The sequence below is a fragment of the Streptomyces sp. NPDC096013 genome, assembly GCF_044763565.1.
Taxonomy (GTDB): Bacteria; Actinomycetota; Actinomycetes; order Streptomycetales; family Streptomycetaceae; genus Streptomyces.
The window spans coordinates 1-57,671 of the sequence record NZ_JBIWGK010000018.1 but is presented as its reverse complement, the minus strand read 5'-3'; the positions used below and the strand labels follow the sequence as shown (position 1 = coordinate 57,671).

The window sequence follows — 57,671 nt, the reverse complement described above, 5'->3', positions numbered from 1 at the left end:
CCGATGATCTTCGTGGCGCGGGTGCGGCGCGGGGAGTCGATGAGTTTGGCGACCCCGAAGTCCGTCAGCAGAGCGGGGTGCGCGCCGCCGGGGCCGAGCGGGCCCTGCATGTCGAGGAGGACGTTCTCCGGCTTGACGTCACGGTGGACGACACCGGCCGCGTGGGCCGCGGCGAGTCCGTCCGCGATGTCGGCGACGATCGCGACCGCGGCCTCCGGGGAGAGCCGGCGTTCCCGGTCGAGGCGGGTGCGCAGGTCCGTGCCTCTGACCAGGTCCATGACGAGGGCGAGGTCGTTGCCGTCGACCACGAGGTCCCGTACGGACACGATGTTCGGATGCTCCAGGCCGAGCAGGGCCGTGCGCTCCTGCACGAAGCGGCCGACGAGCTCCTGGTCGGACGCGAGGTCCTCGCGCAGCAGCTTGACGGCGACGGGCCCCTCGGGACCCTCGCCCAGCCACACCGTGCCGGCGCTGCCCCGCCCCAGGATCTGGTTGGCGGTGTACCGGCTGCCGATCTTCCGTGCCAAGACTGCTCCTACCGACGCGTGTGTCGCTAAAACTACGCGTCGGATGAGCCAACCTTCACCGCCGAGGCGGAAATCACCCACTGGGTGTCGACAAATCCCCAACCCTACGCCCGACAAGGGCGATTCGAGGGTCGCCGCCGACCCGGCGAGGGCCGGTCGCCGGGACGAGGCGAAGGTCGGTCGCCGGTCAGGGCGAAGGCGGGTCGCCGGTCGTGTCGAGGGTCAGTTGCCGGTCGCGGAACTCAGGTCCTTGACCCAGTTGCTGATCTGGCCGACGACATGGCTGATCTCGTGCCAGTAGCTCCGGCCCGTGCCGATCCAGTTCTGGAGCGGGGTCAGTTCCCAGACCAGCCAGCCCGCGACGAAGAGCAGGACGACCGTGAACAGGCAGCCCTTGAGGCAGCCGAGTCCGGGGATCTTCATCGGGTTGGCGCTGCGTTGCCGGGGCTGACGCGGCTCGCGGGCCGGCTCCGGGGCCCGCTGGGGCTGCCGGCGGTTCGGCGGGGCGTACTGCTGCGGCTGGTGCTGCTGCGGCTGGCCGTAGCCCTGCTGCGGTTGCTGCCGCTGCGAGGGGCGCTGCTGCGGGCGCTGCTGGGCGGCCTGGCGGGGTTGCTGCTGAGGCTGCTGCGGGCGGGAGACCTGGCGCTGGGGGCGCCGGCGCAGGGGGTCCTCGCCGGGGTCGAGGTAGGGCTGGTACTGGGTCTGTTCGTTGCGGTCGCGGGCGGCGCGCAGCTGGTTCTGCCAGGGGTGCGGCTGCTCGGGGCCGCCGCCCGGCTGGTTCTGCTGGCCGTACTGCCCGGCCTGGTTCTGCGGCATGACCGTGGTCGGGTCGGCCGCGCCGCGGTGGGGCATCACGGTGGTCGGGTCGGCGGCGCCGACGGGACCGCTGGTGTGCGGGAGGACGCTGGTCGCCGCGTTCGGGTCGTAGGCGCCCGCTCCGTGCGAGAGGACCTGCGTCGGGTCGGCTGCGCCGGGGACGGTCGGTACGGCGGCGGGCGCGGGGTCGGGGGCCAGGAGCGTCGCGACGCTCTCGGCGGCGGCGATCTGCGCGGAGTTCGCGTGCACGCCGACGCCCTCGGCGACGACGCGCAGGGCGCGGGCGAGGTTCTCGGCGCTGGGCCGCTCGTCCGGGTTCTTGCGCAGACAGCGCTCGATGACCGTCCACAGCGGGTCGGGGACCGTCGAGGGGCGGCGGGGTTCGGCGCTGAGGTGCTGGTGGAGGACTTCGAGGGCCGAGCCGCCGGAGAACGGCGGGTGGCCGGTGACCAGCTCGTACATCAGGATTCCGGCGCCGTAGATGTCCACGGCGGAGGTCTGCGGGCGGCCCTCGGCGGACTCGGGCGCGATGTACGCGGGCGTGCCGACGAACTCCTGGGTGCGGGTCAGGCCCGGGGAGTCGGCGAGGCGGGCGATGCCGAAGTCGGTGAGCAGCGGGTACATCTGGCCGCCGCCCTGCTTCAGCAGGACGTTCGCCGGCTTCAGGTCGCGGTGGACGACGCCGTCGGCGTGGCTCGCGGCCAGCGCGTCGGCGATCTGCGCGGTGAGCAGCGCGGCGCCGACGGGGCTGAACGGGCCGTTCTCACGGAGATAGCGGTGCAGGTCGGGGCCCTCGACGAGGTCCATGACGAGCGCCAGGAGATCGCCTTCCACGACGAGATCGCGGACCCGGACGATGTTCGGGTGGGTCAGGCGCAGCAGCACCGACCGCTCGCGCAGGAACCGCATCACGATGTCGGGATCGTTCGCGAGTTCTTCCTTGAGGACCTTGATCGCGACGGTCTCGCCGGGCTGGCCCTGGACGGCCGCCTCGGCGCCCGCGGTCTCCCGCTGGCGGGCCCGCCAGACGGTGCCCGTGGCGCCGCGTCCGAGCGGCTCCTCGAGCAGGTACTTGCTGCCTACCGGCCGCACGTCTGCGCTCCCTGCTGCTTGCCTGTGTTCCGGTCCACTGTAGTGCCGCACCTCTCGCGGCTACCTACGTAAGCATCGCCGTACATGTTCGAAGGAAAGACGCTCTCCCCGGTCTCCCGGTTGCCCCAATGGTCGCCGAGGGCGGACATGACCGGTCTCACCCGATCACCGGTACGGCACTGGTCAGGCACTTTTGGGGACAGAGCTGACCAATCAAGATCACTTGCCACCGGGGCCCGGGCGCGTTGTCAGTGGCAGGTGCGAGGATGCGTGCAGTACTGGCCGATTGCTCGCGCGGGGTGGGGGAAATTCCGTGCCGGGGCAGAAGGGACCGCTGACGGCGATGCAGATCCGGCTGACCGTCGTAGACCCGCTGGGGCCGCCCGCGCAGCCGCGGGGCCGCTCCGCGAGTTGCGATGTGCTGGTCACCGCGCCCGCCGGCACGGCCCTGGCCGCGGTGGCGTCCGCGCTGGCCTCTGCGGTGTCCGCCGACGCGGCCGCGCCGCAGTCCGAGCGGAGCCGCGAGTCCGGCGCCCCGATCGTGCTGTTCGCGGGCGTGGAGCGCCTCGACACCCAGCGCTGCACCCTCGGCGAGCCGCCGCTGACGGACGGCGCGGTGCTGTCCCTGGGCGCCCCCGCCGAGCCGGAGGCCCATCCCGAGCTGGACGACGCCCCCACGCAGCTGCACGTGGTCGCGGGCCCGGACGCGGGCGGGGTGCACCTCCTGCACGGCGGCCAGATCCACATCGGCCGCTCCGCCGACGCCGATGTCCCCCTGGACGACCCGGACGTGTCCCGGCTGCACTGCGCGGTGACGGTCGACCCCGGAGGCCGCGTCTCGGTCGCCGACCTGGGCTCGACGAACGGCACGACCCTGGCGGGCACGCGCGTGGGCACCCGTCCGGTGCGCTTCGCCCCCGGCGCGCTGCTGCGCATCGGCGAGTCGGCCCTGCGGCTGACCCCGTCCGGCGGCCCGGGAGCGCGCGCGGAGACGGCCCCCGACGGCGAGGGCCACGTGCGCGTGTCGCCCGGCACGTCGACCGCCCCGCGCAGCGAACCCCTGGTGGTGCCGGGCCAGGGCAGCGCCCCGAGCATCGAGCACCGCGCCGCGCACGACGGCGGCGACACCCACGCGGGCCGCTTCGGCGTGTTCGGCGAGGCGCCGGAGGGGGGCGCTGCCGACGACGCGTTCTCCGCGCGTACGACGACCTCCCGCATCCCCGCGGAGGACGACACCGACGTCCACGGCGGCCGCAAGGGCACCCCGCTGCGGGGCACCGACGTGCCGCAGGGCGTGCGCAGGCGCGGTGGCATCGGCAAGTGGGCCCGCCGTCTGACGGGCGGCCGGGGCGAGTCGACGGCCGAGGACCCCGAGTCGTCGTACGACGAGGAGGGCGCCGACGAGAGCGTGCCGCCCCCGCCCGTCGTCCTCCAGCAGCCGGACACCTGGCCCGACCCGGCGGCCCTGCTGCTCACCGCCCTGGGCCCTGGCCCCCGCCTGTGGGAGCGCGCCCCCGGCCACCCCGAGGCGCTCACGGTCCGGCTCGGCACGGCGGACCGGGCGGCGCCGGACGGCTCGGCGCTGCTGCCCGCGGTGCCGGTGACGTCGGGGCTCCGTGAGGTCGGCGCGCTGGGCCTGGCCGGTCCGCGCGCGCGGCTCTCGGGCCTGGCCCGCGCGGTGGTGGCCCAGCTCGCCGCGCTGCACTCCCCCGACACTCTGGAGATCGTGCTGATCAGCACGGACCGCGCGCGGACGGTCGCCGAGCGCACCGCCGAGTGGTCGTGGCTCGGCTGGCTGCCGCATCTGCGCCCCGGGCACGGCCAGGACTGCCGCCTGCTGCTGGCCTACGACCGCGAGCAGGCGACGGCCCGGACGGACGAGCTTCTCCGCCGGCTGGAGGACCACGCGATGGACGCGCGCGGTGCGAGTCGGCCGAGCGTGCCCTCGGGCGCGTACGGCGCCTCCGGCCGCCGCGCTCCCGGCATCGGCGCGCAGCGCGGCTCGGCGGAGGGGCGGTCGGGGCTCTCCGGCAGCGCTTCCGCACAGGGCTCGGCGGACGGCCGGTCGGGGTCCTCCGCCGCGCGGCACACGGTGGACGACCGTGATCGGCGCGGGGCCACGACCCCCGCGTACAACACCACCGACGAAGCCCACCACCACCGCTCCGGCACCGCCGACCACCCCGCGCCCGGCCCTCTCGCGCCGCACGCCGCCGACGACCCGGCCTCCGGCGCCACCCGCCCCCGCGCGTCCGACACCCGGCCCTCGGACACTGCGACGGCGTACTCCGGGCACTCCGCCGACGACACCTCCGATGCCTTGCGCGGCGCCGCCCACCGGCCCGCCTGGGCGCGGGACGACGAGGGTGACGCGGACGGGTTCGCCGGGCCGTACACCGTGCTCGTGGTGGACGGTGACCCCGGTGGGGCGGATGTGCGCGAGGCGGTGGCGCGGCTGGCGCAGGACGGGCCCCGGGCCGGTATCCACGTGGTGTGCCTCGCCGAGACGGAGCCGGCCTCGCCCGCGTCCCCCGTGACGGACACGTACGAGGCGGCCTGCGCGGCGGCACCGACGTTCCGCGAGTGCGGGGCGGTCGCGCTGCTGAGCGGTGATGTCGCCACGGCGCTGCGGCTGTTGCGGGTCGCGCCCGGGGGGACGGGAGCGACGCGCCCCGGAGCGGCACGGCCCGGTGCGGCGGAAGTGCCACACCCCGGTACCGGGGCGGGCCGCCCCGGCGCGGACACCTCGCGCCCCGGCACCGGCCTGACGTCACCTCGTCCGGAGTCGTCCGGTGCCGCCCCGGCCGACGCCGGCTCAACCGGGCCCGGCCCGGTGGGCAACGGCACCATCGCCGCTGTGGACGCCGTCTCCCTCGCGTGGGCCGAGCGCTTCGCGCGGGCGCTCGCCCCGCTCAGGGCGGACGGTCCCGCGCACGAGCGGCACGCGCGCGTGTCCGCGCCGTTGCCCCAGTCGGCGCGCCTGCTGGACGAGTTGGGGCTGGCCCGGGCCACCCCGGCGTCGCTGCTGGCGCGCTGGGCGGACGCCGGTGACGACAAGGACGCGCTCGGCGGGCGGGCCTGGGCGGTGCTCGGGGCCGGTCCGCGCGGGCCGGTCTCCGCGGACCTCGCCACCGAGGGACCGCATCTGCTGATCGAGGGCCCTCCGGGCAGCGGGCGTACGGAGTTGCTGCGGGCGGTCGTCGCGTCCCTCGCCGCCGCCGAGCGCCCTGACCGGCTGGGCATCGTGCTGATGGACGGCCGGGACAGCGTGGGCGCCGGGGGCAGCCCCTCCGGGGGAGGCGGTCACGGCGAGGGTCTGCGGGTCTGCACGGACGTACCGCATGTGACCACGCATCTCACCGCCAACGACCCTGTCCGGATGCGGGAGTTCGCGCAGTCGCTGAGCGCGGAGCTGAAGCGGCGGGCCGAGTTGCTGGGCCGGGTCGGCTTCGCCGAGTGGCATGGACGGCACGAGGTGTCGGGGCGGATCATCGCCCAGCGCGGCACGTCGGGTGCCGGGGACCTGGACTCCCCGCCGAGTTCGACGATCCGGCTGCGCCCGTCGGCGGCGGCGCGTCAACAGACGGAGGCGGCACCGCCGTTGCCCCGTCTGGTGGTGGTCGTGGATGATCTGGACGCGCTGGTGAAACCCCCGCTCGGCTCCCCCGGCCGCCCGGCCGCGGGGTCGGTGATACGCGCGCTGGAGGCGGTGGTCCGCGAGGGCGAGCGGCTCGGCGTGCACTTGGTGGCGGCGGCGGCCGTGGAGGCCCGTACGTGCGAGACGGAGCCCGCCCGGCACATCACGCTGCGGGTCGCCCTCGACGCGATCACCCAGGGTCCGGACGAACCGGCGCCGGGGCGTGGGCGGTTGATCCTGGCGGACGGCCGGAGCACGCCCTTCCAGGGGGGCCGGGTGACGGGCCGTATCCCGCGCACGGCGACGCTCCGACCGACGGTGGTGCCGCTGGAGTGGCAGCGCATGGGCGATCCCCCGGCCCGCCGCCCGGTCCGTGAACTCGGCAACGGACCGACCGACTTGGCGCTCCTGGCGAGCGCGCTGGAGCGGGCGACGCGCTCGGTGTCGGCGGCGGAGGTGCCGTCGCTCCTCTGATCTTTCACAGGTCGCGCACACAACCCCACGTCACGACCCAATCACGATCGCGTACTTGACAGCGGACGCCATCTTGCCGGGTTCAAGGACCGGGCGTAGACCAGTGCGCACGGAAGCGTTCGAGCGTTCGACGAGGAACGAAGAACGGGGCAGTGATGCGCAGCACGAGCAGGACACATCGGACACGCACCACCGTACGTACAGCGGCGGCTGTCGCCGCGGGAGCACTGACGCTCTCGCTCGCCGCGTGTGGAGGCGGCAGCGACAACAAGAGCGACAACAGCACATCGGGCAGTCCCTCGGAGTCCGCGGGCACGGTCGCCCTCCCCAAGCTGAACGGCGCGAGCCTCGAAGTGGCCGCCGTGTGGACGGGTGCCGAGCAGAAGAACTTCAAGGCGGTCCTCTCGGAGTTCGAGAAGCGCACGGGGGCGAAGGTCACCTTCGTGCCCGCGCAGGACCCGATCATCAACTTCCTCGGCTCGAAGATCGCGGGCGGCCAGCCGCCGGACGTCGCGATGCTCCCGCAGCCCGGCGCCATCAAGCAGGCCGTCGACAAGAAGTGGGCCAAGCCCCTCGGCCCCGACGCCCTGAAGGAGTTGCAGAAGAACTACTCGCAGGGCTGGCAGGACATCGGCAAGGTCGGCGGCAAGCAGTACGGCGTGTACTACAAGGCGGCCAACAAGTCGCTGATCTGGTACAACGCCAAGGTCTTCGAGAACGCGGGCGCCAAGGAGCCCAAGACCTGGGCGGAGTTGCTGACGACCGCGCAGACGATCTACGACTCCGGGGTGACCCCGTTCTCGGTCGCGGGCGCGGACGGCTGGCCGCTCACGGACTGGTTCGAGAACATCTATCTGTCGCAGGCGGGGCCGGAGAAGTACGACCAGCTCGCCCAGCACAAGATCAAGTGGACGGACCCGTCCGTCAAGCAGGCCCTGACCACGCTGGCGCAGATCTGGGGCAAGAAGGCCTACATCGCGGGCGGTCAGAGCGGCGCGCTCCAGACGGAGTTCCCGGCGTCCGTCACCCAGACGTTCAACGGCGGCGACCAGCCGAAGTCCGCGATGGTCTACGAGGGCGACTTCGTGCAGGTCAACATCGGTGAGACCAAGGCGAAGGTGGGCACGGACGCGAAGGTGTTCCCGTTCCCGGCGGTGGGTTCGACCGCGCCCGTGGTCTCCGGCGGCGACGCGGCCGTCATCCTGAAGGACTCCAAGGCGGCGCAGGCGCTGGCCACGTTCCTCGCCTCACCGGACGCGGCGACGATCCAGGCGAAGCTCGGCGGCTATCTCTCCCCGAACAAGAACGTGCCGGACTCGGCGTATCCGAACGCGGTGCAGCAGACCATCGCCAAGGCGCTCGTCGCGGCCGGTGACGACTTCCGCTTCGACATGTCGGACCAGGCCCCGCAGTCCTTCGGCGGCACGCCCGGCAAGGGCGAGTGGAAGGACCTCCAAGACTTCCTGAAGAACCCGGCCGATGTCGCGGGCACGCAGGCGCAGTTGGAGAAGGACGCGGCGGCGGCGTACGCGAGCGGGAGCTGATCCGGCGATGACCGGACACGGCATCGAGGGGATGGGTCGGCGATGACGTCGGCCGCGGCGGCGGAGGCCCCTCCGGCCCCCGCCGCGCCCCGCAAGCGCAAGAGCGTGACCGGCACCCGCAGGACCGTGGCAGTGCTGTTCCTGCTGCCCGCCCTGGTGCTGCTCGGCGCGCTCGTGGTCTACCCGATCGGGTACTCGCTGGTCCGCAGCTTCGGCAACCAGGCCGGTGACGGTTTCGCCGGCTTCGACAACTACAAGGCCCTGTTCACCGACGACGGCATCCGCACCGCCCTGAAGAACAACATCATCTGGGTGATCTTCGCGCCGACGGTCGCCACCGCCCTCGGTCTGATCTTCGCGGTGCTGACCGAACGGGTGCGCTGGGGCACGGCGTTCAAGCTGGTCGTCTTCATGCCGATGGCGATCTCGATGCTGGCCGCCGGCATCATCTTCCGCCTCGTCTACGACCAGGACCCGCACAAGGGGGTCGCCAACGCGGTCTGGGTCGGTGTCCACGACACGTTCGCCTCGTCGTCGGCGTTCCCGAACGCCCACCCGGGCCGCGAGTCACCGCTGAAGGCGGACCACGGCGGCTTCATCACCAGTACGACGGTCCACACGGGCCAGACCGTCACGCTCCCCCTGGTCGGTGTCGCCCCCGACCAGATGCCCGGCGGCGCGAAGAAGGCCGTGGCCGCGAAGGCCGAGCCGGGGAAGATCACCGGCACGACCTGGCAGGATTTCACCCGGGGCAAGGGCGTCGGCAGGCTCGGCGGGGTCGACCCGTCCGAACTCGGCTACGGCGGGATGAGGATCGAGGCGGTGAAGGACGGCAAGGTGGTCGCCTCGGCCAAGGCCGCGGGCGACGGCACCTTCACCCTGCCCGCCAAGGCCGACGGGGCCCAACTCCGGCTCCCGGCAAGCAACTTCAAGCAGCCGTACAACGGAGTGGAGTGGCTGGGCCCGTCGTTGGTGACGCCGGCCATCATCGGGTCGTACGTGTGGATGTGGGCCGGGTTCGCGATGGTGCTGATCGCGGCCGGACTCGCGGGTGTGCCGCGGGAGTTGCTGGAGGCGGCGCGGGTCGACGGGGCCAATGAGTGGCAGGTGTTCCGGCGGGTCACGGTGCCGCTGCTGGCGCCGGTGCTCGCGGTCGTCGCCGTCACGCTGATGATCAACGTGCTGAAGATCTTCGACCTGGTCTTCATCATCGCCCCGGGCTCCTCGCAGGACGACGCGAACGTGCTGGCCCTGGAGCTGTACCGGAAGGGCTTCTCGGAGGACCAGCCGGGGATCGCCAGCGCGATCTCGGTGTTCCTGCTGCTGCTGGTGATCCCGGTGATGCTCTTCAACGTACGGCGACTGCGGCGGGAGGTGCGGCGATGACCACGGAGGCCGGAAGTCTCGGTAGAACCAGCCCTGTTGAGGTCGTCAAGGCGCGGGAGTCGCTCGGCTCACGGCTCGCGGCGGCGGCGAGCGGGGGTCTGGTCCGGGTGTTTTTGATCGTCGTCGGCCTGTTCTGGCTGGTGCCGACGATCGGGCTGCTGCTGTCCTCGCTGCGCAGTCCGGAGGACATGAGCGCGAGTGGCTGGTGGAAGGTCTTCAGCCAGCCGTCCCAACTCACCTTCCACAGCTACAAGACGCTGCTGGAGAACAGCGACATCACCAACTCGCTGTGGAACACGGTCCTGATCACCGTCCCGGCGACGCTCCTCGTCGTGGTCATCGGCGCGCTCGCGGGCTATGCCTTCGCGTGGATGGAGTTCCCGGGCCGCGACTGGTGGTTCCTGGGCGTGGTCAGCCTGTTGGTGGTGCCGGTGCAGGTGGCGCTGATCCCGATCGCCGAACTCTTCGGCAAGATCGGCCTGTTCGGGTCCATCTTCGGGGTGATCCTCTTCCATGTCGGCTACGGACTGCCGTTCGCGGTGTTCCTGCTGCGGAACTTCTTCGCGGAGATCCCGCGCGAACTCCTGGAGGCGGCCCGGCTGGACGGCGCCGGTGAACTCCGGCTTTTCGCACGGGTCGTGATGCCGCTGGGCGGGCCCGCGATCGCGAGCCTCGGCATCTTCCAGTTCCTGTGGGTGTGGAACGACATGCTGGTCGCGCTGGTGTTCACCAAGTCGAGCACGCAGCCGATCACGGTCGCACTCCAGACGCAGGTACGCCAGTTCGGCAACAACATCGACGTGCTGGCACCCGGTGCGTTCATCTCCATGGTGATCCCGCTGGCCGTGTTCTTCGCGTTCCAGCGGCAGTTCGTGTCCGGCGTGATGGCGGGCGCGGTCAAATAACCGCAAACGGAACATAGTTCGAGGGGGTGGGCCGTCACCGGCCCGCCCCTTCGCGTTCACCGCACGTCCCCCGTATGCCGTACGTACCGTAACCAAGTCACTCCATCGGCCGTTCCCGGGCAGAACGCCCGCGCCGACCGACCCATGGATGTCCCTTGCCCAGGTTCAGTGTCATTGTCCCCGTGTACAAGGTCCAGGCGTACCTGCACGAATGCCTGGAATCGGTGCTCTCCCAGTCGTGTCCGGATCTGGAGCTGATCGCGGTCGACGACTGCTCGCCGGACGCCTGCGGCGTGATCATCGACGAGTTCGCGGCCCGCGACGCCCGTGTGCGCGCCGTCCATCTCCCCGAGAACCAGGGCCTGGGGAGGGCCCGCAACGCCGGTCTGGAAGAGGCGACCGGCGACTACCTCGTCTTCCTCGACAGCGACGACACGCTCACGCCCGACGCGCTGCGCGCGATCGCCGACCGTCTCAAGGAGACCGGCGAACCGGACGTCCTGGTCTTCGACTACGCGCGCACCTACTGGTCGGGCGAGAGCCGCCGCAACAAGGTCGCCGCCCAGCTCACCGAAGAGGGCCCGGCGCCCTTCCGCCTGGAGGACCGCCCCGGGCTCCTCCGGGTCATCATGGTCGCCTGGAACAAGGCGTACAGACGGGAGTTCGTCGAGCGCGAGGGCTTCGCCTTCCCGCCCGGCTACTACGAGGACACCCCGTGGACCTACCCGGTCCTGATGGCGGCGGAGACGATCGCGACCCTCGACCGGGTCTGCGTCCACTACCGCCAGCGCCGCCAGGGCAACATCCTCGGCACCACCAGCCGCAAGCACTTCGACGTCTTCGACCAGTACGACCGTGTCTTCGAGTTCATCGCCGCGCGCCCCGAACTCGACCAGTGGCGGCCGGTGTTGTTCCGCCGCATGGTCGACCACCTCACGACGGTGTTCACCAAGCCCGACCGCCTCCCGCGCGGCACACGTGCCGAGTTCCTGCGCAAGGCCCGTGCCTCCTACCGCCGTTACCGCATCCCCGGCACCCCGGTCCCGCCGCGCACCCGGCTGCGCCACACGCTCGTCCACTTCGGCGTCCACCGCACGTTCCGCGCGCTTCAGACGGCGATGAGCTGGCGCCGACGGACGGTCAAGCTCGCCGCGAAGGCGCTGCGCGCGCTCAGGGCGGCAGTCCTCCAGTTCCACTACCGGGTCCAACTCCGGCTCCCGCTCAGGGATCGCGCGGTATTCGCCGCCTACTGGGGGCGCGGCCACAGCTGCAACCCGGGCGCGCTGGAGACCGCGTTCCGCACCCACGCCCCGCACATCGGCACCGCGTGGATCGCCCGCCCCGAGCACCACCACACGATCCCGGCCGCGACGCGCAGACTGCGCCCCAACACGGCCGCGTACTGGACCGCGCTGGCCCGCTCCAAGTACCTGGTGAACAACGTCAACTTCGACCGCCGGCTGGTCAAGCGCTCCGGCCAGGTCATGATCCAGACCCAACACGGCACCCCGCTCAAACACATGGGCCTCGACCTCCAGGAACGCCCCGCCGCGGCACGGGACATGGACTTCGCCGAGCTCCTCAGGGGCGTCGACAAGTGGGACCACGTCCTGTCCCCCAACCTCCACACCACCCTGACCTGGGAGCGCGTCTACCCCGGCAGCTACACCACGCTCGCCTACGGCTATCCCCGCAACGACGTCTTCCAGCAGGCGACTTCGGCCGACGTGGCCCGGCTGCGCGACGCGCTCGGCATCCCGCAGGACACCATCGCCCTGCTCTACGCCCCGACCCACCGCGACTACCGCCGCACCCAGCGCGCCCACCTCGACCTCGACCGCGTCCTGCGCCGCCTCGGCCCGCGCTATGTCGTGCTGGCCCGCGCCCACTACTGGCACGAGGGCCCCCTCGCCCCCGCGTCCGGCGGCCGGATCATCGACGTCAGCGACCACCCCAGCGTCGAATCGCTCTGCCTGGCCTCGGACGCGCTGGTCACCGACTACTCGTCCCTGATGTTCGACTACGCCAACCTCGACCGCCCGATCGTCATCCACGCCGACGACTGGGAGGCCTACGAGGCGGCCCGCGGCACCTACTTCGACCTGCGCGCCTTCCCGCCGGGCGCGGTCGCGCGCAGCGAGGACGAGCTGATCGACATCTTCGCCACCGGCCACTGGCGCGGCTCCCGTTCGGCCCAGCTGCGCTCCGCGTTCCGCGAGCGCTTCTGCCCCTACGACGACGGCCGCGCCGCCGAACGCGTCGTCCGCCACGTGGTGTTGGGCGAAACCGACCTGCCGCCGGTCGTGCCGCTCGCCGAACGTCACCCGGTGCCGTCCGCCGCCGAGGGCCTCACGCGCTCCCCGCTCGCCACCGTGCCGCAGCCCACGGCGTCCCTGCCCGTCACCGACCGACTCTGAACGCCGTTTCCACACCGGGGAGTTCACATGCCTTCGAGCCCGTCTCGCCCCACTCCGACCCGCCCGTCCACCTGGCGCCCGACCGGACGCCCCAGAGCCCGCCGCGCGCACTGACCCGGCCCCTCCGTACCACTGGAGAAAGAACAGAATGCCCCGCTTCAGCATCATCGTCCCGTCCCACGGGGTCGCCGGCCGGCTGTCCCTGGCCCTGGACTCGGTCCTCGCGCAGTCCTACGGCGACTTCGAGCTGATCCCGGTCTGCGACGGCCCAGGCTCCCCGGCCGCCGACGTCGCCGCCGATCACGCCGGGCAGGACTCCCGGGTGGCGCCGGTCGACTCCCCGCCCTCCGCCGGGCTCAGCGGGGCCCGCACCACCGGTCTCCGCGCGGCGACCGGCACCTACGTCCTGTTCCTGGACGGCGACGACACCCTCGCCCCGGGATCACTGGCCGCGCTGGACGCCCGGCTCACGGAGACCGGTGACGTCGACGTCCTGTACTTCGAGCACGAGCGCACCCCGTGGTGGGAGGGCGAGCCCACCAACCCGGCCGCCCCACTGCTCGCGAAGACCCCGGCGGGCGCCTTCTCCCCCGCCCAGACACCGCAGTTGACGGGCATCCAGCTCCCGGCATGGAGCGCCGCCTACCGCCGCGCCTTCCTCGCCGAGCACCGGCTCACCTTCCCCGAGGGCCGGTTCACGGACCTGGGCTGGGGCGGCCGGGTCACCGTCGCCGCCGAGCGGGTCGCGGTCCTGCGCTCGGTCGTCGTACGGCACCTGCTGCGCAGGCAGGGCAGCCGGCTCAACCTTCCGGGAGACCATCACCACCAGCTCCTGGACCAGGTGGAGTTGGTCCTCACGGCGGCGCAGGGTCTGGCTCCGGAGCGGTCGCACGCGCTGTTCGAGCAGCTCTTCGCCGTGGTGCTGAAGACCGCGTCCCGGCCCGAGCGGCTCCCCTCCGGGCACCGGGCGTTCTTCCGTCGGGCGGGACGGCTGTACCGCGCGCACCGGCCCGCCGGCTTCCGTGCGCCGGGCGGGAGTCTGGGGGTGCAGCACCGGCTGCTGGCGTCGGGGGCGTACACGGCGTTCAAGGCCCTGCGCGGTGCCAACCGGTCGGTGGTGGGGGCGGCCATGGGGGTCCCCCCGAGCCGGGCGAAGTCGAGAGCCTGGGGGAAGGTCCCGCGCCCCCGGATGCTGCGTACCCGGCTGCGCTACGCCCGCGATCTGCGCCGCCCGCTGGACCCCGACCTGGCCGTCTACTGCGCCTACTGGGGCCGGGGCTACGCGTGCAGCCCGGCCGCGATCGAGGCCAAGGCGCGTCAACTCGCCCCGCACATCCGCTCGGTGTTCCTGGTGGAGCCGGACGCGGTGGACGCCGTACCGAAGGGTGTCGAGCACGCCGTCATCGGGAGCCGCAAGTACTGGGAGGTGCTGGCACGCGCCACCTACCTGGTGAACAACGCCAACTTCGCCGAGGGCGTCGTCAAGCGGCCCGGCAGTGTGCACGTCCAGACGCAGCACGGGACCCCGCTGAAGAAGATGGGCGTCGACCAGTCGACGTACCCGGTGGTGGCCGCCGCGACCGGCAGCTTCGCCAAGTTGCTGGCCCGGGTGGACCGTTGGGACTACAACATCTCCTCCAACCGGCACTCCACCCAGATGTGGGAGCGCGCCTTCCCCGGCTCGTACGAGACGCTGGAGTACGGCTATCCGCGCAACGACGTGTACTACACGGCGACCGCCGACGAAGTGGCCCGAGTCCGGCGCGAGTTGGGGGTACCGGAAGGCAAGACGGCCGTCCTGTACGCGCCCACCCACCGCGACTACCGGACCGGCTTCGACACCGGCCTCGACCTGGAGGCGTTCTGCGCGGCGGCCGGCGAGGACGTGGTCGTGCTGCTGCGCGCCCACTACTTCTACGACCAGGGCCGCGCCGAGAGCAGCGGCCGGATCATCGACGTGACCGGGCACCGCTCCTCCGAGGACGTCTGCCTGGCCGCCGACGCGCTGATCACCGACTACTCGTCGATCATGTTCGACTACGCCAACCTCGACCGGCCGATCGTCGTGTACGCCGACGACTGGGAGGTCTACCGGGAGACGCGGGGCGTCTACTTCGACCTCATGGAGGCACCGCCGGGCCCGGTCACCCGGACGCCCGAGGAGCTGGCGCAGGTGTTCCGCGACGGCTCGTACGCGGGGGCCGAGTCCACGGCGCTCAGGGCCGCATTCCGGTCCCGGTTCTGCGACTTCGACGACGGGCTGGCCGCCGAGCGGGTCGTCCGCCGGGTGTTCCTCAGCGAGCCGCCGGAGACCCTGCCGCCCGTGATCCCGCTCGCGGAGCGCGTCCCGGCCCCCGCCGCCACCCTCGTAAGGAGCTGAACCCGAAGTGCCCCGCTTCAGCGTCATCGTCCCCGTCTTCAAGGTGCAGGGCTTTCTGCGCGAGTGCCTCGACTCGGTTCTGGAGCAGTCCTACCGGGACATCGAGGTGATCGCCGTGAACGACTGCTCGCCGGACGGGTGCGGCGCGATCCTCGACGAGTACGCGGCCCGCGACCCGCGCGTACAGGTGCTGCACCTCCCGGAGAACGTCGGCCTCGGCCGCGCCCGCAACGCCGGACTGCCCCTGGCCACCGGCGACTTCCTCTTCTTCCTCGACAGCGACGACACCCTCACCCCGGGCGCGCTGCGCGCGATGGCCGACCGGCTCGACGAGAGCGGCGACCCGGACGTCCTGGTCTTCGACTACGCCCGCACCTACTGGTGGGGCGGCACCCGGCGCAACGTCCTCGCGCATCTCCTCGCGGAGGTCGACGGCACCTTCACGGTCGCCGAACACCCGGAGATCCTCGACCTGTTGATGGTCGTGTGGAACAAGGTGTACCGCCGGGAGTTCGTCCACAAGCACGCCTTCGAGTTCCCGCCGGGCTACTACGAGGACACGCCCTGGACGTTCCCGGTGATGCTCAGCGCCGAGCGGATCGCCACCCTCGACCGGATCTGCCTGAACTACCGGCAGCGGCGCCAGGGCAACATCCTGTCCACCACCAGCCGCAAGCACTTCGACATCCACGACCAGTACGAGCGGGTCTTCGCGTTCGTCGACTCCCGGCCGGAGCTGGCGAGTTGGCTGCCGTATCTGCACCGCAAGATGGGCGAGCACTGTCTCGACATCCTCGCCAAGCCGGACCGGCTGCCCCCGTCCGACAGGGCCGAGTTCTTCCGCCGTACGGCCGAGCTGTTCGCCAAGCACAAGCCGGCGGGCGTCAAGGTGGACGCCGAAGTCCGTGTCCTGGAGGGCAGTTACGCGCTGTACCAGGTGCGGCGGCAGGCGGGCCGGGCCGGGCGGCAGCTGGAACGCCGGGCGGCGCAGGCCCGCAAGGCGGTGGCCGGGCGGGTCAAGGGCGGCTGGGCCGCGCTGCACGCACGCCGGTCGCTCGACCCCGGCCTCGTGCTGTACTCGGCGTTCTCGCACAGCGGGGTACTGGGCGACCCGGCCGCCGTCTACTGGAAGGCACGGGAGATCGCCCCGCGGCTCCGGGGCGTGTGGGTCGTACGCGACGCCGAACAGGCCGCGCTGCTGCCGCCGGACGTCGAGCACGTCCTCCTCGACACCCCGCGGTACCGCCAACTCACCTCGCGCGCGACGTACTTCGTGAACAACGTCAACTGGCCCGGCACCGTCACCAAGCGCCCCGGCAGCGTCCACATCCACACCCACCAGGGCACCCCGCTCAAGTACATGGCGGCCGACCTCCTCGACAAGCCCGGCGCCCGCCACGGCATCGACGTACCGCAGATGCTGCGCCGCGCCGACCGCTGGGACCACAGCCTCGTCGCCAACCGGTACTCCGAGCTGGTGTGGGAGCGGGCGTATCCGTGCCACTTCGCTTCGGCGCGGACCGGGAGTCCGCGCAACGACGTCCTCGTCGGCGCGACTCCGGAAGCGGGGGCGGCGGTCCGGGAGCGGCTCGGCATCCCCGCCGGCCACACCGTCGTGCTGTACGCGCCGACCCGCCGCGAGTACGTCCGGGGCGGCCACGTCGACCGCCTCGACCTGGCCCGGTTCGCCGAGGACCTCGGCCCCGAGCACACCCTCGTCGTACGGCTGCACCCGTCCCTCGCGACCGGGCCCGCGCGCGGGATGGGGCTCGCGGACCTGCACCGGCGCGGGGTCCTGGTGGACGCGACCGACGAACCCTCCGTGGAGGACGTCATGCTGGCGTCCGACGCGCTGGTCACCGACTACTCGGCCCTGATGTTCGACTACGCCAACCTGGACCGGCCGATCGTGCTGCACGCGGACGACCGGGAGGCGTACGCGGCCAGCCGGGGCACCTACTTCGACGTCACCGCCGCGCCACCTGGTCATGTGTCCACCTCCTACCGGGAGTTGGCGTGGCTGTTCGCGTCGGGTGCGTGGCGGGACGGGGACTCGGCGCGGCTGCGGGGTGAATTCCGTTCGCGGTTCTGCGAGTTCGAGGACGGCAGGGCCGCCGAGAGGGTCGTACGGACGCTGCTTCTGGGGGAGACCGACTGGCTTCCCCAGGCCGGGTCCGGTGCGCGGGTTCCCTCTCCGGTCAGCGGGCGCGACCAGGTGGTGTCGTCATGAGGGCGCGCACGTGGGTGCTGGTGCTGGCCGCCGTGTTCGCGGTGCTCCAACTCGCCAATGTCACCGGGCGGGCGACTCCCGACACGAAGAACTACCTGTCGTACGCGCTGAGTCTGCGCGGTGAGAGCACGCGCGAGGCGGCGGCCGTCGCCATCGACTACTCCTGCGCGAGCAGGGGGGCGATCGCGCGGCGCGACCAGAGCGTGAACCCGCTGACCTTCCACGGCAAGGACCCCGCCGCGCGGGTCGCGAAGAAGTGCCGGGACGCGGAGTGGCGGGGCGTGGACGCCCGGCTGCGGGCCGGGCAGACGGGCGGGTTCATCGCGCCGTTCTCGTCGGAACGCTTCATGCGGATCTTCGAAGTGCGGCCCGGATACCCGGTGTTCCTGGTCCTGTTCGTCACGCTGCTCGGGCCGGTCTGGGGGATGTGGTCGGCGAGTGTCGTCCTCACCGTGCTGGGGGGCGTCCTCGTCTTCCTGATCCTGCGCACGCTGTCCGTGTCGGTGCCGCTCGCGCTGACCGGGCAGGCGCTCTACTACGTCCTGCCGTGCGGGACGACCTCGATGCGGCCGATGACCGAGGGGCTGATGACGGCCCTGACGCTGGCGGCGGTGTGGGGGTGCGCGCTGGTCCTGAAGGGGCGGCGCACGCGTGCCGGACTCGCCCTGGTCGGCGGCTCGTTGGTGCTCCTCTTCACGGTCAAGCACTCGCAGGCCCTGTTCCTCGGGCTGTGCCTGGCCGGTGCGGGCACGCTGGTCGCCGTAGGACGGTGGCGGCGCGGGCGGGCGCCGGGGCGGGCGTTGCTGGCGGTCGCCGGGTTCGGGGCGACTGCCGCTCTGGGCACGCTCGTTCTGGCGAGCGCGCTGCACTATCCGACGCAGACCGACAGCCTCCAGGACCTGCTGACCGACCACTACGCACGCCCCGACCGGACCCGGCTGTGGCCCGAATTCCTGCACCTGGAAGCGAACTTCTGGCTGGAGTGGACGCGGCAGCAGCTGTGGCAGCCGATGCTCGCGGCGGCGCTCGGCGCGGGGGCGTGGGGTGCCGCGCGGCGGCCGGCGTTCGGGGTGTTCCTGACCGGGGCCGCGTTCACGGGGATTCTCACCCAGGCCGCGCATCCCGACATCAGCGTGTGGGGTGGGCGGTTGATCGTGCTGGTGTGGCTCCTGCCGGTGGTGGGCGTGCCGTTGCTGCTGGAGAGTGTGGTGCGGGGGACGGCCGTCGCGCCCGCGCCCGTGTCGACTCCCGTGCCGGGGCAAGGGGTTGGGGGGCAGGCTCGCTCCGTACGGTGAACCGCGACCCCGGCGACGAGGTGTGCCGCGCTCGTCGCCGGGGTCGTGGAAGCGTCGTGGTGACTGCTCGACGGAACTGCTCGACGTGACTACTCGATGACGAGGTCGACCTCGATGTTGCCGCGGGTGGCGTTCGAGTAGGGGCAGACCTGGTGAGCGGTCTCGACGAGCTTGCGGCCGGTCGCCTCGTCCACGGTGTCGGGGAGCTCGATGCGCAGGGTCACCTTGAGGCCGAAGCCCTCGCCCTGCTTGCCGATGCCGACCTCGGCGGTCACGGCGGCGTCGGTGACGTCCACCTTGGCCTGGCGGCCCACGACGCCCAGCGCGCTGCCGAAACAGGCGGCGTAACCGGCGGCGAACAGCTGCTCAGGGTTGGTGCCCTGGCCGTTGCCGCCCATCTCGGTCGGAATGCCGAGCTGAAGGTCGATCTTGCCGTCGTTGCTGACCGCGCGGCCGTCGCGGCCGTGGGTGGCGGTGGCTACGGCGGTGTAGATCGCGTCCATGGAAACCATCCCTCTCGTAAGTCCTTGCGGGGGTGACCGGCCCGGGTGTCCGGACCGCCTCACGGCCATAAGTAAAGCACACAATTAAATTGTGCACAACTAAATGGCCCACTCGCGCTATCCTGGGGTCATGACTCCCACGCCGACCACCGACTGGCTCCGCCTCGACCAGCAGATCTGCTTCTCCCTGAACGCCGCGTCACGCGCCTTCGGCGGCGTCTACCGCGTGATCCTCAAGGACCTCGGGCTCACGTACCCGCAGTACCTGGTGATGCTGGTGCTGTGGGAGCACGGCGAGCTGCCCGTCAAGAAGCTCGGCGAACACCTGCGACTCGACTCCGGCACGCTGTCCCCGCTGATCAAGCGACTGGAGACGGCCGGTCTGGTACGGCGTGAGCGCAGCGTCCGTGACGAGCGGTCGGTGGAGGTGCGGCTCACCGACGAGGGCGTCGCACTGCGCGAGCGGGCGGTCGAGGTGCCTCGGCGCATCCTCGGGGCGACCGGCTTCGACCTCGACGAGATCCGCGCGCTGCGGGAGCGGCTCGATCAGCTCACCGGGGCGCTGGACGCGGCGGCGGTGGAGCAGGCGTAGCGGCTGACATGGGCGGCCCCGTGAGCCCCGGTGTCCTGCGGAGGCATCCGGCGGATGTAGAGGGCGAGCTTCACGCGCCCGTGCACGTACTCCTGCCGGCGCGCGAACTCCCCGTCCACGACGTCGAGTTTGACCCGGTCGGTCGGGTCGCCCGGCACCCAGCGCGAGGGCAGCAGATTCGACTGCGCGACGATCCACACCCGGTCCACCCCGGCGAGCCGCGCCCGCAACTCCCCCGGCCCCACCTCACGCCCGCTCAGCGTCCCCGACCTCGCCCCCGACTCCCCCAACGCCAGATCCCTGGCCCCGGCGAACGGCCCCGGATACGCCGACGCCGTCACCCGCCAGAACGACGGCAGGAACAACACCGGCTCCCCCGGCCGCACTTCACGCCCTACGAGCGCGGCGACGGCGGCGAGATTCTCTGGCCGCCGATCCGCGGAACGGTCGTTCCGGTAGGCGGGGAGGCCGTGGAGGAAGGGGAGGGACACGGCCAGGACGCCGGCGAGGGTGAGGAGATGGGGGCGGAGGGTTCGGTTGGGGCGGCGAGGTCGGCGGAGGGAGCCGTGAACGGGTCCGGTGGGGCGGGTAGTTGGCGGCTTGAGGTGCGCGTGGACGCTGTCCAGGGGTGGGCGGCTGCCGGCTCGGGCGGGGGCTGCGGCAGCGGCTGCCGTCACACGGTCGGCTCCGAGTCCGGCTCCCGTCGCACCGGCGATCCCGCCTCCGGCTTCGACCCCACTCGTACGGTCACCCCCAGCCCCAGCCCCTGTCCCTCCCCCACGCCCACTCACCGCACCGACCGGCTCCCGCCGCCCGCCGACTTCGGACACCGCCCGCTCGTCCTCCGTATGACGGCCGCCCGGCACGCCCCGCTCCTCCAGCCAGAGCCGGCGCACCGCCACCGCCACCCGGTCCGCCCCCGCCGCCACCAGCAGCGGCGCCCCGGCCAGCGCGTACAGCACATACCGCTCGTGGAACAGCGGGCGGAACTGGGAGACGGACAGCAGGATCACCGGTGGCAGGAGGAGCAGCGGCAGGGCGACCGACGTAAGGCGTCCGCCGCCCAGGCCGATGAGGATCAGGACGATCGAGGTCCAGAAGACGATGCCGGTCGGGGTGACGGCGAGGAAGTCGCGGGCGAGGCGTTCGGTCGTGTCCCAGTCCGGGACCCTCAGCCATGCCACCTGGGCCGACTGCCGTTCGGAGACCCACACCAGCGGGATCAGGACACCCCCGGCGATTCCGACCGCGGCGATCCAGCCGCGCCACACCGCCCCGCGCACCCGCGCAGCCGCCAGCGTCACCGCGTGCGCGCAGAGCACCAGCACCGCGAACTCGTGCAGCAGAAAGGTCACGGCGAGGACCGCGCCGTACGGCCACCAGGACCGTCCCTCCAACGCCCGCACCAGGAGCAGCGTCGCCGCGGCGACACCGGCCGCGACAAGGGCGTAGGAGCGGCCCTCCTGCGCGTAATGGCCGGTCAGCGGGGTGGTCGCGTAGAGGAGACCGGCCCAGAGGCCGACGCGGGGGCGGGCCAGGCGGGTGCCGAGGGCCGCGACGAGGCCGGCCGTGGCCGCCGCGCCGCACAGGGAGGGCAGGCGGAGGACGACCTCGCCGGGGTGGACGGTGAGGACGGCGTGCATGAGGAGGTAGTACAGGCCGTGCACCGCGTCGACGCCGTGCAGCAGCCGCCAGATCTGCGGCACCGTGCGCCGTCCGACCATGAACGTGACGCCCTCGTCGCCCCACATGCCGCCGCGGTCGAGCCCCCACAGCCCCAGGGCGAGCATGACGGCCACCGGCACGGCCACGGCCACGGACTCCGTCCTCGTCCACCGGAACCGCCGCTTGCTCTCGTCCTCGTCCTGGCTGTCCACCTGGCTGATTTTGTACCGTTCGGAAGCTCTTACCGACGATTGACGGTGTATTAGCATTCCTGCGGCATTCACCCGGCTTACGATCCGACGTGATGAACGCCGTCCGCAGACACCGTCTCCTCGCCCTGACCCTCGCCTGGCTCGCCACCCGCGCGGGGATGCTCCTCCTCCTCGCGTACAACGGCCTCCCCCTGCTCGGCCACGGCGGGGTCGCGCGGGAGGTGTGGCGCCTGTACCTCCACTGGTACGGCGTCCTGTCCCACGGCGCGTTCCCGGCGCACGACCCGCTGTGGCAGTACCCGCCGGGCGCCGGGCCCGTCCTGCTGACGCCCGCGCTGCTGCCGGACCTGACGTACTTCCAGGCGTTCGTCGTCCTCACCCTCGCGACCGACGCGCTGATCACCGCGGTCCTGGCCCACGCGGGCACCCGCCCAGGTCACAGCCTGCGCGGCGCCACGTACTGGATCGCCTGCCTCCCCCTCCTCCTGCACATGCCCCTCGTCCGCTACGACGTGCAGGTCACGGCGTTCGCCGTCATCTCCCTGTTGACGTTGTCGCGCTCCACGCGCGTGTGCGGCGCGTTCGCGGCACTGGGCGCGCTGGTGAAGGTGTGGCCCGCGCTGGTGCTGCTGGGGATGCCGAGGGGGCGGGCGACACGGTCGGTGGCGACGTGGGCGGTGGGGGCGGGAGCCTTGTCGCTCATGTCTCTCGCGCTCTTGTTCAACAATCCTTTCGCCTTCGTGCGCCAACAGGGCGGCCGGGGCGTACAGATCGAGTCACTCGGAGGCACGGCCCTCGGCCTCGCGACCCACATCGGCTGGCCGGGGCAGGTGCACTACCGGTACGGCGCGATGGAGTTCACGGGACCGTACGTCTCCTCCGTCGCCGGCGCGTCCCTCGCGCTCACGGCGGTCGCCTTCGGACTGCTGCTGCTGTGGCGGGTCCGGGCCCGCCGCTGGACCGACGCGACGCCCTACGACGCCGCGCTGAGCGCCGTCCTGCTGTTCACGGTGACCAGCCGGGTGATCAGCCCCCAGTACATGATCTGGCTGCTCGGCCTGGCCGCCGTCTGCCTGACCTCGCGGCACACCACCCAGCGCCCGGTGGCGGCGCTGATCGTGGCGGCGACCGCGGTCAGCTCCGTCGAGTTCCCCGTCCTGTACGCCGACGTCATCCACTCCACGTGGACGGGCTGCGGCCTCATGGTCGTACGCAATGGCCTGCTGGCCGCCGCGGCCGTCCTCTCCCTGGTCCGCCTGTGGCGGTCGACGAGGCCGCTCCCGGCGACGCGGCACACGCGCGTGCAGTCGCCCGGCCCCTACGGAGAGTCCCAGCCGTTGACCTCGGCGCACTCCGGCGCCTGATTGACTGAGGGGCGCAGCGCGTGGCGAACTGACCACGGATCGAGTGACGGAGGGGACGGCCGCACATGACCTGGCTGATCACCGGCGGCGCCGGCTACATCGGAGCGCATGTCGTGAGGGCGATGACCGAGGCGGGCGAACAGGCGGTCGTCTACGACGACCTGTCCACCGGCATCGCCGAGCGCGTGCCCGACGGCGTGCCCCTGGTGGTGGGTTCGGTCCTGGACGCGGAACGGGTGGCCCGCACCCTCGCCGACCAGGACGTCACCGGAGTCGTCCATCTGGCGGCGAAGAAGCAGGTCGGCGAGTCGGTCGACCGGCCGTTGCACTACTACCGGGAGAACGTCGAGGGCCTGCGCGTCCTCCTGGAGGCGGTCACCACGGCCGGTGTCCCGTCGTTCGTGTTCTCGTCCTCGGCGGCCGTCTACGGCATGCCGGACGTCGACCTGGTCACCGAGGAGACGCCCTGCGCCCCGATGTCGCCGTACGGCGAGACGAAGCTCGCGGGTGAGTGGCTGGTCCGCGCGACCGGCAGGGCGACCGGACTGTCCACGGCCTCCCTGCGCTACTTCAACGTGGCCGGGGCAGCCGCCCCCGAACTCGCCGACACCGGCGTCTTCAACCTCGTCCCCATGGTCTTCGAGAAGCTCACCGAGGACGCGCCCCCGCGCGTCTTCGGCGACGACTACGCCACCCCGGACGGCACCTGCGTCCGCGACTACATCCACGTCGTGGACCTGGCCGAGGCCCATGTCGCCGCCGCCCGCGCCCTCCAGGCCTCCCCGGGCCGCTCCCTGACCCTCAACATCGGCCGCGGGGAAGGCGTTTCGGTCCGCGAGATGATCGACCGCATCAACGCGGTCACCGGTTACGACCGCCCCCCGACCGTCCACCCGCGCCGCCCCGGCGACCCGGCCCGCGTCGTCGCCTCCGCCGACCGCATCACCACCGAACTGGGCTGGAAGGCCAAGCACGACGTCCAGGACATGATCGCGTCGGCGTGGGAGGGATGGGTGCGGCTGCACCCGGAGGCCGCACGATCCTGATGGACAACCCCTCCAGGGAGGAACGCGCCCTGGGCGCCGTCCTCGGCTCCGCCGTCGGCGACGCGCTCGGCGCACCCTTCGAGTTCGGCCCCGAAGGCGCCTTCTCCGCCCGTTTCCCGGTGCCCGGTCAGGGCGGTGAGATGTGCGGGGGCGGCGGCTGGGACCCGGGCGAGGCGACCGACGACACGCAGATGGCCGTACTCGTCGCGGAGTCCCTGCTGGAGTGCGGCGGGCTCCGGCTCCTTGACATGTTCGAGCGGTTCAGGCGCTGGGCCGCCGCCGACCCGAAGGACATCGGCCTGGGGACCGAGGCGGTGCTGACCAGCGGCGACCCCTGGGACCTGGCCGCCGCCCTGCACTTCCAGACGAGCCAGCGGGGCGCGGGGAACGGCGCGTTGATGCGGGCGGCCCCCTCCGCCGTGCACTTCGCGCGCGCGGGACGCGAGGCCACGATGGACGCCGGCCGCCGTATCGCCGCACTCACCCACGGAGACCGCGCGGCCTGGGAAGGCACCGCCGTCTTCCACGAGCTGATCCGCGTCGCCCTGGACGGCGGGGACCCGCTGAACGCCGTCGAGGAGACCCTCCGCTCCGTCCACCCCGACCACCGGGAGCGCTACGCCGTCGTCCTCGCCCCCGACTGGCACCCCGACCGGGCCACCGAGTTCAACGGCGCCGTCTGGCCCTGCCTCGCCTCCGCCGTCTGGTCCCTGCGGACGACCTCCTCCTACGAGGACGCCCTGCGCGCCGCGATCGACCTCGGCGGCGACACGGACACCGTCGCCGCGGTCACGGGCGGCCTCGCCGGAGCGGTGTACGGGGGTGCGGCGATCCCGGAGCGCTGGCGCGAGGCCGTGCGGGTGCCGCTGCCGGGGTTCGGCGGGCGGGTGCTGCGGGCCGCCGAACTGGGGGAACTGGCACGGCGGTTGGACCGCGGGGAGGGCTGACCCGCCGACTGGGCGAGGGAGCCGACAGGCCGGGCGGAGCCCTACAGCGCCTTGAGCCCCTCCGTCGTCGCCCGGGCCAGCGCTCCCAGGTAGCCCTTCGGGAGTTTCGGGCTGCGGATCACCACGGCACGCCAGTACAGGGGGCCGGAGATCAGGTCCAGCGCCAGGTCCTCGTCCGTGCCGGGGCGGAGCTCGCCACGCCGTTCCGCCGCCGCCAGGATCTTGCTGGCGACGCCCTCCTGGCCCTCGCGCAGCGCCTTCTGCATGGCGTCGGCGATCTCGGGGTTGCGGGCGGCCTCGGCCTGGAGGTCCGGGATGATCTGCGACGCGACGGGGTGCCGCAGCGCGCGTGACGTGACCTCGTACAGCATCCGGAGGTCACCCTCCAGCGAACCGGTGTCCGGCGTCGGCAGCCCCATCACCGCGATCGCCGAGACGACGTCCAGCACCAGGTGCAGCTTCGAACGCCAGCGGCGGTACACCGCCGTCTTGCCGACCCCCGCGCGCCGCGCGATGCCCTCGATCGACATCCGGGCATATCCGACCGCCGCCAGCTCCTCGAAGACCGCCGCCCGGATGGCTTCGGTCACATCCTCGCGGAGTACGGCCGCCCCGGCTGGGGTGCGGCGGCGCTGACGTGTCGTGGGCTCGTCGGCGTTCGTCGTCATAGCTCAAGCATAGGGGCGTTGCGACGAAACGGTTGCGTTCCGACGCGGGGCGCGTCGCGACGGAACGGGTTCGTCGCAACGCGACCGGCTCCTCGCCCCGACGGACCCGACCCCTCCCGCCCGCAGAACCTGGGCGTCATGGGGACGCCACCGCCCCGTCCCCATGAAGCCACCGTACCGACAACCCTCCGCGCACCCCACACTCCTCCCGCTCAGACCGTATCGACGCAACAGGCCCGTCCCGGTCCAAAACCTAACGGCCGCGTCACATCCGTCACGACGAAACGGTTGCGTTCCGACGCCGAATCGTCCTACGCTCACGTTGCGACGATACGGTCCCGTCCCGACGTAAGAGAACGTAAAGAGAAGCGTAAGAAAACGCCGGGCAACGGAACACGGCAGCCGGACGCGCACCCCCTCCCCCCGAGCGAAAGCAGCGGATGTGAGCCAGGTCCTCCACACACCGCCCCATTCGCCGGCTCCGGCCGACGAAGACGACCTCGCGGCGCTCGCCGCACGCCACGGCCTCACGGTCAGTGGCGCCCGCCCCTCGCTGACCGAGTACGTGCGGCAGCTGTGGGAGCGCCGCCACTTCATCACCGCGTTCGCCACCGCCAAGCTGACCGCGCAGTACAGCCAGGCGAAGCTGGGTCAGATCTGGCAGGTGATGACGCCGCTGTTGAACGCGGCGGTGTACTACTTCATCTTCGGCATCCTGCTGGGCACCAAGCGCGGTGTCCCGGACTACATCCCGTTCCTGGTGACGGGCGTGTTCATCTGGACGTTCACCCAGAGCTCGATCATGGCGGGCACCCGGGCGATCTCCGGAAACCTCGGCCTGGTCAGGGCGCTGCACTTCCCGCGGGCCGCGCTGCCGATCTCGTTCGCGCTCCAGCAGCTCCAGCAGCTGCTGTTCTCGATGGCCGCCCTGATCGTGATCCTGCTCTGCTTCGGTGTGCCGATCAGCTTCTCCTGGCTGCTGGCGGTCCCGGTGCTGTTCCTTCAGTTCACGTTCAACGCGGGCGTCTCGATGATCATGGCCCGGATGGGCGCGAAGACGCCGGACATCGCGCAGCTGATGCCGTTCGTGCTGCGCACCTGGATGTACGTCTCCGGCGTCATGTGGAGCATCGACAAGCTGACCAGCAAGGACCACCTGCCGCACATCGTGACGCTGGCCCTGGAGACCAACCCGGCGGCCGTCTACATCGACCTGATGCGCTACTCGCTGATCGACAGCTTCCACTCCAGCCAGCTCCCCCCGCACGTGTGGCCGGCGGCGACCGCCTGGGCGCTGATCGCCGGAGTCGGCGGCTTCATCTACTTCTGGAAGGCTGAGGAGACGTACGGCCGTGGCTGAGCAGACCGTCGAGTACCACACCGAGCGGACCCGCGTGGCCGCCGACAGCACCGTCCCCACCGTCGTCTGCGACGGCGTGGACATCGTCTACCGGGTCAACGGGACCGGCGCCGGACGCGGCTCCGCGACCGCCGCCCTGAACCGCATGATGCGCCGCGAGAAGGCCGAGAAGGCGGCGGGCGTCCGCAAGGTGCACGCCGTCAAAAAGGTGTCGTTCGTCGCCTACAAGGGCGAGGCGATCGGGCTGATCGGCACCAACGGTTCCGGCAAGTCCACCCTGCTCAAGGCCGTCGCGGGCCTGCTCCCGGTCGAGAACGGCCGTATCTACACCCACGGCCAGCCCTCCCTCCTCGGCGTCAACGCGGCCCTCATGGGCGACCTGACCGGCGAACGCAACGTGTACCTCGGCGGCCTCGCCATGGGCATGTCCCGCGAGCAGGTCAGGGAGCGCTACCAGGGCATCGTCGACTTCTCCGGGATCAACGAGAAGGGCGACTTCATCACCCTCCCCATGCGGACGTACTCCTCCGGCATGGGCGCCCGGCTGCGGTTCTCCATCGCCGCCGCCAAGGACCACGACGTCCTCCTGATCGACGAGGCGCTCGCGACGGGCGACCGGTCGTTCCAGCGGCGTTCGGAGGAGCGCATCCGCGAGCTGCGCCAGCACGCGGGCACGGTGTTCCTGGTCAGCCACAACAACAAGTCGATCCGCGACACCTGCGACCGCGTGCTGTGGCTGGAGCGCGGCGAGCTGCGGATGGACGGGCCGACGGAGGACGTGCTGGAGGCGTACGAGGCCTTCACCGGCGGCGCCGACAAGCCCAAGGCCGCGGCTCCCGCCCCGGCGGCCGGCAAGGTCGCCTGAGGGCGCGGGACGGCCGTCAGCAGTCCTCGTCCCGGAACACCCACGTGCGGTAGACCAGGAAGCGGAACGCTGACGCGAGCACGATCGACAGGGCCTTCACGACATTCGCCTCGAGCGGACCGTGGAGGCCCAGTCCGTGGTAGCCGACGTAGAAGAGGCCGCTCTCCATGAGGACGCCGATGCCGCTGAAGACGAAGAACAGGGCGATCCGGCGGGCGCCGGGGGCGTCGCGGTCGCGGTAGGTGTAATAGCGGAAGCCGAGGTAGTTGGCGCCCATCGCGATGCAGCTGGCCAGGACGGTCGCGAGCATCGCGGGCCAGTGCAGGCCGTGCAGCAGGGCGTTGAAGACCGCGAAGTTGACGAGCACGCCGCTGCCGCCGACGATCCCGAACTTCACGACTTCCAGGACGACGTCACGCACCGGGCGGACGGGCTCGGTCACGCGTTCCTCGTCAAGGTTCAAAGTCACATGATCAGGCTTAGCCGGGCTGAGTAAGCGCTCCTCTCGAATCGCCTTCGATTACGCCTAAGGCACTCCGTGAAAAGGGCGCCCCGAGCCGTCCGGCCCGGGGCGCCCTGATCGTCGTGGCGACCTACTCGTCGTAGCGCCGCGGCGACTTCCTGAGAAGGGTCGTGGCGGCTACGACCCAGGTACTACGAGTGCGTCCTCAGCAGGGTGCGCATGGTGCGCATCGCCACCGACAGGTTGGCGAGGTCGAAGGTCTCCGAGCCCTGGATCTCGTCCAGGGTCGTGCGGGCCCGGCCCAGGATCGCCGCGTTCTTCTCCTGCCAGGTGATGAAGCGCTGTTCGGGGGTCGAGGTGCCGTTGCCCACCGCGAGGATGTCGGCGGTCAGGGCCGCGTGGGCCGCGTACAGGTCCTCGCGGATGGAGGCGCGGGCCATGGACTGCCAGCGGTCCGCGCGGGGCAGCTCGATGATGCGGTCCATGAGCTGGGTGATGTGGAGGCGGTCGGCGAGGTCGTAGTAGACCTCGGCGACGTCCATCGGGTCCTTGCCGGTGCGGTCGGCCACCGAGACGATGTCGAGCGCCGGGAAGGCGGACGAGAACCCGGCCACGCGCGTGGCGAGTTCGGCCGGGACACCGGCGCCGGTCAGCTCGTCGTAGATCTCCTGGTACCACTCCAGGTCCGCGCCGCGCAGCAGCTTGGGGAGCTGGGACCAGACCTGCTCGACGCGCTCGCCGAAGAACTCGACGGTCTCGGCGAGCTGGAGCGGCTGCGGCCGGTTGTTGAGCAGCCAGCGGGTGCCGCGCTCGCACAGGCGGCGCGAGTGCAGCCGGATGCGGGTCTGGACGGGCGCCTCGACGGTGTTGTCGAGCGCCTCCACGCCGTCCCACACCTCGGCGGCGTGGAAGATCGCGCGGGCCGCGGTCTGCGCCCTGACGATCTCCTCCAGGGACGCCCCGGTCTCCTCCCGGAGGCGGTGCAGGAAGCTCGTACCGCCGGTGTTGACCGTGTCGTTGACCAGGACCGTGGTGACGATCTCGCGGCGCAGCGCGTGGGTGTCGATCTGCTCGGCGAACTTCTCGCGCAGCGCGCTCGGGAAGTAGGCGTGCAGCAGGGTGCGCAGGTACGGGTCGTCGGGCAGCGTGGTGTGCAGCAGCTCGTCCGAGACCGTGATCTTCGTGTACGCCAGGAGGACGGCCGTCTCGGGCCCGGTCAGACCCTGTCCCTGGGCGAGCCGTTCGCGGATCTGGCGGTCGCTGGGCAGGAACTCCAGGGCCCGGTCGAGGTGGCCCTCGCGGACCAGGGTGCGCATGAAGCGCTGCTGGGCGTGGAGCATGTCCTTGGACTGGGCGAGCGCGTTGGCGATCGCGGTGTTCTGCGCGTAGTTGTTGCGCAGGACGAGCGCGCCGACCTCGTCGGTCATCTCGGCGAGGATCTTGTTGCGCTGCTTGACGGTCATGTCGCCGTCGGTGACCAGGCCGTTGAGCAGGATCTTGATGTTCACCTCGTGGTCGGAGGTGTCCACGCCCGCGCTGTTGTCGATCGCGTCCGTGTTGATCTTGCCGCCCTGCTGGGCGAACTCGATCCGGCCGAGCTGGGTCAGGCCCAGGTTGCCGCCCTCGCCGACGACCTTGACGCGCAGGTCGGCGCCGTCGACGCGGATCGCGTCGTTGGCCTTGTCGCCCACGTCCGCGTGGGACTCGGTACTGGCCTTGACGTACGTCCCGATGCCGCCGTTCCACAGGAGGTCGACCCGCGACTTGAGGATCGCCCTCATGAGGTCGGCCGGCGTCATCTTGGCGACCTTCTCCTCGATGCCGAGGGCCTCGCGGACGTGCGCGTTGACGGGGATCGCCTTGGCCGTACGGGGGAAGACGCCACCACCGGCCGACAGCAGGTCGGTGTTGTAGTCGGCCCAGCTGGAGCGCGGCAGCTCGAACATGCGGCGGCGCTCGGCGTACGAGACGGCCGCGTCCGGGGTCGGGTCCAGGAAGATGTGCCGGTGGTCGAAGGCGGCGACCAGGCGGATGTGCTCGCTCAGGAGCATGCCGTTGCCGAACACGTCACCGGACATGTCACCGACACCGACGACCGTGAAGTCCTCGCTCTGGGTGTCGACGCCCAGCTCCCGGAAGTGCCGCTTGACGGACTCCCAGGCACCGCGCGCGGTGATGCCCATCTTCTTGTGGTCGTAGCCGGCCGAGCCGCCGGAGGCGAAGGCGTCGCCCAGCCAGAAGTTGTAGCTCTCGGCGACCCCGTTGGCGATGTCCGAGAACGTCGCGGTGCCCTTGTCTGCGGCGACCACCAGGTAGGTGTCGTCCTCGTCGTGCCGGACGACGTCCGCCGGGGGGACGACCTCGCCGGCCACCAGGTTGTCGGTGATGTCGAGCAGGGCCGAGATGAACATCTTGTAGCTGGCGATGCCCTCGGCGAGCCACGCGTCCCGGTCCACGCTCGGGTCGGGCAGCTGCTTGGCGACGAAGCCGCCCTTGGCGCCGACCGGCACGATGACGGTGTTCTTCACCATCTGCGCCTTGACCAGGCCGAGGATCTCCGTACGGAAGTCCTCGCGCCGGTCCGACCAGCGCAGCCCGCCGCGCGCGACCTTGCCGAACCTGAGGTGCACGCCCTCGACGCGCGGCGAGTACACCCAGATCTCGTACGCCGGGCGCGGCGCGGGCAGGTCCGGGATGGCCTGCGGGTCGAACTTCATCGAGACGTACGCGTGCGCGTGCCCGCCGCGTGCCTCCTGGAAGAAGTTGGTGCGCAGGGTCGCCTTGATGACGGTCAGGAAGGAGCGCAGGATGCGGTCCTCGTCCAGGCTCGCCACCTGGTCGAGCGCCGCGTCGACCTCTTCGAGGAGGGCGTCGACGATCTCGCGCCCGGCGCGCTGCCGGTCCGGCGACATCCGCGCCTCGAACAGGGAGACGAGCAGCCGGGTGGTGTGGACGTTGTTGCGGAGGGTGTCCTCCATGTAGTCCTGGCTGAAGGTCGAACCGGCCTGCCGCAGGTACTTCGCGTACGCCCGCAGCACCATCGCCTGGCGCCAGTCGATCCCGGCGCTGAGCACCAGCGCGTTGAAGCCGTCGTTCTCGGCCTGTCCGGTCCAGGTGGCGGCGAACGCCTCCTGGAACCGCTCGCGTCCGTCGTCGCCGAGGTGGTCCCCGTTGCCGTGCTGCGACTTGGGCATGCGCAGCCCGAAGTCGTAGATCCACGCCGTCGTACGGTCCGAGCAGCGCAGTTCGTACGGCCGCTCGTCGACGACCTCGACGCCGAGGCGGCTGAGGACCGGCAGCACGGCGGAGAGGGAGACCGAGGCACCCTTGCGGTAGATCTTGAAGCGGCGCTCGTCGGGGGCGGCGCCCACCGGCTCGTAGAGGCTGAGCGCGAAGCCCTGCTCCTCGGTGAGCGCTTCGAGGTGGACCAGGTCGGCGACGGCGGCGCGCGGGGAGTGGTCCGCCTTGTAGCCCTCGGGGAAGGCGTTGCCGTAGCGGCGCACGAGTTCGGCCGCGCGCTCCTCGCCGCACTCGGCGTTCAGCGCCTCGCCGAAACCGTCGGCCCAGGAGCGGGCCGCCTCGACCAGGCGGGCCTCGATGCGGTCCTTGTCGGCGTCGGACAGCTCCGGCAGCTCGGTGCCCTGCGGGACGCGGACCACGAAGTGCAGCCGGGAGAGGATCGACTCGGTGTTCCAGGCGGTGAAGTCGACGCTGATGCCGTCGAGCTCTTCCTTGAGGATGTCGATGATCCGCAGCCGTACGCCCGTGGTGTAGCGGTCGCGCGGGAGGTAGACGAGGGCCGAGTAGTAGCGGCCGTACTCGTCCTGGCGCAGGTACAGGCGCAGCCGGCGGCGCTCCTGGAGGTAGAGCACCGAGGTGACGATGGAGCGGAGTTCGTCGACCGGGGTCTGGAACAGCTCGTCGCGCGGGTACGTCTCCAGGATCTGGAGCAGGTCGCGGCCGTCGTGGCTGTTGGGCGAGAAGCCGGCGCCTTCGAGCACCTCGTCGACCGTGCGCCGGATCACGGGAACCCGGCGGACGGACTCGGTGTAGGCGGCGGACGAGAACAGGCCAAGGAAGCGGCGCTCGCCGACGACGTCGCCGTTCTCGTCGAACTTCTTCACGCCCACGTAGTCGAGGTACGACGGACGGTGCACCGTGGAGCGGCTGTTGGCCTTCGTCAGGACGAGGAGCTTGTGCTCGCGGGCCTTGGCCCGGGCGTCGGCCGGGAGGCGCTCGAAGGACGGGCTCACCGGGTGGCTGTCCTCGCCGCCGTGCTGCGGGTCGGAGCGCAGGATGCCGAGACCGGTGCCGGGGACGGCGGCCAGCGAGTCGTCCTCGCGCAGCTGGTACTCGCGGTAGCCGAGGAAGGTGAAGTGGTCGGCGGCCAGCCAGCGCAGCAGCTGACGGGCCTCCTCGACGTCGCTGGAGGGCAGGTCGGAGGCGGTCGGCTCGGTGGGCAGCTCGTCGGCCATGCGCAGCGCCGAGTCCCGCATCTTCTCCCAGTCCTCGACGGCCTCGCGGACGTCGGACAGGACGCGCAGCAGGTCGGCGGTGATCTGCTTCAGGTCGGCGCGGTCGGTCTCGCGGTCGATCTGGACGTGGATCCAGGACTCGGTGTGCGCGTCGTGCGGCAGCTCGTCGGCGGGCGGGGTGGTGAGCACCTCGATGAGCTTGCCGGTGAGGTCGCGGCGGACGACGACCTGCGGGTGGATGACGACGTGGATGCCGCGGCCCTGGCGGGTCAGCTCGTTGGTCACCGAGTCCACGAGGAAGGGCATGTCGTCGGTGACGACCTCGACGACGGTGTGGCTGCACGTCCAGCCGTTCTCCTCGACCGTCGGGGTGTGGACCCGTACGTTCGCCGTGCCCTGGGGTCGGGTCTCGGCCAGCCGGTAGTGGGAGAAGGCGGCGCCGAAGACGTCGACCGGGTCGCGGTCGGCGAGGTCCTCGGGGGCGGTGTGCAGGTAGTAGCGCTGGAGGAACGCGAGCACGGTCTCCTGGTCCGGAGCGCTCTCGTCCGTCTTCCCGGTGGGTAGGTGCCCCCCGACCGGGCTGTTCTCAGCTACCCGAGCAGCCCTCTCGAGCAACTCGGCCTTTGCTTCGTCCAGCTTGGTCTGCATTGTCCTCTGGCTCCTGTCGCGCGCCGTTGCGTGACGTAGAAGGAAGTACGGTCTCTTCCCCTGCGGCTCGACGCCACGGCCCGGGTTCTCCGGTCTGCTCAGACGCTATGCCGCAAGGTGAGATGAGCGGTGGGTTATCAGCCATTTTCGGCACGCCCGTCGGGTGTGACGCTGCTCTCTGTCGAGCCCATACCCGGGGTGTGCACGGCGTCCTGGGAGCGTTTGGAGCTCCGTCCCGCCCGCGCGGGCCTGCCATCGGACAGGCCCTGGGAGGACCAGCGACCGCCGCCCGGTCACGGATGTATTCCGTGGTCGCCGGGCGCGGAGCAGGGACGACGACGCCCCCGCGAAATATCGCGCTGATCACGCCACAAGGCTATCGCTCCTCACCGGGGGCTCGTCATGAGCCGGTTGTGTACAAAAGAGAGGGTGGAACTTTGACGTTGTGCACAGGGGCGCAGGACGTGAAATCGTCGTATTCACGGGCAGTCGGGACGGTGACGGTGTCCGCGCGGCGCGGCCCCTTGGCAAGCACGCCGGGGCGCGGCACGTTGCCCATGACGGCCGGCGCGGACGCCCGACGCGGACGCGTGTCACGACCACGGCCTCGCAGCCACGGCCATCGAGGAGCGCACCGACATGACAGCGAAGATCCTCATCGTCACCGGCGACGCGGCGGAGTCGCTGGAGGTCCTCTACCCCTACCAGCGCCTGCGCGAGGAGGGCTACGAGGTCCATATCGCGGCCCCCGAGCGCAAGAAGCTCCGGTTCGTCGTCCACGACTTCGAACCCGGCTTCGACACGTACACCGAGAAGCCCGGCTACACCTGGCCCGCCGATCTCGCCTTCTCCGAGGTCGATCCCGGCCAGTACGCGGCCCTCGTCATCCCCGGTGGACGGGCACCCGAGTACCTCCGCAACGATCCCGAACTCCGCAAGATCCTCAAGTCCTTCTTCGACACGGACAAGCCCGTGGCCCAGATCTGCCACGGCCCCCTGCTCACCGCCGCGATCGACGGCCTGCGCGGCCGGCGCGTCACGGCGTACCCGGCGCTCGAACTCGACATGCAGTCCGCCGGCGCGACCTTCCAGGACACCGAGACGGTCGTCGACGGGACGCTGGTCTCCGCTCGCGCGTGGCCGGATCACTCCAGCTGGATGCGGGAGTTCCTCACGGTGCTGCGGGCGAAGGCGCCGGTCACGTGAGACGGACGGCTCGGGTGGCGTGACGGGAGCGCGCGGTGCCTGGTGAGCACGGCTCGTCGTGAGCCGGTGTCCTTCCGGCGCCGCTGCCCCTCGTCAGCCGTACGTCACGCCTGCCGGAGCCGTACGTCACGCCTGTCGGAGCCGTACGTCATGCCTGCCGGAGCCGTGCGTCACGCCGCCAGTCGCTCCGCCTCCGCGACGGCCTCCGCCAGCGAGTCCACCACCGGTACGCCCACGACCTCGAGGCTGGCCCGGCTGTGCGAACCGCCGGTGTAGAGCACGGCCCGCGCCCCCACGTGCAGGGCGGCCACCGCGTCGTCGGCCGCGTCCCCGATGACGACGGTGCGCGCGGGGTCCACGCCGGTCAGCGCGCCGAGGTGCCGCACCATGTGCTCGGCCTTGCTGCCGCCGGAGGGCCCGGTGCGCCCGTCGACCCGTATGAAGTGCGGCTCGATCCCGAACTCCCTTACCAGCGGGACGAGTTCCTCATGGCCGTACATACTGAGGATCGACTGGCTGCGACCCGCGGTGCTCCACCCCGCGAGCAGGTCCGCCGCGCCCTCGGTGAGCCCGCAGACGACGCGGTGCTCCGTGTAGTACCGGTGGAAGGTGCCGTCCATGACCTCCCACTCGGCGTCGGTGGGCAGCCGCCCCAGCAGCCGCTCGTAGAACTTGGGCACCGGCACGCAGTACAGCGTCCGGTACTCCTCCATCGTGATCGGCGTCAGCCCCAGCTCGGCGAATGCCGCGTTCGTCGCCCCGATGATCGCGTCATTGTCGTGGAACAGCGTGCCGTTCCAGTCCCAGACGATGTGCGCGCTTCCATGCATCCCCATGCCAAAAACGTACCCGCCGCCACTGACAATCAAGAGAATCCCAGGTCAACGGCCCTATACCGGCGTGGGACAGGCTCCGCATACCGTCGCCGGACAGGCTCGGCATACCGGCGCGGGACAGGGCTCGGCATACCGGCGCGGGACAGGGCTCCGCATACCGGCGCGGGACAGGCTGAGTCGGCTACCGGCGCGGGCAGGCTCAGTCGGCATACCGGCGCGGAGCAAGCTCAGTCGGCTACCGGCGCGGGCAGGCTCAGTCGGCATACCGGCGCGGAGCAGGCTCAGTCGCCATACCGGCGCGAGGCAGACTCAGTCGCCATACCGGCGCGAGGCAGGATCAGTCGGCCGACCCGACGAGGTTCGGGATCTCCTGCGTCGCGTACCAGAGCAGCTCGTGGTCCTCGGCCCCGTCCACGACGAACTGCGCGTCGTCGTCGCCGTGATCGGCCGCCGCGAGCGCGTCGGCTGCGGCGCTCACATCACCCTCCGCGTCGTCGAGATCCACGTGCACGGCCGCCGCCTTGGCCAGCGCCACGGTTCCGGTCACCCGCACCTCGCCGAGCGCCGCCGGGTCGAGTCCGCGGTCGGGGTCGCCGTGCGCGGTGCCGTCGGGTACGTCGACGGCGACCACGACCCGGCGCCGGGGCGCGTCGGGGTTGACCGCGAGCAGCCGCAGCGAGGCGAGCGCGGCCCGGTTGAGCGCCGCGTACTCCAGCTCCTCGATGTCGTCGGAGAGGTACCACTCGCGCAGCGCGGGCGTCACGGCGTAGGCGACGAAGGGTCCCGTCCCCAGCTCACCCGTCTTGTACGCCTCGGCGAGACCGGGGAGGGTCAGGGGGACGTAGACGCGCATGGCTGGCCGCTTTCGTAGTCGAAGTGCCTCAAGGAGGACCGTTCCGCGGACGGTGCCGCGCCTCCGGGAGGGCCTTCAGGATACGTGCGCGTGTCCCCCATCGAGTCCCCACCCACCCCCTCGGAACCGTCCACCTCACGCCGGAAATTCACCCTGGGCACCCCTGTGGTGATGGGCTCGCAGGCCGGTGAATCACCTGGATAAGTGAACGCCCCGGCCTCTCCGACCCGCTCCGCCACGTCCTTGCCAGCCCTGCCCGGGGCCCCGTACAAGATCCCCAACCAGAAAGTTACTTCCCGGTACATCCCGGGCCGATCCAACGGGGACCCCCATGCACAAGGTCATGACCAGGACCGCCCAGCACACCCCGACCCGCCCCCCGACCCGCCGAGACCCCCGCCGCCCCGGCACGGGCACACCGCGCGGCCAGGGCGGGGGCACGTCCCGTACGACACCGGTGGCGGCGAGGCCTGACACCACGGTGGCGGGGAGGCGGGCCGGCACGGGCACTCCGGCCATGGGGCCGGGCACTCCCGCGGGTGGCCCGGGCCGGGACGCGGTCTCTACGGCTCCGACGCAGACGGCTCCTGCGCGGACGGCTCCCGCGCAGACGGCAGACCTGGGCACACCCCGCACCTCACGTCACGCCGAACCCCACACCCTGCCCGCCCGGACCGTGCGGGAAGCCCAGGCCGCCGCCCGCCCCCGCGTCCCCCAGCCCCGCCCCACCGATGTCTTCGCCGACCGCCTCCTCGCCGTACTGAGCGGTCAGCGGCCCGTGCACTGGATGCTCCGGCACACCGCCGGCCCCGCCTACGACGAGCTGATCCGCCTCGCCGAACACGGCCCCCTGCGTGCCGGTCGCGGCGTCCGCCCGGTGGTCCGGGACATCGGCTACTACGTCGCCCGCCCCGGCGCCGTGGAGGCCTTCGCCCGCATCGGCGCCGGTGACCAGGTACGCGCCATGGCCTTCCGGCTGGAACAGGGCGCGGACCTCCGCTGGCGCTGCACGGCGGTGGAACTGGGCGGCCCCCGCGCCCCACACCGGGACGACGACTGACCACACCTCCGGGCCGCACGCCAAAGGGCCTGCCGACAACTGCCGACAAGCCCTTGGTACTCGAACGGCGGCCGACCGTACTCGAACGACGGCCGACCACGCCCTCCGGCACCCAAGCCGAAGGGCCGGGCATCCTCACGATGCCCGGCCCTTCACACTGCCTCTTCTCACACTGCCTCGTCGCGGAACGCGGCCCGACAGGCTCAGCCCCTCACGTGGGCCCGCCCGTCACCGACCGCGCCCTCGCGAAGGGGACCGCCCATCACGACTCACCGCCCGCCCGAGCGGAGCGACCGTCACTTCTTGCGGCGGCTGCCCCGGCGACCCTGCTTGCGGCGCTCCGCGCGCGTGAGGCCGTCAGCCTCGGAGCGCACCGGCTCGTCGTCGCTGGTGAAGTCGCCCTCGACGATGCCGCCCTCGCCGTCCACGGTCGGCGCCGAGAAGTGCAGCCGGTCCGGCCGCTGCGGGGCGTCGAGGCCCTTGGCGCGGATCTCGGGACGGCCGCTCGCCTGCGCGGGAACCGTGTCCTCCTTGTCGAGGGACGGCTTGTCGTCCTCCACGAGGACTTCCTCGACCTGCTGCTCGACCTGGACCTCCAGGTTGAACAGGTAGCCGACGGACTCCTCCTTGATGCCGTCCATCATGGCGGTGAACATGTCGAAGCCCTCGCGCTGGTACTCGACCAGGGGGTCCTTCTGGGCCATCGCGCGCAGGCCGATGCCCTCCTGGAGGTAGTCCATCTCGTAGAGGTGCTCGCGCCACTTGCGGTCCAGGACCGACAGCACGACCCGCCGCTCCAGCTCACGCATGATCTCGGAGCCGAGCTGCTCCTCACGCCCCGAGTACTGCTCGTGGATGTCGTCCTTGATGGACTCGGAGATGAACTCGGCGGTCAGACCGGCCCGGTCCCCGGCTGCCTCCTCCAGCTCCTCCACGGTGACCTTCACCGGGTAGAGCTGCTTGAACGCGCCCCACAGACGGTCGAGGTCCCAGTCCTCCGGGAAGCCCTCGGCGGTCTCCGCGGTGATGTACGCGTCGATCGTGTCGTCCATGAAGTGCACGACCTGGTCCTGGAGGTCCTCGCCCTCCAGGACGCGGCGGCGCTCGCCGTAGATGACCTCACGCTGGCGGTTGAGGACCTCGTCGTACTTGAGGACGTTCTTACGGGTCTCGAAGTTCTGCTGCTCGACCTGCGACTGGGCGGACGCGATCGCGCGCGTGACCATCTTGTTCTCGATCGGCACGTCGTCCGGGACGTTCGCCATCGACATCACGCGCTCGACCATCTGGGCCTTGAACAGGCGCATCAGGTCGTCGCCGAGGGAGAGGTAGAAGCGGGACTCGCCCGGGTCGCCCTGTCGGCCGGAGCGACCGCGCAGCTGGTTGTCGATACGGCGCGACTCGTGGCGCTCGGTGCCGAGGACGTAGAGACCGCCGAGGTCCTTGACCTCTTCGAACTCGTCCTTGACAGCCTGCTCGGCGTTCTCCAGGGCGGCGGGCAGGGCCTGGGCCCACTCCTCGATGTGCTCCTCGGGGTCGAGGCCGCGCTGGCGCAGCTCCGCCTCGGCGAGGTCGTCGGGGTTGCCGCCGAGCTTGATGTCCGTACCGCGGCCGGCCATGTTGGTGGCGACGGTGACGGCGCCCTTGCGGCCGGCCTGGGCGATGATCGGCGCCTCACGGTCGTGCTGCTTGGCGTTCAGCACCTCGTGCTGGATGCCGCGCTTGGCGAGCTGCTGCGAGAGGTACTCGGACTTCTCGACCGACGTCGTACCGACGAGGATCGGCTGGCCCTTCTCGTGCTTCTCGGCGATGTCGTCGACGACCGCCTCGAACTTCGCGACCTCGGTGCGGTAGATCAGGTCGGACTGGTCCTTGCGGACCATCGGCCGGTTGGTCGGGATCGGGACGACGCCGAGCTTGTAGATCTGGTGGAACTCGGCGGCCTCGGTCATCGCCGTACCGGTCATGCCGGAGAGCTTGCTGTAGAGGCGGAAGAAGTTCTGAAGGGTGATCGTGGCGAGGGTCTGGTTCTCGTCCTTGATGTCCACCCCTTCCTTCGCCTCGATCGCCTGGTGCATGCCCTCGTTGTAGCGGCGGCCCGCGAGGATACGGCCGGTGTGCTCGTCGACGATCATGACCTCGCCGTCGATGACGACGTAGTCCTTGTCCTTCTTGAAGAGCTCCTTCGCCTTGATGGCGTTGTTCAGGTAGCCCACCAGCGGGGTGTTCACCGACTCGTAGAGGTTGTCGATGCCCAGCCAGTCCTCGACCTTGGTGACACCGGCCTCGTGGATGGCGACCGTGCGCTTCTTCTCGTCGACGTCGTAGTCGCCCGTCTCCTCCATGCCCTTGAGCGGGTTGCCCGCCTCGCCCTGCTTCAGGCGGGTGACCAGCTTGGCGAAGTCGCCGTACCACTTGGTGGCCTGGTCGGCCGGGCCGGAGATGATCAGCGGCGTACGGGCCTCGTCGATGAGGATCGAGTCGACCTCGTCGACGATCGCGAAGTTGTGGCCGCGCTGCACCAGTTCGTCCTGCGACCACGCCATGTTGTCGCGCAGGTAGTCGAAGCCGAACTCGTTGTTCGTGCCGTACGTGATGTCGCACGCGTACTGCTCGCGGCGCTGGGCCGGGGTCATGTTGGCGAGGATGCAGCCGACCTCGAGGCCCAGGAACTTGTGGACGCGCCCCATCATCTCGGAGTCGCGCTCGGCCAGGTAGTCGTTGACCGTGATGAGGTGGACGCCGTCTCCGGAGAGGGCGTTCAGATACGCGGGCAGGGTGCCGACCAGGGTCTTGCCCTCGCCGGTCTTCATCTCGGCGACATAGCCGAGGTGCAGGGCCGCGCCGCCCATCATCTGCACGTCGTAGTGACGCTGGCCGAGGACGCGCTTGGCGGCCTCGCGCACGGTGGCGAACGCCTCGGGGAGCAGGTCGTCCAGGGTCTCACCATCGGCGTAGCGCTGCTTGTACTCCTCGGTGAGGGCCTTCAGCTCGGCGTCGGAGAGGTCGACGAAGTCCTCTTCGATGGAGTTGACCTGGTCCGCGATGCGGTGCAGCTTGCGCAGGATCTTGCCTTCGCCTGCACGCATGATCTTCGAGAGGACGGACACGGGGGTTGGTCTCCTTGCCGGTCGGGCCTGGGACGGTCGGTTTCCAATGACATGACTGAGCAACGGCCATCGTATGCGAGGACCCCGCCACGCCGGGAGCCTGCCGGGGACGCCGACCGCCCACTCCTTCAAATCTGCTTCAAAGGGACAACGGCCGGGGGTCGCCGATGGTGCCGCGTCCCTCCGAGGAATTGCGCGAAATGTGATCACCCGCTCACACAGCGCAAATGTATGGCGTCCTTGTGCGCCCCCGAGCAGAATCGGCCGATGGAACCCGTCACGCTCACGACCGACCGTCTCCTCCTGCGCACCGTCGGCCCGCAGGACACCGACGTCGTGTATTCCGCGGCCCAGGACCCCGAGATCCAGCGCTGGACGACGATCCCCTCGCCCTATCTCCCGGAGCACGCGCGGAGTTTCACCGAACAACTGGTCCCGGAGGGCTGGGAGAACGGTTCGATGTTCACCTTCGGTGTCTTTCTCCCCGAAGGTGAGCTGGTGGGCATGCTCGCGATCACGATGCGCTCCCTGGGCGTCGGCGAGGTCGGCTTCTGGGCCACGAAGGAGCACCGCGGCAACGGCTACATCACCGAGGCCACCGTCGCCGTCTCCCGCTGGGCCTTCACCCGTCTGTCGATCGACCGTGTGGAATGGCGCGCGGAGGTCGGCAACAAGGGCTCCCGCGCGGTCGCCGAACACGCCGGTTTCACCATCGAGGGCACCCTCCGCTCCGCGATCAACAACAAGGGCGTACGACGGGACTGCTGGGTCGGCTCCCTGCTCCCGTCGGACCAGGGCCTGCCGTCGACGGCGCCGTACCTGCCGACCCAGCCGTAGCGGGACGAATCCGCAGCTCAGCCCGCGCTGTCAGTGCCACCGTCTATCGTGCGGAGACATGACGAGTGCCCCGCGCCCCACGACCGACCTGTCGGCAGCCGACGCCCGCCGCCTCGCCCTGCGCGCCCAGGGCTTCCTCGGCGCCCCGGACCGCCGCGGGGGCGTGCGCGGCGTGCTCCGGCATCTCGGCGCGGTCCAGCTCGACACCATCTCGGTCCTCGCCCGCTCCCACGAACTCATCCCGTACGCCCGCCTCGGCGCCGTCCCCCGCAAGACGGTGGAGGACGCGTACTGGACGAGTGCACCCGCCGGCGCCACTCCGGCGCGACCCCACGCCTTCGAGTACTGGTCGCACGCCGCGTGCATCCTCCCCGTGGAGGAGTGGCCCCACTTCGCCTTCCGCCGCCGCGCCTACCGTGCCCGCCCGCACTGGAACCACGACCTCCCGGACGGCACCTACGACCAGGTGATCAAACAGCTCCACACCGAAGGCCCGCTCACCTCGACGGAGTTGGGCGGCGCCAAGCGCACCAGCGAGTGGTGGGACTGGTCCGGCGCCAAGGTCGCCGTCGAGCGCGCGCTCATGTACGGCGAGGTGGTCTGCGTGGAGCGCCGCGGCTGGAAGCGGGTGTACGACCTCGCCGAGCGTGCGATCCCGCAGGAGCTGCTGCACATCGAACTGGATGACACGGAGTGCCTCCGCCGCCTGGTCGCCCTGGCGGGCCAGTCGCTGGGCGTCGGCACGCGCGCGGACATCGCCGACTACCACCGCCTCAAGGGCGAGCAGGTCGACGCGGTGATCGCCGACTCGGGTCTGGTCCCGGTCACGGTCGAGGGCTGGTCCAAGCCCGCCTGGGCCGACCCGGCGGCGCTGGCGACACCCCCGCGCGGCCGCCACCGCACCACGCTCCTGTCCCCGTTCGACTCCCTCGTCTGGGAGCGGGCCCGCACGGAGCGCATCTTCGGCTTCACCCACCGCCTGGAGGCCTACGTCCCCAAGCCGAAGCGCATCCACGGCTACTTCGCGATGCCCGTGCTCGCCGGCGGCCGGCTGGTCGGCCGCGTCGACCCCGCGCGCGAGGGCCGCACCCTGGTGGCCAAGCAGGTCACCCTGGACGACGCCAAGGCCGTCCCGTCCGTCGCTCAGGCCCTGGTCGAGGCCGCGAGCTGGGTGGACTGCACGGACGTACGCGTGGAGCGGGTCGACGCCCCGGAGCTGCGCGCCCCCCTCACCGGGGAACTCGCCCGCCTCCTGGCGTGAGAGTTCGGCCGATCCCCTTGGGGGATCAGCGGATCTCGAGGATCTTCTCCCGCATCGCGTAGACCACCGCCTCCATCCTGGAGTGCAGCTGGAGCTTCTCCAGGATGTTGCGCACATGGTTCTTCACGGTGTTCTCGGAGATGAACAACTGCTTGGCGATATCACGGTTGTTCATACCGGTGGCGACGAGTTTGAGGACCTCCAGCTCACGGTCGGTGAGCCGGGGCGCAGGCACCAGCCTGCGCTCGTCGGTGCGCTGGATCATCGACTTGAACTCGGTGAGGAGTTTCGACGCCATGGAGGGGCTGATCTGCGACTGCCCGTCGGCCACGGCGCGAATGGCGGTGGCCACCTCGTCGGTCGAGATCTCCTTCAGGAGATATCCCGTCGCGCCCGCCTTGATGGCGTCGTAGAGATCGGCCTCTTCGTCGCTGATCGTGAGCATGATGATTTTCGCGCTGGGCGCCACCTCCTTGATGGAGGTGCACGCCTCGATCCCGCCCCGCTTCGGCATGCGTACGTCCATCAGGATGATGTCGGGCAGCAGATCGGCGGCCTTGTCCACGGCCTCGGCGCCGTCACCGGCCTCGCCGACGACCTGGATGTCCTCCTCGGCCGCCAGCACGATCTCCAGGCCGCGCCGGAAGAGGGCGTGGTCGTCCACGACCAGGACTCTGATCGGCTCCTTGCGTGTCGAGCCCGCCTCCGGGCCCATGCCGACGACGCCGCCGTCGGCATCCCCGACATGCATCGGTCCGAAGCTGTCCGCCATCGTTCCTCCCCCTGAAGGCTGTGGCCTGTGGTCCTGCGCCATCGCCAACCCAAGGCAGCGGCCCACCGGTTGGGCCCTGTACGGCCATGATTCCATGCCCGGACGACAGTGCGGTCACGGAGCGGGGCGCGAAGTGGTCGCACACCGGTGCCCCTGGGGGCGCACACGCGCTCCAGGGGCACCGGCTCAACTCTCGGCCGGGTGGCTCAGCCGCCCAGCGTGCCGCCCGCCGCGGGCGGTTGCGCCTGCGTGACCATCGGGTCCGTGCTCAGGTGGATGACGCCGTAGTCGTAGGCGTGCCGTCGGTAGACGACGCTCGGTTCCTTGGTCTCGGAGTCGACGAACAGGTAGAAGTCGTGTCCGACCAGTTCCATCTCGTAGAGCGCCTGGTCGAGAGACATCGGAGAGGCGACGTGGGTCTTCTCGCGGACGACCAGGGGACCTTCGCCCTTGACCTCCAGCGAGCCGATCTTCTTGGTGGGCACACCGTCCGACTGCTCGTCCGGGACGGCCTGGCCGTTGCCGTTGAGCGTCGCGGCGCCCGGGACGTGGTCGGGGACCTCGGCGGCCGTCAGCCGACGGGCACCGCGGCGCGTGTTGCGCTTGTCGTGCTGCTTGCGCAGCCGGGCGTCCAGCTTCTCCGCCGCGAGGTCGAGCGCCGCGTACGGATCGTTGGCCGATGCCTCCGCCCGGATCACCGGACCGCGGGAGCGGAGCGTGATCTCCACTCGGTCACAACGGTCGGCCTGTCGGGGGTTCGGCTCCTTGGACACCTCCACGTCGAGGCTGATCACCTTGCCGTCGAGCTTCTGGATCTTCTCCAGCTTCAGCTTCTCGGCCACGTGCTTGCGGAACCGCTCGGGCACCTCTGTCTTGCGGCCCTTGACGACGATGTCCACGCAGAACTCCGTTCCCGGATCGCTCCGCTTCGCTGCGGAGCGTCTCCCTTTCGCACCAGGCTCCGGTCACCCCGGAACCTCGGACTCGGTGACTTCCACCTCCTCCTCCCCCATGGGCAAGATCTCCACCCCATGGCGGCGAGTGATTGCAGAAAACCCGCAGCACGGCATTCGGATAGGAGAGGCGCGGCCTGCGCCTTTCTCTCACAACCGAACATATCTCGCCCGGACGGATGTCGTCACCCTCTACTGCCGCGTACCTCCGTTCAGGTGAATTGCCCCTGTCATTACCTGCAACGACACAAGATCGCAGTCAGTTCCGGTTTATTTCGAAGGAATCTGGCGAAGCCGCGATCACCGCCGCGCGGATCAGGTCATCGGGGCCGTTCACATCCACGAATCCCGGTGCACTGAGTGCCATGTTCCTCCTGTTCTCCATTGATCTCTCGCTGTGTTCTTCTCTGCCTTCCCTGGACGCACGCGCGTACACAGCGGTCGCGCCAACTTCTCGGCCGGACGCGATCGCCGACCGCACGGCACGCGCCGCCTCCCGCAAGGTGGCCCCCGTCGTCATCAGGTCGTCGACGAGCACCACCCGCCCTCCGGCGAGCAGCCCGGCGCCGCCCGCGACCACCTCCAGCGCACCGGCGAGATTCTCCTGCCGCTGCCGGGAGTTGAGCCCCGACTGGTCGGCCACCCACCGCCCCTGCCGCAGCACGGAGACCACCCGGGCCGGCGTCCCGGTCCGCCGCAACTCCCCCGCCGCCGCGAGCGCGATCCGCCGCGCCGGATCATGCCCCCGGGCCCGCACGGTCGCCCGCGCGGAGGGCACGGGGACGAGCAGAATCGGCGCCTGAGCTGGACCCCGGAGCTGAGCGCGGCAGACGCCCAGGTGCCGCTCGGCCTGCGGCTGACGACGCCCCTCGTGGGCTTGACTGGCTTGCATACGGCCCTGCCCTGCCGCATGGGCGACCTGAGGCTGGCGACGCCCTGCTGGGGGGCCGCTGTGAGGCTGGCGTTGTCCTGCCGGAAGGTCATTTTGAGCCTGCCGATCCCCCAACCGCACCGCTCCCACCCGCACCGCTCCCAACCGCACCGCCCCCGCCAGCGCCGCGCCCAACGGCCCGGCAAGAGCCAGCGCGCCTCGTTCCTTGTGGGCGAGGAGCATCGCGCGCACCTCGTCCGCGTACGGAGCCGTCGCGTACGTCACCGGCAGCCCTGACGGCTCGGGCATCGGTCGCACCCGGCTCGGTACGGCCCCGGTCAGGGCGGCACGGCACTCCGGACAGAGCACCGTGCGAGGCCTTCCGCAGCCTCCGCACTCGGCCGGCAGCACCAGATCCGTGAGGTCCCGCCACCACCCCCGCATGTCCACCACTGTGCCAACGCCCCCGCCGACCGGCCACCCCTGTGGACAACGGCCTGTGGACAACTCCGCGCAACCGTCGACGGCCCTCACCCGCACGAGTGCGAGCCCGCCCCGGAACACGCGAACGGCCGCCTCCCCCGAGCCTCAGCCCGACCGGAGACGGCCGCTTTCAGTCCGTCACGTCAATGCCCCGACGCGTCGGGCATCCCCGCGCGCCGCGGCCAACCGGGACGACGCATCAGGGCATCACCCTGGATAGACCGGCGCCGAGCCCGCCTTGACCACCTTCTGCCACTGCGCCCCGCTGGGCAGCCGTACGATCCCGTCCTCCGAGTAGGCCACCAGCGGCAGCTTGTCGTCCTCGGACGCGGCGATCTCCTTGACCCCGGTCAGGGCGGCCGGGGCCGGGCCCTCCGGTGTGGAGCCGTCGATCTGGACGTACCGCATCTGCAGGACGCCTTCGTGCTCGCGGCCCACCACCACGAGCCGGCTGTCCCCGGCCCACGACATGGCCGTGATCTCCTCCAGGTCCGGGGTGACGGACCGCAGTTCGAGAACCGAGACCACCGGCGGCTCGCCGCTCGTCCCGCTCCGCTGGATGCGCCCGATGAGCAGGGACCGCTTGCCGCCCTTCTCCACGACGAGCGCGATCCGCACCCCGTCGGCGGCCACCCGTACCGACTCGATACGGCCGTCGAGCCCCGGTGCCTCCACCGCTATGGGCTGTCCGGCGCCCTTCTGGAGCAGGAGCAGCCGGGAATTCGCCTGGTCCCGGTCGGCCACCCAGAGGTCGCCCTGCGCGTCCCAGCTGGGCGCCGTCAGCCGGTCGTCCTCGGTCTTGCCCTGGCTGGTCAGCACCGGGTCGCCGAGGGAGGCACCGGACACCATCGAGCCGACGTAGAGCGACTTCCCGTCGAGGCCGACGCCGGCCCCGGTCTCCTCGTCGCGCGAGATCGCCACCGACCGCAGCTGCTTGCCGCCCTCGCCCAGCGCGCCCGGCACCGGATCGGCGTGCGTGCCGCCCGCACCGGGCATGCGTACCACCCGGTGCTTGTCGTCGAGGAAGTACAGGTACTCGGGACGGTTCACGGCGCCGTGTGCCGCGAGGCCCTCCGCGCTCTCCTCGGAGTAGACGCACAACTGGGCGCCGTTGGCGGCCTGCAACTCGACCTCATCCACCGTGGGCGTCATCGTCCGGAGCGTGTAGAGGATCTGCGTGGCCATCTCGTCGCACCGGGCAAGACCGACCCGCGAGGCCGTCTGGTTCAACGGGACCGTCAGCTTGTTCTGGTCGTCGGGCGTCAGCGAGGTGACATCTTTGCGGAGCGTCGTCCCGGTGGGGAAGCTCGACCTGACCACGGGCCTGAGCCAGCTGGTCGGCCCGTTGAGCAGCGACCGCACCATCTGGGTCACGGGGTCGACCCGGCGCCGTACGAACACGGGGTCGGCGACCGCGATCGGCTGCGAGCTCGTGCCGGCCGACGTGTTCGACGCGAAGTAGTACTTGTTGACCGACATGTAGTTGCGCTGGAAGTCCGACTCGCCCAGGACGACGCCCTGCGGCAGCTCGTCGATGCGCCACTGGCCGCTCTTCGCGTCCTTCGTGAGGTGGACGGGCTTGCTGTACTGCCCGTTCGCCGGGGCGTACGCCTGCTGCGCGTCCACTGTGGCGACCCGGTCGCCGGTCAGCGTGTACGTGAAGGTGTCGGTGTCCTCCCGGCCTGCCGGGGCGCGGAGGGCCTGCGTGCTCGGACCGTCGGCGAGCACCGTGGTGGACTGCTCCGGCTGCCAGCCCCGCGCGGCCTTGGCGGTCAGGTACATGCGCGCTGTCTTGAAGTTCGGGTCGTCGCTGGTCAGTGCCTCCAGGAAGCCCTGCACGATCTCGCCCTGCGACGCGTCCTCCCGGGGTGGCATCGCGAAAACGCGCACCTGGGTGTCCTGTCGGGGCGTCGACTCGACCCCCCGGAGATCCCCGCTGTCGGGCATCGATGCGCATCCCGCCAGTACGACGACGCCACACGCGGCGTACGCCACCGCGCGTCCCTGCCGCTGCCGGGCGCCCCCCACGCGGTCAGCGCCCACGAGATGCCTCCCCCTGCTTGGTCGAGTTCTCCGGCGCGGCGGCCGGGTCCGTACTGCCCGCGGTCTCGCTCCGGCCCGGTTCCGCGGCCGGCCGGTCCTCCTGGCGCCGGGTGCCGCCGGTGGGCCGAGGTACCACGCGCGCGCCGTTGCCGGGCAGCGCCGTCGGGTCCGCCGTCGCGGTCGTGGTGTTCAGCCTCGGGGCGATCGGGGTCCGCGCGGATATCGGCGCCCCCTGGTCACCCGTCGGCTGCACCGGGACCGTCGCGCGCTTGTCCCCGCCCCCGCTCGGCAGACCGGCCTCATTAAGTCCACGATTACGGCGTGAGTCCTTGGGCTCCAGGGGTATCGGGGAGCCCCGTAGCGGTTCGTCGGCGGTGCGCGGCAGCGTCAGCCGGAACTGCGAACCGCCGCCCGGCTCGCCCCACGCCTGGAGCCAGCCGCCGTGCAGTCGCGCGTCCTCCAGGGCGATGGACAGCCCCAGACCCGTACCACCGGTGGTACGCGCGCGTGCCGGGTCGGCCCGCCAGAAGCGGCTGAACACCCGGGTCGCCTCACCGGGCTTGAGCCCCACCCCGTAGTCGCGCACCGCGATGGCGACCGCACCACCCGCGGTGGCGAGCTTGACTATGACGTCCTTGCCGTCGCCGTGCTCCACGGCGTTGACGACCAGGTTGCGCAGCACCCGCTCGACGCGCCGGGCGTCGGCCTCGGCGACCACGGGCTGCTGGTCGCCGACGACCCGTATCCGCGTGCCCTTGCGCTCGGCGAGCGGCTCAGCGCCGCTCAGGACCCGTCGTACGACCTCTCTGAGGTCTATCGGCTCGGCCTCCAGGGCCGCCGCGCCCGCGTCGAAGCGGCTGATCTCCAGCAGGTCCGCGAGCAGCGTCTCGAACCGGTCCAGCTGGTCGGCCAGCAGTTCGGCCGACCGCGCGGTCATCGGATCGAAGTCGACGCGCGCGTCATGGATGACATCGGCCGCCATCCGTACGGTCGTCAGCGGCGTCCTCAGCTCGTGCGACACGTCGGACACGAACCGCCGCTGCATCCGCGACAGGTCCTCCAGCTGCTGGATCTTCAGCTGGAGGTTCTGCGCCATCTTGTTGAAGGCCTCGCCGAGCCGCGCGATGTCATCCTCACCGGTGACCTTCATGCGCTCCTGGAGACGCCCGGCGGACAGCCGCTCGGCGATCCCCGCGGCCATCCGCACCGGCGTGACGACCTGCCGCACGACGAGCCAGGCGATGGCCCCCAGGAGTACGACGACGAAGAGCCCGGCCGTGGCGAGGGTCCCCTTGACCAGGCTGAGCGACTTCTCCTCCTGGGTGAGCGGGAAGAGGTAGTACAGCTGGTACGGGTCGCCGTTCGGGTCGTTGACCTGCTTGCCCACGACGAGCGCCGGCTGGGACTCCTTGCCGTTGCTGTAGATGATCCGGGTGTAGCTCTGGGCGGCGGTCGTACGGTCGTTGACCCGCGCGCGCAGGTCCTCGGGGACGCTGGCGGACGGGTCGACGTAGCCGGAGCCGCGCGGGCTGCGTCCGCTGCCGCTGTCCATCCCGGCGGGCAGGGTCACCACGTCGAAGGCGCCCTGGCCGCCGCTGGAGAGCGACGACACGAGGTCGCTCATCCACTGGATGACGTTCTGGGAGGAGTTGCCCCCGGTCGAGCCGTCATCGGCGGTTCCGGTGGCCGCCTCGTCGGCCCGCTGCTTGGCCACGGCGAAGCCGCCCGTGGCCTGGCTCTGCGAGGCCTTCACCTTGGCGTCCAGCAGGCCGTTGCGCACCTGGCCGATGACGACGAAGCCGAGCAGCAGGACGACGCCCAGGGACATCAGCAGGGTGGTGACGACGACCTTGAGCTGGATGTTGCGTCGCCACAGCCGCATGACGGGCAACAGCGGGCGGCGCACCCAGCGCATGAACAGGCGCAGGACCGGGCTGCCCTGGACCCCGCCCTGAAGCAGCCCGCCCTCCAGCAGGCGCCCCCAGCGGGAGCCCGCCGCCTTCCGGCCGACAGGCCGCCCCGCACGAGCCCCGGACCCCCCGGGCGCCGAAGCGGCACTGTCCCTGGACACGTCAGCTCGGTCCCGCCTTGTAACCGACACCTCGGACGGTCACCACGATCTCCGGCCGCTCCGGGTCCTTCTCGACCTTGGAACGCAGCCGCTGGACATGCACGTTGACCAGCCGGGTGTCCGCCGCGTGCCGGTAGCCCCAGACCTGCTCCAGGAGCACCTCACGCGTGAACACCTGCCACGGTTTACGGGCCAGCGCGACCAGCAGGTCGAACTCCAGCGGGGTCAGGGCGATCGACTGCCCGTCCCGCTTCACGGAGTGACCGGCCACGTCGATGACCAGGTCGCCTATGGCGAGCTGCTCGGGCGCGGGCTCCTCCGACCTCCGCAGCCGCGCCCGGATCCGGGCGACCAGCTCCTTCGGCTTGAACGGCTTCACGATGTAGTCGTCCGCGCCCGACTCCAGGCCCACCACGACATCGACGGTGTCGCTCTTCGCCGTGAGCATCACGATCGGCACCCCGGACTCCGCCCTGATCAGGCGGCACACCTCGATACCGTCCCGTCCGGGCAGCATCAGGTCCAGGAGCACCAGGTCGGGCTTGCTCTCACGGAAAGCGGCCAGCGCCTTGTCGCCGTCGGCTACGAAAGACGGCTCAAAACCTTCACCACGCAACACAATGCCGAGCATCTCGGCCAGTGCGGTGTCGTCATCGACGACAAGGACTCGTCCCTTCATAAACGACATCATCCCATTAACTAAATCGTTACCTGTCGTGACCTGTCACACAGCTCTGCCAGCGCCTCCGCCGTCACGGGCGAAACAGCGCCTTCTTCGGTGACGATCGCCGTCACCAGCTCGGGAGGCGTCACGTCGAACGCCGGGTTGTAGGCCTGGGTTCCCAGCGGTGCCACCGGAATCCCGCCTCCCGCTCCCGACACCGTCACTTGGGGTGATGTGATCTCCGTCACTTCGAATCCAGGGCGCTGCTCCACCTCGATGGACGCCCCGTCCGGCGTGTCCGGATCGACCGTCGTCACCGGCGCCACCACGATGAACGGCACATGGTGGTACCGGGCGAGCACGGCAAGCGGATAGCTCCCCACCTTGTTCGCCACCGAACCGTCGGCGGCGATCCGGTCCGCCCCGATCAGCACCGCGTCCACCTCCCCCGCAGCGAACAAAGAGCCCGCCGCGTTGTCCGTGAGCAAGGTGTACGCCATTCCGTTGCGCGCCGCCTCATACGCCGTCAGGCGAGCACCTTGCAGCAACGGACGCGTTTCGTCCACCCACAGCCGCCTCAGCCGCCCGTCCCGGTGCGCCGCGAGCGCCACCGCGAAGGCCGTGCCCTCGCCGCCGGAGACCAGCGCCCCGGTGTTGCAGTGCGTCAGAATCCGGTGCCCGCCGCCGGGCAGCAGCTCGTCCAGCAGGGCCAGCCCGTGGGCGGCCATTCGCGCGCTGGCCTCGGCGTCCTCCTGGTGCAGCCGCCGCGCCGCGGCCAACGCGGCCCCCGCCGCCCGCTCGGCGCCACCGCCCTCGGCGAGCGCGGCCCGGTGCGCGGCCTGCGCCCTGCGCACGCCCACGGAGAGGTTCACCGCGGTGGGCCGGGCGCCCGCCAGAGCGATCGCGGCCTCGTCCACGTCGAAGCCCCGCGCGGCGGCGAGCGCGACGCCGTACGCCCCCGCGATGCCGAGCAGCGGTGCCCCGCGCACCGCCAGTGAGCGGATCGCCTCCACCAGGGCGGACGCGTCCGTGCAGACCAGCTCGACCTCCTCGGCCGGCAGTCTCGTCTGGTCGAGTAGGACGAGCACAGGACCCTCGGGGGGTTCGTCCCATCGGATCGCAGGTATGTCGGTCGGCCGGCCGTCCTCGCCGGATTGCGCGTACTGATCAGCCATGCGGTCAGTCTGCCCCGTATCCGGCGGACAATTGAAGGTGTGCAGCCCATACCGCGGCCGGTCACCGCTCGACCACCCCATGGCACGATGGCTGCCAACCTGCCGCCGCGCCCGCGGACGGGCACCGTGAAGGAGCGACGATGAACGACACTCCGGGCTGGGCCTCGCCCGGATCCGCCCCGCCCGACAGGCCCGAGCCCGGCGCGTCCGGTACCGCCGAGCCGGCCGACGGCCCCGGTCCCGCACAGCCCGCGGACCAGCCGGGCACCGGCCCGCAGTGGTCCAAGGAGCAGCCCCCGGCCGCCCAGTGGTCCGCGCCCACCGGCGCCCCCGGCCAGGACCAGGCACCACCGCCCCCACCACCGGGCCCGGGCTGGGGCAGCGGCCACCCCGGCGGCCCGGCCGGTCCCGGAGGATACGGCGGCTACGGCGGCCCCGGTGGCCCTGGTGGCTACGGCCCTCCCGGCGGCTGGGGAGCCGGCTGGGGCGGCCCGCCGCCCGCGGCCAAGCCCGGTGTCATCCCGCTCCGCCCGCTCGGCGTGGGCGAGATCCTCGACGGCGCCGTCTCCACCATGCGCACCTACTGGCGCACGGTCCTGGGTGTCTCGCTCAGCGTCGCCGTCGTCATGCAGACCATCGTCGTCCTCGTCCAGGGCTTCGCCTTCAACGACCTCTCCAGCGCCAACGCGCTCGACGACCCCAACGCCAGCGCCTCCGAAGTGACCCGCGCCATGAGCGAGGCCTTCCTCAGCACCGGCGTCGTCTACCTGGTCGTCCTCATCGGCACCGTCATCGCCACCGCCCTGCTCACCTCGGTCACCAGCCGCGCCGTGCTCGGCAAGCCGGTCACCGCCGGAGAGGCCTGGCGCGACGCCCGCCCCCAGGTGCTCAAGCTGTTCGGCCTGATCTGCCTGCTGATCCTCATGGCCGTCGTCCTGATCGGCGTCCCCACCGTGCCCGGCATCATCGTGGCGCTCGTCGGGTCGCAAGGCGTGGGCATCGCACTCGCCGTCATCGGCGGCCTCGCCGGCTGTGTCGTCACCCTGTGGCTGGCGATCCGCTTCTCCCTTGCCTCGCCCGCGCTGATGCTGGAGAAGCAGGGCATCATCAAGTCGATGACCCGCTCCGCGAAGCTGGTCCGGGGCTCCTGGTGGCGCATCTTCGGCATCCAGCTGCTCGCCCAGATCATCGCCAGCATCCTCTCGTCGATCCTCGTCATCCCGTTCGCCTTCATCGCCGGGCTGTTCAGCGGCGACGGCATCAGCGGACTCGTCGACGGCACCGGCAACCTCGGCTGGACCTTCCTCATCATCAGCGGCCTCGGCTCGGTGATCGGCCGCATGATCGCGTTCCCGATCACGGCGGGCGTCACCGTGCTCCTGTACATCGACCAGCGCATCCGCCGCGAGGCCCTCGACCTCGACCTGGCCCGCGCCGCCGGCGTCCCGGACCAGGGCACTGCCGCCCCCGGCCCCACCCCGGGGAGCTGATGCGGTGAGCCTGGCGGGGGGAGTTCTCACAGCGGCGTCCACGGCGCCGCCGCGCGCCGCCGAGTCGGTCACGGGTGCGCTGCTGCGCGCCCACGGCACGGTCGTCCGCTCGTCGGCCCTCTCGGGCGACGAGCCTCCGGTGACGCTCCCGCGCGACCCCGCGCGGGAGGCGGCCCGGCGTGAACTGTCCAAGCAGATGTACCACCAGAACGACCCCAGCCTGGTGCAGCGGGCCCTGGACGCCATCTGGAACTGGATCGAGAAACTGTTCGGCAGGGCATCGGAGGCGGCGCCCGGCGGCACGCTCGGCCTGCTCGTCGTCGTCCTGGCCGTCCTCGCCGTCGGCGCCGCCCTGTGGTGGCGCCTCGGCACCCCCCGCCGCCAACCCGGCTCCGCCCCCGCCCTGTTCGAGGACGGCCCGCGCAGCGCCGCCGAACACCGCTCGGCCGCCGAGGCACACGCGGCCCAGGGACACTGGAACCCCGCCGTGCAGGAACGCATGCGCGCCATCGTCCGCGCCCTGGAGGAACGGGCCCTGCTCGACGCCCGCCCCGGCCGCACCGCCGACGAAGCCGTCGCGGAAGCCGGCCGCGCCCTGCCCTCGCACACCGCCGAACTCCGCGCCGCCGCCGCCCACTTCGACGACGTGACGTACGGCGGACGCGGCGCGAGCGAGCAGTCGTACCGCCGCATCGCCGAGCTCGACCGCGAACTGGAGCGGACCAGGCCCGTCCTCACCAGCAGCGCCCACAGCACGGCCCACCACACCAGCCAAGGGGCCGCCGAATGACCGCGGAGGCCACGCTTCCCGCCACCTCGGCCTCGCCGACCGCCCGCCAGGTGTGGACCCGCGCGCGGGGCATCCTCCTCGCCCTCGTGATCCTCCTGGCCGCCGCCGTCGCCATCGCCGCGATCCGCTCCGACGCCCGGCACGGCGACCTCGATCCGCGCTCCGCCGATCCCTACGGCAGCCGCGCCGTCGCCGAACTCCTCGGCGACCGGGGCGTGTCCACGCGCGTGGTCACCACCCTGGCCCAGGCTCGCGCCGCGGCCGGCCCGGACACCACCCTCCTGGTCGCCGTCCCCGACCTGCTGACCGACCGTCAACAGTCCGGCCTGCACACGGCTTTCGCCGACTCCGGCAGCCGTACGGTCCTCGTCGCCCCCGGTCCCGTGTCCCTGCCCCGGCTCGCCCCCCAGGTCACCGCCGACCCCGGCCCCGCCCTCTCCTCGACGCTCTCCCCCGACTGCTTCCTGCCTGCCGCCCGGCGCGCGGGCGACGCGGAGACCGGCGACTACCGGTACACGACCACCGCCGAGAACGCCGACACGTGCTACCCCAGTGAGGGCCGATCGACCCTGCTCCGCATCCCGGACGCGTCCAAGGGCGGCGACACCGTCGTCATCGGCTCGCCCGACATCCTCTTCAACAAGCGTCTCGGCAAGCAGGGCAACGCCTCGCTCGCCCTCCAACTCCTCGGCTCCCGCCCCCATCTGGTCTGGTACCTCCCCTCCCTGACCGACTCCTCGGCCACCGACTCCGGCAGCCAGAGCTTCTTCGACCTGCTCCCCTCGGGCTGGCTCTGGGGCACCCTTCAGCTGTTCATCGCCGCAGCCGTGGCCGCTCTTTGGCGGGCACGCCGACTCGGCCCCCTGGTGCCCGAAAAACTTCCCGTGGCGATCCGCGCCTCCGAGACCGTCGAAGGCCGCGCCCGCCTCTACCGCAAGGCCAACGCCCGCGACCGCGCCGCCAACGCCCTGCGCTCCACCACCCGCACCCGCCTCGCCCTTCTCACCGGCGTCCCCGTCTCCCAGGCGCACGCGCCCGAAGCCCTGCTCCCCGCGCTCTCCGCCCACCTCCACGGCGACGGCCAGACCCTGCACGCCCTCCTCTTCGGCCCGCCGCCCAGCGACGACGCTGCCCTCATCGCACTTGCCGACCAACTCGACGCCCTCGAAAGAGAGGTACGCCGTTCATGATGGATCCGACCACTGACAACGCCGGGACCATGGGGGACGCGGGCACCGCCCGGGCCTCCCTCGAATCCCTGCGAGCCGAGATCGCCAAAGCCGTGGTCGGCCAGGACCCCGCCGTGACCGGTCTCGTCGTCGCCCTCCTCTGCCGCGGACACGTTCTCCTAGAAGGAGTCCCTGGGGTCGCCAAAACGTTGCTCGTCCGCGCCCTCGCATCCGCGCTCGAACTCGACACCAAGCGCATCCAGTTCACCCCGGACCTGATGCCGAGCGACGTCACCGGCTCCCTGGTCTACGACACCCGCTCCGCCGAGTTCCGCTTCCAGCCCGGCCCGGTCTTCACCAACCTGCTCCTCGCGGACGAGATCAACCGCACCCCTCCGAAGACCCAGTCGTCCCTGCTGGAGGCCATGGAGGAGCGCCAGGTCACGGTCGACGGCACCCCGCGCCCTCTCCCCGACCCGTTCCTGGTCGCCGCGACGCAGAACCCCGTCGAGTACGAGGGCACGTACCCCCTCCCCGAGGCGCAGCTCGACCGCTTCCTGCTCAAACTGACGATCCCTCTCCCCTCCCGCCAGGACGAGATCGATGTCCTCACGCGCCACTCCGAGGGCTTCAACCCGCGCGACCTGCACGCCGCAGGACTGCGCCCCGTCGCCGGCCCGGCCGACCTCGAAGCTGCCCGCGCGGCCGTCGCCAAGACGACCATCTCCCCCGAGATCACCGCCTACGTGGTCGACATCTGCCGCGCCACCCGCGAGTCGCCGTCGTTCACCCTCGGCGTGTCCCCGCGCGGCGCCACCGCCCTCCTGGCCACCTCGCGCGCGTGGGCCTGGCTCACCGGCCGCGACTACGTCATTCCGGACGACGTGAAGGCCCTCGCCCTCCCCACCCTCCGCCACCGCGTACAGCTGCGCCCCGAGGCCGAGATGGAGGGCGTGACGGCGGACTCCGTCATCAACGCGATCCTCGCCCACGTCCCGGTCCCCCGCTGATGGCCCTCACCGGACGTGCCGCCCTCCTCGCAGCCCTGGGCTCCCTCCCCGTAGGCATCTGGGAACCCAGCTGGACGGGCATCCTCGCCGTCAACGCCCCCCTGGCACTGGCCTGCGCCTGCGACTTCGCCCTGGCCGCCCCGGTCCGCCGCCTGAGCCTCACCCGCTCGGGCGACACCTCCGTACGCCTGGGCGAAACCGCCGACGTCACCCTGACGATCACCAACCCGTCCCGCCGCCCGCTCCGCGCCCGCATCCGCGACGCCTGGCCCCCCAGCAGCTGGCTCCCCGGCACTGAATTCGCCGCCTCCCGCCACCGCCTGACGGTCCCGCCCGGCGAACGCCGCCGCATCACCACCCGCCTACGCCCCACCCGCCGCGGCGACCGCCACGCAGACCGAGTGACCATCCGCTCCTTCGGCCCCCTCGGCCTCCTCACCCGCCAGGGCACCCACGCGGTCCCCTGGGCGGTACGCGTCCTGCCCCCCTTCACCAGCCGCAAGCACCTCCCCTCGAAACTCGCCCGCCTGCGCGAACTCGACGGCCGCACCAGCGTCCTGACCCGCGGTGAGGGCACGGAATTCGACAGCCTGCGCGAATACGTCCCCGGCGACGACACCCGCTCCATCGACTGGCGCGCCACCGCCCGCCAGACCACGGTCGCGGTACGCACCTGGCGCCCCGAACGCGACCGCCACATCCTCCTGGTCCTCGACACCGGCCGCACCTCGGCGGGCCGCGTCGGCGACGCCCCCCGCCTCGACGCCTCCATGGACGCGGCCCTGCTCCTGGCAGCCCTGGCATCCCGCGCTGGCGACCGCGTGGACCTCCTCGCCTACGACCGCCGGGTCCGCACCCTCGTCCAGGGCCGCACGGCCCGTGACGTACTCCCGTCCCTGGTCAACGCGATGGCGACACTCGAACCCGAACTCGTCGAAACAGACGCCCGAGGCCTGACAGCCACCGCGATCCGCACGGCGCCCCGCCGCTCCCTGATCGTCCTGCTGACCAGCCTCGACGCGGCCCCCGTCGAAGAGGGCCTGCTCCCCGTACTCGCCCAACTCACCCAGCGCCACACAGTTCTGGTGGCATCCGTCGCGGACCCTCACATCGCCCGCATGGCCACATCCCGCGGAAACACGGAGGCGGTCTACGAAGCCGCAGCTGCGGCCCGCGCCCAGACCGAACGCGACCGCACCGCGGAAAAACTCCGCCGCCACGGCGTCACCGTCGTCGACGCGACACCGGACGACCTCGCGCCGGCACTGGCAGACGCGTATCTGGCTCTCAAGAGCGCGGGACGTCTGTAATACGGGGCCTGCTTGGCTTGTAAAGGCAGAGCTCTTTGCAGATCCCCTTAAACGCAGAAAACCCCTGTACCGAATAAACGGTACAGGGGTTTTCGCAATAATTGTTCGGCGGCGTCCTACTCTCCCACAGGGTCCCCCCTGCAGTACCATCGGCGCTGTAAGGCTTAGCTTCCGGGTTCGGAATGTAACCGGGCGT

The 57,671-nt window shown here is 71.3% G+C and carries 40 protein-coding genes and 1 rRNA gene (1 of these 41 running past the window's edge); 23 read left to right on the top strand and 18 right to left on the bottom strand.

Annotated features, from left to right (window positions below; all coding sequences use genetic code 11):
• Both ACIRB1_RS39370 and ACIRB1_RS39365 read right to left on the bottom strand, forming a co-directional pair.
• Nucleotides 1–527: the beginning of a serine/threonine-protein kinase gene (locus ACIRB1_RS39370; RefSeq protein ID WP_352185360.1), read on the bottom strand. 712 nt of this gene lie to the left of the window's left edge; the window shows 527 of its 1,239 coding nt (coding positions 1–527); its start codon is at nt 525–527; its stop codon lies off the left edge, out of view.
• A 222-nt stretch (nt 528–749) separates the two neighbouring features.
• On the bottom strand, nt 750–2,435 hold the full coding sequence (locus ACIRB1_RS39365; RefSeq protein WP_403468901.1) for a serine/threonine-protein kinase: 1,686 nt from the start codon (nt 2,433–2,435) through the stop codon (nt 750–752).
• 343 nt (nt 2,436–2,778) lie between these two features.
• Here ACIRB1_RS39365 and ACIRB1_RS39360 point away from each other — a divergent pair, with 343 nt between their 5' ends.
• The 8 genes from ACIRB1_RS39360 (at nt 2,779) to ACIRB1_RS39325 (ending at nt 18,703) form a co-directional block, all read left to right on the top strand.
• Nucleotides 2,779–6,546 carry an FHA domain-containing protein gene (locus tag ACIRB1_RS39360; protein ID WP_403468965.1) on the top strand — a complete coding sequence of 1,256 codons (3,768 nt, stop codon included), beginning with the start codon at nt 2,779–2,781 and terminating at the stop codon, nt 6,544–6,546.
• A 155-nt stretch (nt 6,547–6,701) separates the two neighbouring features.
• Nucleotides 6,702–8,090 (top strand): ABC transporter substrate-binding protein, encoded by a 1,389-nt coding sequence (locus ACIRB1_RS39355; RefSeq protein WP_352185358.1) that lies wholly within the window; start codon nt 6,702–6,704, stop codon nt 8,088–8,090.
• A 42-nt stretch (nt 8,091–8,132) separates the two neighbouring features.
• Nucleotides 8,133–9,476: a sugar ABC transporter permease gene (locus tag ACIRB1_RS39350; protein WP_352185357.1), complete on the top strand. Its 1,344-nt coding sequence runs from the start codon at nt 8,133–8,135 to the stop codon at nt 9,474–9,476.
• Nucleotides 9,473–10,381 carry a carbohydrate ABC transporter permease gene (locus tag ACIRB1_RS39345; protein WP_352185356.1) on the top strand — a complete coding sequence of 303 codons (909 nt, stop codon included), beginning with the start codon at nt 9,473–9,475 and terminating at the stop codon, nt 10,379–10,381. Before ACIRB1_RS39350 ends, ACIRB1_RS39345 begins: the two co-directional genes overlap by 4 nt.
• A 155-nt stretch (nt 10,382–10,536) precedes the next feature.
• Nucleotides 10,537–12,798: a CDP-glycerol glycerophosphotransferase family protein gene (locus ACIRB1_RS39340; RefSeq protein WP_403468900.1), complete on the top strand. Its 2,262-nt coding sequence runs from the start codon at nt 10,537–10,539 to the stop codon at nt 12,796–12,798.
• A gap of 148 nt (nt 12,799–12,946) precedes the next feature.
• Nucleotides 12,947–15,178, top strand: a complete 2,232-nt coding sequence (locus tag ACIRB1_RS39335) for a CDP-glycerol glycerophosphotransferase family protein (RefSeq protein WP_403468898.1) — start codon at nt 12,947–12,949, stop codon at nt 15,176–15,178.
• 7 nt (nt 15,179–15,185) lie between these two features.
• The gene (locus ACIRB1_RS39330) at nt 15,186–17,408 is read left to right on the top strand and encodes a CDP-glycerol glycerophosphotransferase family protein (protein ID WP_403468897.1); all 2,223 of its coding nucleotides are present in this window, start codon (nt 15,186–15,188) and stop codon (nt 17,406–17,408) included.
• A complete protein-coding gene (locus ACIRB1_RS39325; protein ID WP_403468896.1) occupies nt 17,405–18,703 on the top strand; it encodes a hypothetical protein in 1,299 nt (432 codons plus the stop codon). The genes ACIRB1_RS39330 and ACIRB1_RS39325 overlap by 4 nt, the downstream gene beginning before the upstream one ends.
• Before the next feature lie 89 nt (nt 18,704–18,792).
• On the opposite strand, the gene ACIRB1_RS39320 is transcribed toward ACIRB1_RS39325, so the two are convergent.
• Nucleotides 18,793–19,206: an organic hydroperoxide resistance protein gene (locus ACIRB1_RS39320; protein WP_352185351.1), complete on the bottom strand. Its 414-nt coding sequence runs from the start codon at nt 19,204–19,206 to the stop codon at nt 18,793–18,795.
• A gap of 130 nt (nt 19,207–19,336) precedes the next feature.
• Between ACIRB1_RS39320 and ACIRB1_RS39315 the strand changes: the two genes are divergently transcribed.
• Complete coding sequence (locus ACIRB1_RS39315; RefSeq protein ID WP_403468895.1) at nt 19,337–19,798, top strand: MarR family winged helix-turn-helix transcriptional regulator; 462 nt, start codon at nt 19,337–19,339, stop codon at nt 19,796–19,798.
• Here ACIRB1_RS39315 and ACIRB1_RS39310 read toward each other — a convergent pair.
• Complete coding sequence (locus ACIRB1_RS39310; protein WP_403468964.1) at nt 19,753–21,588, bottom strand: glycosyltransferase family 39 protein; 1,836 nt, start codon at nt 21,586–21,588, stop codon at nt 19,753–19,755. The genes ACIRB1_RS39315 and ACIRB1_RS39310 overlap by 46 nt on opposite strands.
• A gap of 179 nt (nt 21,589–21,767) precedes the next feature.
• Here ACIRB1_RS39310 and ACIRB1_RS39305 point away from each other — a divergent pair, with 179 nt between their 5' ends.
• The 3 genes from ACIRB1_RS39305 (at nt 21,768) to ACIRB1_RS39295 (ending at nt 25,032) form a co-directional block, all read left to right on the top strand.
• Nucleotides 21,768–23,039 carry a glycosyltransferase family 87 protein gene (locus ACIRB1_RS39305; protein WP_352185348.1) on the top strand — a complete coding sequence of 424 codons (1,272 nt, stop codon included), beginning with the start codon at nt 21,768–21,770 and terminating at the stop codon, nt 23,037–23,039.
• Nucleotides 23,040–23,104: 65 nt separating this feature from the next.
• Entirely contained in the window at nt 23,105–24,085 is a 981-nt protein-coding gene (gene galE, locus ACIRB1_RS39300; RefSeq protein WP_403468894.1) for a UDP-glucose 4-epimerase GalE, read from the top strand.
• Nucleotides 24,085–25,032, top strand: coding sequence for an ADP-ribosylglycohydrolase family protein (locus tag ACIRB1_RS39295; protein WP_403468893.1), 948 nt, complete (start codon nt 24,085–24,087; stop codon nt 25,030–25,032). The genes galE and ACIRB1_RS39295 overlap by 1 nt, the downstream gene beginning before the upstream one ends.
• Before the next feature lie 41 nt (nt 25,033–25,073).
• On the opposite strand, the gene ACIRB1_RS39290 is transcribed toward ACIRB1_RS39295, so the two are convergent.
• Nucleotides 25,074–25,700, bottom strand: a complete 627-nt coding sequence (locus tag ACIRB1_RS39290) for a TetR/AcrR family transcriptional regulator (RefSeq protein WP_352185345.1) — start codon at nt 25,698–25,700, stop codon at nt 25,074–25,076.
• Nucleotides 25,701–26,142: 442 nt separating this feature from the next.
• On the opposite strand from ACIRB1_RS39290, the gene ACIRB1_RS39285 reads away from it, so the two are divergent.
• Together ACIRB1_RS39285 and ACIRB1_RS39280 are read left to right on the top strand one after the other, a co-directional pair.
• Nucleotides 26,143–27,060, top strand: coding sequence for an ABC transporter permease (locus ACIRB1_RS39285; RefSeq protein WP_352185344.1), 918 nt, complete (start codon nt 26,143–26,145; stop codon nt 27,058–27,060).
• Nucleotides 27,053–27,925: an ABC transporter ATP-binding protein gene (locus ACIRB1_RS39280; protein ID WP_352185343.1), complete on the top strand. Its 873-nt coding sequence runs from the start codon at nt 27,053–27,055 to the stop codon at nt 27,923–27,925. The genes ACIRB1_RS39285 and ACIRB1_RS39280 overlap by 8 nt, the downstream gene beginning before the upstream one ends.
• A gap of 16 nt (nt 27,926–27,941) precedes the next feature.
• On the opposite strand, the gene ACIRB1_RS39275 is transcribed toward ACIRB1_RS39280, so the two are convergent.
• Both ACIRB1_RS39275 and ACIRB1_RS39270 read right to left on the bottom strand, forming a co-directional pair.
• Nucleotides 27,942–28,394, bottom strand: coding sequence for a GtrA family protein (locus ACIRB1_RS39275; RefSeq protein ID WP_403468892.1), 453 nt, complete (start codon nt 28,392–28,394; stop codon nt 27,942–27,944).
• Nucleotides 28,395–28,579: 185 nt separating this feature from the next.
• Nucleotides 28,580–33,511 (bottom strand): NAD-glutamate dehydrogenase, encoded by a 4,932-nt coding sequence (locus ACIRB1_RS39270; protein ID WP_403468891.1) that lies wholly within the window; start codon nt 33,509–33,511, stop codon nt 28,580–28,582.
• A 639-nt stretch (nt 33,512–34,150) separates the two neighbouring features.
• Here ACIRB1_RS39270 and ACIRB1_RS39265 point away from each other — a divergent pair.
• Nucleotides 34,151–34,717: a DJ-1/PfpI family protein gene (locus tag ACIRB1_RS39265; protein WP_403468890.1), complete on the top strand. Its 567-nt coding sequence runs from the start codon at nt 34,151–34,153 to the stop codon at nt 34,715–34,717.
• Nucleotides 34,718–34,887: 170 nt separating this feature from the next.
• Here ACIRB1_RS39265 and ACIRB1_RS39260 read toward each other — a convergent pair whose 3' ends face one another.
• Both ACIRB1_RS39260 and ACIRB1_RS39255 read right to left on the bottom strand, forming a co-directional pair.
• Entirely contained in the window at nt 34,888–35,553 is a 666-nt protein-coding gene (locus ACIRB1_RS39260) for an HAD hydrolase-like protein (RefSeq protein WP_352185339.1), read from the bottom strand.
• Nucleotides 35,554–35,890: 337 nt separating this feature from the next.
• Nucleotides 35,891–36,406 (bottom strand): DUF6912 family protein, encoded by a 516-nt coding sequence (locus ACIRB1_RS39255; protein WP_403468889.1) that lies wholly within the window; start codon nt 36,404–36,406, stop codon nt 35,891–35,893.
• Nucleotides 36,407–36,737: 331 nt separating this feature from the next.
• On the opposite strand from ACIRB1_RS39255, the gene ACIRB1_RS39250 reads away from it, so the two are divergent.
• A complete protein-coding gene (locus tag ACIRB1_RS39250) occupies nt 36,738–37,466 on the top strand; it encodes an Rv3235 family protein (protein WP_403468888.1) in 729 nt (242 codons plus the stop codon).
• Between the two features lie 296 nt (nt 37,467–37,762).
• Here the strand turns inward: ACIRB1_RS39250 and secA are convergent, their stop codons facing one another.
• The gene (gene secA / locus ACIRB1_RS39245; RefSeq protein WP_352185336.1) at nt 37,763–40,576 is read right to left on the bottom strand and encodes a preprotein translocase subunit SecA; all 2,814 of its coding nucleotides are present in this window, start codon (nt 40,574–40,576) and stop codon (nt 37,763–37,765) included.
• Nucleotides 40,577–40,843: 267 nt separating this feature from the next.
• Between secA and ACIRB1_RS39240 the strand changes: the two genes are divergently transcribed.
• Both ACIRB1_RS39240 and ACIRB1_RS39235 read left to right on the top strand, forming a co-directional pair.
• Nucleotides 40,844–41,413 (top strand): GNAT family N-acetyltransferase, encoded by a 570-nt coding sequence (locus tag ACIRB1_RS39240; protein ID WP_352185335.1) that lies wholly within the window; start codon nt 40,844–40,846, stop codon nt 41,411–41,413.
• Nucleotides 41,414–41,471: 58 nt separating this feature from the next.
• Entirely contained in the window at nt 41,472–42,674 is a 1,203-nt protein-coding gene (locus ACIRB1_RS39235; protein WP_403468887.1) for a winged helix-turn-helix domain-containing protein, read from the top strand.
• Between the two features lie 25 nt (nt 42,675–42,699).
• Here ACIRB1_RS39235 and ACIRB1_RS39230 read toward each other — a convergent pair whose 3' ends face one another.
• The 7 genes from ACIRB1_RS39230 to mtnA all read right to left on the bottom strand — a co-directional run bounded on the left by ACIRB1_RS39230 (nt 42,700) and on the right by mtnA (nt 51,706).
• Nucleotides 42,700–43,446: a response regulator transcription factor gene (locus ACIRB1_RS39230; RefSeq protein ID WP_352185333.1), complete on the bottom strand. Its 747-nt coding sequence runs from the start codon at nt 43,444–43,446 to the stop codon at nt 42,700–42,702.
• A gap of 206 nt (nt 43,447–43,652) precedes the next feature.
• Nucleotides 43,653–44,345 (bottom strand): ribosome hibernation-promoting factor, HPF/YfiA family, encoded by a 693-nt coding sequence (gene hpf / locus ACIRB1_RS39225; RefSeq protein WP_328831068.1) that lies wholly within the window; start codon nt 44,343–44,345, stop codon nt 43,653–43,655.
• A 313-nt stretch (nt 44,346–44,658) separates the two neighbouring features.
• A complete protein-coding gene (locus ACIRB1_RS39220) occupies nt 44,659–45,714 on the bottom strand; it encodes a ComF family protein (RefSeq protein ID WP_403468886.1) in 1,056 nt (351 codons plus the stop codon).
• Nucleotides 45,715–45,960: 246 nt separating this feature from the next.
• Nucleotides 45,961–47,796 (bottom strand): LpqB family beta-propeller domain-containing protein, encoded by a 1,836-nt coding sequence (locus ACIRB1_RS39215; RefSeq protein WP_403468885.1) that lies wholly within the window; start codon nt 47,794–47,796, stop codon nt 45,961–45,963.
• Complete coding sequence (gene mtrB, locus ACIRB1_RS39210; RefSeq protein WP_403468884.1) at nt 47,786–49,867, bottom strand: MtrAB system histidine kinase MtrB; 2,082 nt, start codon at nt 49,865–49,867, stop codon at nt 47,786–47,788. Before mtrB ends, ACIRB1_RS39215 begins: the two co-directional genes overlap by 11 nt.
• Before the next feature lies 1 nt (nt 49,868).
• Nucleotides 49,869–50,558, bottom strand: a complete 690-nt coding sequence (gene mtrA / locus ACIRB1_RS39205) for a two-component system response regulator MtrA (protein ID WP_187284748.1) — start codon at nt 50,556–50,558, stop codon at nt 49,869–49,871.
• A gap of 8 nt (nt 50,559–50,566) precedes the next feature.
• The gene (gene mtnA / locus ACIRB1_RS39200) at nt 50,567–51,706 is read right to left on the bottom strand and encodes an S-methyl-5-thioribose-1-phosphate isomerase (protein WP_403468883.1); all 1,140 of its coding nucleotides are present in this window, start codon (nt 51,704–51,706) and stop codon (nt 50,567–50,569) included.
• A gap of 140 nt (nt 51,707–51,846) precedes the next feature.
• On the opposite strand from mtnA, the gene ACIRB1_RS39195 reads away from it, so the two are divergent.
• Genes ACIRB1_RS39195 through ACIRB1_RS39175 form a run of 5 tightly spaced genes read left to right on the top strand, consistent with a single transcriptional unit; the run spans nt 51,847 to nt 57,475 of the window.
• Nucleotides 51,847–53,196: a hypothetical protein gene (locus tag ACIRB1_RS39195; protein WP_403468882.1), complete on the top strand. Its 1,350-nt coding sequence runs from the start codon at nt 51,847–51,849 to the stop codon at nt 53,194–53,196.
• Nucleotides 53,197–53,200: 4 nt separating this feature from the next.
• The gene (locus ACIRB1_RS39190; RefSeq protein ID WP_403468881.1) at nt 53,201–53,986 is read left to right on the top strand and encodes a DUF4129 domain-containing protein; all 786 of its coding nucleotides are present in this window, start codon (nt 53,201–53,203) and stop codon (nt 53,984–53,986) included.
• Complete coding sequence (locus ACIRB1_RS39185; protein WP_403468880.1) at nt 53,983–55,176, top strand: DUF4350 domain-containing protein; 1,194 nt, start codon at nt 53,983–53,985, stop codon at nt 55,174–55,176. Before ACIRB1_RS39190 ends, ACIRB1_RS39185 begins: the two co-directional genes overlap by 4 nt.
• Complete coding sequence (locus tag ACIRB1_RS39180; protein ID WP_369186350.1) at nt 55,176–56,165, top strand: AAA family ATPase; 990 nt, start codon at nt 55,176–55,178, stop codon at nt 56,163–56,165. The genes ACIRB1_RS39185 and ACIRB1_RS39180 overlap by 1 nt, the downstream gene beginning before the upstream one ends.
• Entirely contained in the window at nt 56,165–57,475 is a 1,311-nt protein-coding gene (locus tag ACIRB1_RS39175; RefSeq protein WP_403468879.1) for a DUF58 domain-containing protein, read from the top strand. Before ACIRB1_RS39180 ends, ACIRB1_RS39175 begins: the two co-directional genes overlap by 1 nt.
• A gap of 103 nt (nt 57,476–57,578) precedes the next feature.
• On the opposite strand, the gene rrf is transcribed toward ACIRB1_RS39175, so the two are convergent.
• Nucleotides 57,579–57,671 (bottom strand): 5S ribosomal RNA (rrf, locus tag ACIRB1_RS39170); the annotation flags it as partial.

Excerpts from the sequence above, each read along its gene's own strand:
- ACIRB1_RS39185 (WP_403468880.1), top strand. The coding sequence starts at position 53,983 with ATGACCGCGGAGGCCACGCTTCCCGCCACCTCGGCCTCGCCGACCGCC.
- mtnA (WP_403468883.1), bottom strand. The coding sequence starts at position 51,706 with ATGGCTGATCAGTACGCGCAATCCGGCGAGGACGGCCGGCCGACCGAC.
- galE (WP_403468894.1), top strand. The coding sequence starts at position 23,105 with ATGACCTGGCTGATCACCGGCGGCGCCGGCTACATCGGAGCGCATGTC.
- ACIRB1_RS39230 (WP_352185333.1), bottom strand. The coding sequence starts at position 43,446 with ATGGCGGACAGCTTCGGACCGATGCATGTCGGGGATGCCGACGGCGGC.
- ACIRB1_RS39180 (WP_369186350.1), top strand. The coding sequence starts at position 55,176 with ATGGATCCGACCACTGACAACGCCGGGACCATGGGGGACGCGGGCACC.
- ACIRB1_RS39335 (WP_403468898.1), top strand. The coding sequence starts at position 12,947 with ATGCCCCGCTTCAGCATCATCGTCCCGTCCCACGGGGTCGCCGGCCGG.
- ACIRB1_RS39290 (WP_352185345.1), bottom strand. The coding sequence starts at position 25,700 with ATGACGACGAACGCCGACGAGCCCACGACACGTCAGCGCCGCCGCACC.
- ACIRB1_RS39320 (WP_352185351.1), bottom strand. The coding sequence starts at position 19,206 with ATGGACGCGATCTACACCGCCGTAGCCACCGCCACCCACGGCCGCGAC.
- ACIRB1_RS39235 (WP_403468887.1), top strand. The coding sequence starts at position 41,472 with ATGACGAGTGCCCCGCGCCCCACGACCGACCTGTCGGCAGCCGACGCC.
- ACIRB1_RS39350 (WP_352185357.1), top strand. The coding sequence starts at position 8,133 with ATGACGTCGGCCGCGGCGGCGGAGGCCCCTCCGGCCCCCGCCGCGCCC.
- mtrA (WP_187284748.1), bottom strand. The coding sequence starts at position 50,558 with ATGATGTCGTTTATGAAGGGACGAGTCCTTGTCGTCGATGACGACACC.
- ACIRB1_RS39220 (WP_403468886.1), bottom strand. The coding sequence starts at position 45,714 with ATGCGGGGGTGGTGGCGGGACCTCACGGATCTGGTGCTGCCGGCCGAG.
- ACIRB1_RS39305 (WP_352185348.1), top strand. The coding sequence starts at position 21,768 with ATGAACGCCGTCCGCAGACACCGTCTCCTCGCCCTGACCCTCGCCTGG.
- ACIRB1_RS39315 (WP_403468895.1), top strand. The coding sequence starts at position 19,337 with ATGACTCCCACGCCGACCACCGACTGGCTCCGCCTCGACCAGCAGATC.
- ACIRB1_RS39265 (WP_403468890.1), top strand. The coding sequence starts at position 34,151 with ATGACAGCGAAGATCCTCATCGTCACCGGCGACGCGGCGGAGTCGCTG.
- ACIRB1_RS39360 (WP_403468965.1), top strand. The coding sequence starts at position 2,779 with ATGCAGATCCGGCTGACCGTCGTAGACCCGCTGGGGCCGCCCGCGCAG.
- ACIRB1_RS39325 (WP_403468896.1), top strand. The coding sequence starts at position 17,405 with ATGAGGGCGCGCACGTGGGTGCTGGTGCTGGCCGCCGTGTTCGCGGTG.
- ACIRB1_RS39195 (WP_403468882.1), top strand. The coding sequence starts at position 51,847 with ATGAACGACACTCCGGGCTGGGCCTCGCCCGGATCCGCCCCGCCCGAC.
- ACIRB1_RS39175 (WP_403468879.1), top strand. The coding sequence starts at position 56,165 with ATGGCCCTCACCGGACGTGCCGCCCTCCTCGCAGCCCTGGGCTCCCTC.
- ACIRB1_RS39260 (WP_352185339.1), bottom strand. The coding sequence starts at position 35,553 with ATGGGGATGCATGGAAGCGCGCACATCGTCTGGGACTGGAACGGCACG.
- ACIRB1_RS39270 (WP_403468891.1), bottom strand. The coding sequence starts at position 33,511 with ATGCAGACCAAGCTGGACGAAGCAAAGGCCGAGTTGCTCGAGAGGGCT.
- ACIRB1_RS39355 (WP_352185358.1), top strand. The coding sequence starts at position 6,702 with ATGCGCAGCACGAGCAGGACACATCGGACACGCACCACCGTACGTACA.
- ACIRB1_RS39310 (WP_403468964.1), bottom strand. The coding sequence starts at position 21,588 with ATGCTCGCCCTGGGGCTGTGGGGGCTCGACCGCGGCGGCATGTGGGGC.
- ACIRB1_RS39255 (WP_403468889.1), bottom strand. The coding sequence starts at position 36,406 with ATGCGCGTCTACGTCCCCCTGACCCTCCCCGGTCTCGCCGAGGCGTAC.
- ACIRB1_RS39295 (WP_403468893.1), top strand. The coding sequence starts at position 24,085 with ATGGACAACCCCTCCAGGGAGGAACGCGCCCTGGGCGCCGTCCTCGGC.
- ACIRB1_RS39345 (WP_352185356.1), top strand. The coding sequence starts at position 9,473 with ATGACCACGGAGGCCGGAAGTCTCGGTAGAACCAGCCCTGTTGAGGTC.
- ACIRB1_RS39250 (WP_403468888.1), top strand. The coding sequence starts at position 36,738 with ATGCACAAGGTCATGACCAGGACCGCCCAGCACACCCCGACCCGCCCC.
- ACIRB1_RS39240 (WP_352185335.1), top strand. The coding sequence starts at position 40,844 with ATGGAACCCGTCACGCTCACGACCGACCGTCTCCTCCTGCGCACCGTC.